Raw genomic sequence first — 57,671 nt, forward strand, 5'->3', positions numbered from 1 at the left:
CATCGGCTACAACTGTTTACGAATTAGGTGGACAAGAATTTGATAAGATTGTAATTACTGCTTTAGATTCTCATAAAGATAAGAATACTTTAGCTATAAATGAAATTGAATTTTATGAGAAGAGTGAAGTGGAAACAACAGGAATAAGTTTCGTAGGAAATACTCCAGAATCAGTATATTTAAATAGAATTACTCCTATTTTTGCAGAAGTTACACCTGATAATGCAAATAACTTAAACTATAGATTAGATTCAGAAAACCCTGATATTTTGCAAGTTTTACGTGTAGATAGAGAGGATAAAGCGACTTATTATTTACGTGGATTAAATCCTGGAGTAGCAAAATTAGTTGCAACTACTGCTGACGGAAACCATAAAGTTGAAAAAGAAATAGTTGTTTTAGATGGAATTGATAAAACTCTATTAACTAAAGCTATAGAAGAAGCTAAATCCTATGAATCTTTAAGTGAGATATATACTATTGAATCTTATGAAGCTTTACTTGAGGCTATTAAACATGCTGAAGATGTATTAGAAAATAGTTCAAGTGAAAAAGAAATTGGAGATGCAATAATAAATTTAAGAAGCAAAATTTCAAAGTTGGAAGAACGTGAAACTGTAGAGGAGGATAAGATAGATTCTAGCAAGTTAGAAGCTATTCACGCAACTAGTGAAGCCGATAGAGATTATAAAGAGAATGCTGTAGATGGAGATGAGAATACCATTTGGCATTCAGCTTATCAAGCTGTAGATAAACTTCCAGTATCTATAACAATTAAGTTAGATAAAGCTTATGATCTCAATCAAATAGACTATTTACCAAGACAAAATAGTAGAAATGGTCATGTTACTGAGTATAAGATTGAAACAAGTTTAGATAATGAAAACTGGACTGAAGTAAGAACAGGGAACCTAGAAGTTAATGAAGCTGGTAATGCTTTGGCTAATAGAGGATATAATCCTATAAGATTTAATACTATTAATGCTCAATATGTAAGATTTACAGCACTTAAAACTTTAGGAGATACAAATAATAAGTATGCAAGTGCAGCTGAATTAGTATTCTACGGAAAAGAGGAGAAAGTAAGTGCTGAATCTATTACATTAGAAAAGACAGAGTTAAAATTAAATGTTAATGAATCAGAGCAACTAAAAGCTGTATTAAATCCTATAGAAAGTAATGATACTATTACTTGGACTTCAAGTGATGAGAGCATTGCTAAAGTAGATGAAAATGGAGTAGTTACTGGAATAGGCAAAGGAGAAGCCTTAATCACTGCTACAATACCTAATGGAAAATCTGCTACTGCCAAGGTGATGGTAGAAGATAGCGTTTCTGAGGAAATAATAGTTAGTCCAGTAAGAGACTTTAAAGCTTCTCAGGTTAATAAAAAAGATGTAACTGTAACATGGACTACTCCAGAATCAACTAATGGATTAGAAGGATATATACTCTATAGAGATGGAAAGAAAGTAGCTCAGTTAGAAGCGGATAAAACTTCATATATGTTTAATAAATTAAACAGACATACAATTTATAATTTTAAGATTGCAGCTAAGTATTCAAATGGAAAAATTTCAGAAAAGTCATCAATAACTATTAGAACAGCAAGGTAGATATTAGGAATTAATAATTATTCAAGGAGGATAAGTATAATTTTATTACTCCTTGAATATAATGATATACATTTTAGGGAGAGGGTTAAATTATGAGAAAAATAACAAATATAGTATTTATATTTATACTATTACTCAATTTAGTTGGTTGTATAGAAGGAAATTATGTTAGGGATACTTCTAAAGGTAGTATAGTAGAAATTAAATTAGATGATGCTATTACAATTGCTGAAAAAGAAGAATCTATTATACTTTTTACTCAGTCAACTTGTAAAGATTGTATAAATTTAAGGAAGATATTAAGTCCTTATTTAGAAAATCATAAAGTAAATATTAATGAAGTTGTTTTAGATAATGAAGGAACATCTAAAGCGGAAATTCAAAATAATAGAAAGAAAATAAATAAGGTTTTTCCAGAATTTGATTCTACCCCTTCAATGTATTATGTGAAAAATGGAAAAATAATTGATGAAATTTTTGAAGTGAAAAGTGAAGAAGAGTTAGATCAATGGGTTATAAAAAATAAGCTTGATGCTAAATAAATTATGGTGAAATTATTAATTAGGTTTATAAGAGATAAAATCTTTTATAAACCTTTTTATTAGTCATATTTAAAATTTTTACATATATTTAGACTTAAATAGCTTTTATATCTAGAAATAAACATTTATTTTAAATATAATATTTTCATTAAATTAATATTAAAGTTTATTTGTTAGCTATATATTTTTTATATAATATCTTTAAGCTTTTTTTAAGAGGTGATGATTTTGGGGAATTATATACTAGACACTAATGTTATTATAAAACTTTGGAATAAAGAAGAATTTAATAATATTTTACAGGAAAATGAAATTATAGTTATAGATGAAATACTTAAGGAACTAGCAAAAAAAGAAAGAAGGTTATTTAAGGGTGAATTAATAATGTCAGAGCGTTTTATGAAGTTAATTCCTTATAGAATTGAATTAGATAATATAATGACAGAAAATTTTATTAAAGAGATAAATTTTAATCATATAAAAGGTGAATTTTATTATTATAATGGAAAAAAGATAAGCAAGAATGACTTGTTACTTATAGTAGCTTTGAAAGAAAAATGTGAATTTTCTTTGATTACAGAGGATTTGAATTTAAGTTATATTGCTAAAGAGTTATTAGGAGAAAAGAGAGTTCTAAATATAAAAGATATTCTAATGTAAATTATAAGCTCATATTTGATATATATTTAAATCTTATGTATTATATTATATAGCAAGTTAAGTTTAATATTACTTTAACTTTAATCTATGATAGATATTTATAATGGGTCAATTTTAAAAGAGAAAGTTCACTTGAAGACATCAATAAAAATCAGAGATGAAAGTTTATTTTAGAAAAATGTTAAGTTTAACTTTAATAATAGATTGTAAGGTGAGTTTTAATGGATGATTTAATAAAAGCAATTGATAAGATTACAGAAGAGGAAATCATAAAACTAGTAATTAGTAATAAATTAAATAAGGATACTGAATATAAAAAAATAGTATTTCAGCTTAAAGAAAAAAATAAAAAGGATTTTTATCAAATAGAGAAATATACTGAAAAACAAGTTTTTCATGAAAATATAGAAAAAAAAGAACTTAAAGAGAAGATAGAAGAATTATTTGTTTCTAAATACAAGCAATTAAATGCTTTTTCTAAGGAAAGTTCTTTCGATCTTAAGGTTTCTAAAAAAGGGAAGGTGTTTTTAGGAATTAAGAAAAATAATGAGGCTTTAAAAGTTTTAAAGAAGGAACATAATAGAAAGAAAAACTACATATTAGAAGAGGGAATGATTATAGAGCCTCTTATAGACTTAGGAGTTTTTACTAAAGAAGGAAAGGTTATAAACTCTAAATATGATAAATACAAGCAAATAAATAGATTTATAGAAATAATAGATGATGAAATAAAAAAGATAGATCAAAAAGAGCTTACAATATTAGATTTTGGATGTGGTAAGTCATATTTAACATTTATATTATATTATTATTTTGTTGAAATCAAAAAGATAAAAGTTAATATGATAGGGTTAGATTTAAAGGCTGATGTTATAAAGAAATGTAATGAAATAGCTAAAAAATATAATTATGAAAATTTACATTTTGAGCTTGGAGATATAAATGGATTTAAATATAATAATAAAGTAGATATGGTAATAACATTACATGCTTGTGATACAGCAACAGATTATGCTTTATATAATGCAATAAAGTGGAATAGTAAAATGATATTCTCAGTTCCGTGTTGTCAACATGAATTTAATAGTCAAATAGAAAGTGAAAAGTTTTCTATACTTACTAACTATGGAATAATTAAAGAAAGAATATCAGCACTTATGACTGATTCAGTTAGAGCTAATCTTTTAGAGTGTGCAGGATATAAAACTCAGCTTTTAGAGTTTATAGATATAGCACATTCACCTAAAAATATATTAATAAGAGCAACTAAAGGAAATGTTTCTAAAGGTAAGAAAGAAAAGGCTTTAAGTGAGGTTAATAATCTTATGGATGAGTTTAATTTAAGTCCAACATTATATAAGCTTTTAAAAGATGATAACTTAATATAATTAATAAACTTTTAATTTAAGTAAGTTTGTGATTTAATAATCAATATTTTAAGAAAATTATAAAATTCGTAAATAGCTTTAAAGTTAATAAGTTTTTAAAATAGAGAGGAGAGTTTTTAAATTACTTTCCTCTCTATTTTTTGCTGATAGCTAATTTATATTTGATTTTATTAAAAAATTATAAAAAATACTTGTAATTATAAAAATATTATGTATAATTATTTGTATAATAGCGAACTATTAAATTTAAATTAGATATATAGTTCGAATAAACACTTTTAGGAGGGGCAAATTGAATATATTAAAAAAGACAACAAGTGTACTATTAGCTATATTAATCACAAGTTTTAGCTTAATTGCATGTGAAAGCAAGAAAAATGTAGAAGCATCTAAGGAAGAAAACACTATAGGAATCATAGGTGCTATGAATGAAGAACTAGAAGTACTTCTTAAGGATATGAAAAATCAAAAAGAAGTAAAGAGAAATGATTTAAATTTTTATGAGGGAGACCTATGGGGTCAACATGTTGTAGCTGTTGTATCAGGAGTAGGAAAAGTTAATGCAGCTTTATGTACTCAGATATTAGCAAGTGAATTTAAGGTTAAGTCTTTAATAAATATAGGGGTTGCTGGAGGTGTATCTAAAGATATATATCCAGGAGATATAGTTATAGGTGATACATATGTACAACACGATGTAGATGCATCTGTTTTTGGAGATAAAGTAGGACAAATACCTAGAATGGATGTTTATGATTTTAAAGCTGATGAGAAATTATTAAACTTAGCAAAAGATGCTGCAAAAAATGTTCCAGAGGTTAAAACTTATGTAGGAAGAATAGTATCTGGAGATCAATTTATTGCAGATAGTAATAAAGTTAAATTATTAGATGAAGAGTTTAATGCTAAGGCAGTTGAAATGGAGAGTGCAGCTATAGCTCAAGTTGCATATATTAATAAAATTCCATTTGTAATAATACGTTCAATATCAGATAATGCTAATAATGGGGCTCACATGGATTATAAAGAGTTTATACCTGTGGGAGTTAAAAATTCAACATCAATATTAAAATCAATGTTTGAAAATATGTAACAAAAAAATCCAACTTAAAATTAAGTTGGATTTTTTTGTTATTTAAATTAAAACTTTGGACTTATTTCATCTCTTTGAATTCTTTTTATCTCTTTTAATCTTAAGTTAGTAACCTCTTTTATTTTATCAAATGATTCACCATCAATAATCATTTGTTTAGCTATGTCATGGGCTGATTTATTATTATTCATTTTAAATACCTCCTAAAAAGAACTTCAATATATATTTTCCCTATAATTTTAGAAGATATTCTTTGATAACAGAGCTAAAAAAGTTAATATGTTACAATATATAAGGTTTTGTATCAAAACCTTATAATAAGACTTAATTGATACAAGACCTTAATATTAATTAGTCTTCATATAAATATTTTCTTGTCATAGGAAGAGTATTATTTATTCCTTTTGAGAATAGGATTTGATGTATGTCAATATCCCAATAGTGGAATGCAGCTGCACAAGTAGCAAGGTATAAATGCCACATTCTTAAGAATTCATCATCAAACATATCTCTTTCTTCATCTAAATGGTTCATGAAGTTTTTACACCATTCTTCTAATGTTTTCATATAATGAAGTCTTAAACTTTCTACATCTAATGTACGGAAGTTAATATCTGCTGCAATATTAAGCTCTTCTCTTAATGTTGGAAGGTATCCACCTGGGAATATGTATGTTGTAATCCACTTGTTTCCTTCTGTTTCTACAAGGTTAGTTATGTTATGTAATAGGAATAATCCACTTTCTTTTAATACAGAATCAACATTTTTGAAGAATAAAGGTAAGTTAGCGTGACCAACATGTTCTGCCATACCAACACTAACAATTCTATCAAACTCTAAGTTGGATTTTTCTAAATTTCTATAATCCATTAATTGAACATCAACTAAATCTTCAAGTCCTTCTTGTTTTATTCTTTCTTTAGCTTTCTTAAATTGTTCTTCACTAAGAGTGATACCTAAAGCTTTCACCTTATAAAGTTTAGCAGCTTCTATTATTAAGTAACCCCAACCACAACCTATATCTAGTAAATGTTGACCTTCTTTTAAATTAAGTTTCTTTAATATGTGATGTATTTTATTCATCTGGGCATCATAAAGTGTATCTGTTGGATTTTTAAAATATCCACATGAATAACTCATTGTTTTATCTAACCATAAACTATAGAAATCATTACCTATATCATAGTGATGTGCTATATCTTTTTTTGATTTCATTAAAGATGGCGCTTTTATTTTAGAAGCAAGTCTGAATACTGTATTTTTATTCATAAAGCTATCTTTATTACGAATAATACTTTCAAAGAATTTTTGAAGATCTCCTTCTATATCAATATCACCTTTCATGTATGCTTCACCTAAAGCTACACTAGGATCTGCTAAAAGTTCTTTTTTACTTGGGAAGTTTTTTATAATAACTTTGAATTCAGGATCACCATTACCATATTTAATGATTTCTCCATCCCAATACTCTAAGTCAAATGGTCTATCTGAAAGATGTTCAGCAATTGATTTGACTATACTTTTATTAATTTCCATAAAAAAATCACCTCATTTAATATTTATATTTTTATGATACTCCATATTTGTTAAAAAATCTTTTAAAAAATGTACTTTAATTCCTTGAATTTACTGAATCTAGTAAATTAATTAAAAAATACTTAAAAATACTCATAAAAATATTTAATAAAAAAAAGAAAATAACAAAGCAATATATTTTATGGAAAATATAATAAAAAATACATTTAAATACGTAATTTAATGTAAAATTAATAATTTTTAATAGTTATTTACTAAATAATATAAATTTGATATTATTTTTAATGGTACTAAATTTAATAAAACTAAGGAGGAAAATATGAGTTTATTAAAAAAAATAACCTTAGGTCTAATAGCGGTATCTGCAACTGTAACTTTTATGGCTTGTTCTGGAAATAAAAGTAATGAAGTAAATACTTCTATTAAATCATTAAGCACAAAAGAAGTACAAGAAAATTTAAAAGATAATTCTTGGATAGCTGTTGATACACGTTTAAGCGATTCATATAATGGATGGATATTATATGATGAAGCTAGGGGTGGACACATTCCAAATGCAGAGGATTTTTCTGCAAATTGGATAAAGGTTGATGCTAAGGATAAAGAAAAGAAATTAGATGAAGCCCTAAAAACTAAAGGTATAACTACAGATAAGAACATAATATTATATGATGCTAATGGAGAAGATTCAAAGGTAGTTGCTGATTATCTTTCAAAAAAAGGATATAAAAATCTTTACTCATATGATATTAAAGAGTGGGCTAGTGACAAAGATCTTCCTTTAGAGAAATATGAAGACTATAGTTTAATAGTTCCTGCTAAAATATTAAAGGAAGTTATTGATGGAAATAAACCAGAAACTTTTGAGAATGCTAAAAACATAAAAGTACTTGAGGCAAGCTGGGGAGATGAAAATCAAACATATGGAAAGGGACACGTTCCTACAAGTGTACATATAAATACAGACACTATAGAACCACCTCCAACTTGGATGCTTGCAGATGATAAGACATTAACTCAATTTGCTTCAGACTATGGAATTAATAAAGATGATACAATAATACTTACAGGTGCAGAGCAAATGGCTGCTTATCGTTTAGCTAGTGTTCTTAAATATATGGGTGTTAAAGATGTAAGAGTATTAAATGGAGGAGATGGAGCTTGGACTAGTGCTGGATATGAATTAGAAACTAAGGTTAATCCAAAAACTCCAGGAGGAGATTTTGGTGCTACTATACCAGCAGATCCTGAAGTAATTACTACTATACCAGAGCTTAAGGAAGACCTTAAAAAACCTGACTTTACTTTAGTTGATAACCGTACTTGGGATGAATATATAGGTAAAATATCAGGATATAGTTATCATGATAAAAAAGGCCGTATAGAAGGTGCTGTTTTTGGATACGCAGGAGAAAATGGTCCAACATCTTTAGAGTATTATAGAAATGTAGATAATACAATGAGAAATGGATATGAAATAGAAAAAATGTGGGAAGATCAAGGAATAAACCTAAAAAATCATCTTGCATTTATGTGTGGTAGTGGATGGCGTGCAGCTGAGGTTTACACTTATGCTAATGTAATGGGACTAAAAAATACATCTATATACAGTGATGGATGGATTGGTTGGAGTAATGGTGGAAATCCATCAATTACTGGAGAACCTACAAAATAGTTTATGGATAAAATAAAAAAAATACTATATCCAATAATAGTGATAGTTCAAGCCATATTATGGATTGGGGTAATTGCTATTCAATATTTAACTAATAAAAAAGCTGGTGTAATGCACCATGTTTATTTTAGGAAATATCAATATTCAAATAGCATAAGTATTGAAAATTTAAATATTTTATCAATTATAGCTTTAATTATATCTTTAGTATTTTTTATATGGTTTATTTATTCTATAAAAGCTAAAAAGAGTGGTTTTTATAAAATTCAAACTATAATAACAAGCATTATGGCTATTATATTAATGCTTGTTATAAAGCTAACATTTTTTCAAAATCTTTTAGCTTATTATTACTTTATAATGATAGAAATTATAGTTTTAGTAATTCAGATTTTATGGAATGTAATTATAGCTATAAAATATAAATAACAAAAAAACAAACCATCTTAGTATTTAATTAAGGTGGTTTGTTTTTATTTTGTCTAGAGTTTAATTCTTATTAATTTTAAATAGAACTTAAATAAATTATTCTCAATTTTAAAATTGAGAAATTTATTTCATAAAAGAATATATAATTATTTACTTGTATTATAAATTTTTAAATCAACATTGTTACTACTTATTTAATATCGTATATAATATACTCGTAAATGAGTATTAAATTAAAAAAGAATAAATAAAAAAATATATAAAATAATAAATAAGAAAGAAAAATTTAAAGGAGGAAATAAAATGAATGATAATCAAGTAGTATCTTTTAGAGATGAAAATGGAAAAAAGATTGAATATCTAGTTTTAGAACAAAAATTAATTTGTGGTGCAGAATATGTAGCAATGGCACCTAAAAATGATAAGACTCATGTGGAACTATTTAAAATTAATTTTGATAAAGATTGGAATGAAACTTTAGATTCTGTAGAATCTGAAAAGGAAATAAATATGTTTAAGCAAGTATCTAATTTGAAATTTTAATAATTTATATTTAATTTAAAATAAGTACATATAAATTAGAATTTGTCACTATAAAACATATCTATATAAATATTATAATTGTTTTAGGCTCTGTTTTAAGTAAATCTTAACTTTTAAAACAGAGCTTATTTTAAAAAGAGTTAGATAAGGGGGAGGGTTTAATTAATTTATTAATTAAGCTAATAATTATGAGAGATTTAAAGGTTATGACATTTAATTTAAAATATGATTTTAAAGCACAAGATAATAATGAATGGAGTCAAAGATGTTTAAGAATTACAAAGCTCATAAAAGAACATTCTCCAGATATAATAGGTACTCAAGAGGGGCTTATTCATATGTTAGATGATATGAATGATTTATTAGATGAGTATTCATGGGTTGGAGAAGATCGAGAAGGAAATGGGAAAGATGAATTTAATGCAATTTTCTTTTTAAATAATAAATTTGAAGTATTAGAGTGGGATCAGTTTTGGTTATCTAAAACTCCTAATATTAAGGGGAGTAAGGATTTTAATAGTAGTCTTCCTAGAATATGTACTAAACTGAAATTAAAAGATAAAATAAGTGGATTAAAGATAGATATATATAACACTCATTTAGATCATGAGAGTGAGCTTGCAAGGGAAGAGGGCATAAAAATAATATTAAAAGAAGTGAAGAAAAATTATAATGTTGAAAAAACTCCATATATAATAATGGGCGATTTCAATTGTTATTTAGAAGATAATCTTTTTAATATTCTTAGAGAAGAAGAAACAAACAATACATGCTTTAATGTATGTTATGATAATATACAAAATAATATAATGGGAACTTTTCATTATTTTAAAGGAGGATATGAGGGGAGAATAATAGATTATATAATCTATTCTGGTGATTATGAAATAAAAAAATTAAGTATAGATGATAGAAAAATAGAGGGGGGATATCCTTCGGATCATTACCCAGTAATATGTGAATTAGAATTAAAATAGCAGTATATTCGTAGTATGTTGTCTTATTAATTTAATAAGGTATAATATAAATGGATTAAAAATTAATTGTAAATTATAATACAGTTTATTTTTAGAGTTTTTAATTTTTTAAATCTAAATTAATCTTTTTATTAAGTTTTAGATTTTGACAAAATTTATAGCAGCATAATACGGAGGATAAAATGATTTTAAACACAAAAAGAGATGGACATGTTCATAGTACTTATTGCCCACATGGTAGCAATGATAGTCTAGATATGTACATTGACACTGCATTAAGAAATGGTATTACAGAAATAACTTTTACAGAACATATGCCACTTCCTATGGAAGACCCTTCTCCAAGAAAAAATAGTGCTTTACCTATGGAAAGATTAGAGGAGTACATAAAAGGAATAACTGAGCTAAAAGAAAAGGTTAAGGATAAAATTAAAGTTAATGTAGGCTTAGAGGTTGATTATGTGGAAGGGTATGAAGAGGAGACTAAAGCTATATTAAATAAGTATGGAAAATATTTAGATGATGCAATTCTTTCAGTTCATATAGTGAAGTTTCAAGGAGAGTATTATCAAATAGGTAATGGATCAGATATGATTGGTGAATTAGTAGAGAAAATTGGCGGAATGGACAAACTTTATGATCTATACTATGAAACTATGTTAAAGTCAATTAAATGCGATCTAGGAGCCTTTAAACCTAAAAGAATAGGACATCCAACTTTAGTTAGAAAGTATAAAGCAGATTTTCCTAATGAAAAATATAATATTAAGCTTTTAGAGAGTATTCTAAAAGAAATGAAAAAAGGAAATTATGAAATTGATTTAAATACTTCAGGTCTTAGAAGAGAGAAATGTGGAGAGGTACATCCTCAAGGAATATTTTTAGATTTATGCTTAAAGTATAATATACCTATGGTATTAGGATCTGATTCTCATAGTTCAAAATATGTTGGAGTAGAGTTTGAGAAGGTTGCAAATATGATTTTCCCAGATTCAGAAGCAATATAAAAGACACTATAACTTATATAAATTTATTGAAAAATTTGTATGAGAAGAGATTTTAAAATAATTATTTATAAAGTTTTAATTTATAGATAATAAAAAAGCACAAGGAATAATTCCTTGTGCTTTTTTATTAATTACCGTATATAATTTTTTTAGTAACATCATTGTAGAACATTGTGTTTGGATAATCATTTTCAATTTCTTGCGCGTATTTTTTAGATTCAGCACTGTTACCTTCTTTATTATATAAAATAGCTAAGTTATATAAACATTGAGGTGTGTACATAAAATCTTCAGCATCTGGCTTTGCTTTATAATCCTTTAAATATTCTTGGAAATACTTGATTGCCTCTGTATTTTTATCTAAGTTTTCATAAGAAGTTCCCATGAAATAAATTAAGTGAGGTCTCAAGTAAGAATCAGATGAAAAGGCATATGCTTTTTCAAAGTCCTTAAGGGCATCTTCATATTTTTTCTCTTTAAATAAATCTGATCCTTTTAAGTATAAATCCTTAACACCATCAGTTTTCATTAAATTTTCTGCTTTATTATAAGCATCTAATGCATCTTGAGGTACTTTATCCTTAGGAGTAGAAGTTAATAGTGTATAAAGAGAATTTATATCATTATTACTAATAGCTTTATTTAATTCATCAGCAGTAAGAGTCTTAGTTTCTGTTTCTTTTTTTGAATCTTCATTTGTCTTATTGTCAGTTGGATTTTCAGCCTTGTTAGCATTATTATTAGCTTCTTCACTTGCTGTTATTTGATTTTTACTAGCATCTGTAGTTTTTATATTTTTTGTTACTCCATAAGCAAGTAATAAAACTATAGCACCTGAAACAGCTACAGCTATATACTTAACTGGTTTCTTTTTGTTAGATTTTTTAGCATTAGATTTCTCGTTTTTAAAGTTAGGAGTACTAATAACCCTAGGTTCATTATCATCCTTAGGTTTATCTTTAGATTTTTTAACTTCATCTTTTTTGTGGAAATCTACCTTTGTCACATTATCAAGATTATTACTTTCATTCTTTGAAGTTTCTTTAACTGGATGATCCATTTTTATGTCATCAATCTTAATATCTTCTTTAGGTTTTTCTTTATTTATCTTAATAACTGGAGCTTGTTCAACTTTTTTATTTTCTTTCTCTTTTTCGGTGTCTTTAGGTAATGGCTTAATTTCAGAATCTCTCTTTTCTAACTGCTTAGCATATTCTTTTTGAGCTTCTTCTTGAAGTCTAGCCTTAATTTCATCTTTCATAGTTTCACTAAATATAGTGCTCATTGCTAGTTTTTTTTCATCTAAATTATTAAATTTATCAAGTTTTGTTCTAGCTTCTTCATTATTATTGTATTCAGCATTTATTTTCCATGAAACGATAGCATCACTTATTCTGTTAAGTTTTTCAAGAGCTCTTCCTTCTAATATAAGTGCTTCCTCGTTATTATAGTCCTTATCAAGTACTTTTTCACATATATCTAATGCTTCTTCATAATTTCCATTTTCATATTGAGCTAATGCTTTTTTAAGTTTTTTATCGTATTTACTCATAGCTTTATAGCTCCTCCTTTTTCAATAATTTTTATCAAACATATTTCGATAAAATAAATAAGTATCTGTCTAAATTCTAATTATACATTATATATATAAAAGTTTACAATATATTTTTGGCAAAACTATGTCAATGTTATTATTTTTTTTACAAAATAGGATTTTATTATAGAAAAAGGAGCAAAAATAGTAAAATTAATCTATTTAGGCGTTTTATTAAATTCTAATAATTAACTTTAAAATAAAACTTATAAATTAATTAAAAAGAACTATAAACAAAGTCTAAAATTATTTTTTATTAATCAAAAATAATGTGGACAAATGTTTATAGTTCATATTTAAATATCTTAATGTTTTAATATTATTAAATTAAAAAGTCATTATATACAGCATCAGAAGGCATTCTCCAATCACCTCTAGGAGAAAGTGATATAGAACCAACCTTTGGTCCATCTGGAAGAGCAGAACGCTTAAATTGTTGAGTAAAGAATCTTCTTATAAACTTATCTAGCCATTTTTTTATAGTTTCTTCATCATAATCATTTTTAAATGCTTCATTAGCTAAGAATAGTATTCTCTCAGGACTTGATCCATGTTTTATAAAATGATATAAGAAGAAATCATGAAGTTCATAAGGGCCAACAATGTCTTCTGTTTTCTGAGCTATTTTACCTTCTTTATCTTTGGGTAATAATTCTGGACTTACAGGAGTATCTAAAATATCTAATAAAGCTTCCTTAGCATCATTTGAAATTTCATGATTAGCAAAATAATTAACTAAAAATCTAACTAAAGTTTTAGGAATAGAGCAGTTTACTGAGTACATTGACATGTGATCTCCATTATAAGTACACCATCCTAAAGCTAGTTCAGAAAGATCTCCAGTACCTATTAATAAGCCACCTTCTTTATTAGCTAAATCCATAAGGATTTGAGTTCTTTCTCTTGCTTGAACATTTTCATATGTTACATCATGAATATCTTTATCATGACCTATATCTTCAAAATGTTGAAGAGCAGCTTTCACTATATTTATTTCTCTAAAATCACAGTGAAGTTCTTTGCATAGAGTTACTGCATTATTATATGTTCTATCTGTAGTTCCAAAACCAGGCATAGTTATAGTTATTATATTTTCTCTTGGTATATTTAGCATATCAAAAGTTTTTACCACAACTAGTAGGGCAAGAGTAGAATCCAATCCTCCTGAAATACCAATTACTGCTTTCTTAAGGTTTGTATGCTCTAATCTTTTAGCAAGGGCAGCAGCTTGTATGTTTAATATTTCTTCACAACGCGCTTCCATAGCATACTGAGATTTTGGTAAGAAAGGATGTTTATCTATTTCTCTATCAAAGTTTTTAATTTCTATATTTTCTAAATTAAAAGGAATAAATCTAGGTTCATTATTTTCATTAAAAGTTGAATTTCTAAAACTTATATTTTTTATTCTTTCTGCATCTAATTTAAATAAATCAACTATACCAGTTAATAAATCATTTTCTCTTTTGAATCTATTATTTTCTTTTATAACAGTTCCATTTTCAGCTATTATCATGTGACCACTAAATAATAAATCTGTAGTTGATTCATGAACTCCTGCTGAAGAATAAATATAAGAACACATTGTTCTAGCACTTTGGTTTTGAACTAATGCCTTTCTATAAGAACTTTTTGATACAAGTTCATTAGAAGCTGAAAGATTACAAATAAGGTTAGCACCCATTAAAGCTAAATTAGAACTAGGTGGTATAGTAACCCAAAGATCTTCACAAATTTCAAAACCTACTTTTAGATTTTTAAATGAGAATATTAAATCAGTTCCAAAAGGTACTTCCTTTTGAAAACATAAATCAACATTTAGTCCTTTTATATTAAAACCTTCTGTAAACCATCTTTTTTCATAAAATTCAGAGTAGTTTGGTATATAGCTTTTTGGAACTATACCTAAAACTTCTCCATTTAATATTACATATGCGCAATTATATAAGGAATATCTATATAAAAAAGGAGCACCAACAGCGATTAAAATATCTTTACCTTTAGAAAATTCAACTAGATTTTTTATTGCTAAATTACAATTTTCAATTAACTTTTCATTGGTAAATAAATCTCCGCAAGAGTATGCTGATATACTTAGCTCGGGAAAAACTAAAACCTTAACTTCTTCTTCTATAGCATTTAAAATCATAGTTTCTATTTCTTTAAGATTGTATTTTGTATCGCTTATTTTTACTTTAGGTGAAGCTGCACCTACTTTTATGAAATCCATAGCATCATCTCCAGTATATTTTTATTTTTAGTATTTCTATAGTAATAAAAGTTTATCCTTTAAGTAAAACTAGATTTTTTAAATAATATTTTCTTATAGTAGTAACTTTTACTAAATAAAACTATATATTAAATATTAATGTGAATTTATAAGAAAATCAACTAGAGATAAATAGTATTTATTAACTCTTAGTGCGTTTAAAAATATTATTTTAAAAAGTTAAAAATAGTACTTGCAAAAATAATGTATAAACTGTATAATAAAGTAAATATTAATAAAAAGTTAAAATTAATAATAAAAAAGGAGGGGACAAACTATGCTGTGGCTTTGGGTAGTAGTTATTCTAGCTGGAATAATAATAGACTATTTAAGTTCTGATGTTCTATTTGTTGGATTTTCCTTTGGGGCTTTAGGTGGTTTAGTATTAGCATTTCTAGATGTAAATGTAATATTACAATTCATACTATTCTCCATAATAACAATTTTATTTTTCTTCTATGTTTATCCTAAAATTAAAAGAAAGATAAAAGTAGATAATATAGGAACAAAAACCATGGAACAATCCTATATAGGAAGAAAAATTATATTAGATGAAAATGTAGAAGATTCATCATTGATTAAATTTGAGGGGATTTATTGGACATTTAAAAGTGTTAGTGGCCCATTAAAGAAAGGGACAGAAGTCGAGATCATAGGAATAGAAGGAAATAAAATTCTAATAAAAAAATAAAAACTAGGAGGGGTTACTCATGGTAGCTACTGTAATTATTATAATCTTATTATTAATAGTGGTATTTGCAGCAATTTCATCAATCAAGGTTGTAAATACAGGATATGTTTATGTGTTAGAACGTTTTGGACAATTTAGTAAAATTTTAGAGCCAGGTTGGCATTTAGTTATTCCTTTCGCTGACTTTGTAAGAAAGAAAATTTCAACAAAGCAACAAATTCTAGATATACCTCCACAATATGTAATAACAAAGGATAACGTAAAAATTGAAATTGATAATGTTATATTCTATAAAGTATTAAATGCTAAAGATGCTGTTTATAATATAGAAGATTTTAAATCAGGTATAGTTTACTCAACAATAACAAATATGAGAAACATAGTAGGTAATATGTCTTTAGATGAAGTTTTATCAGGTAGAGATAAAATAAACTTAGAGCTTTTAACAATAATAGATTCTATAACAGATGCTTATGGTATAAAAATACTTTCTGTAGAAATTAAAAATATAATTCCTCCAGCTGAAATTCAAGATGCTATGGAAAAACAAATGAAGGCAGAAAGAGATAAGAGAGCTACTATATTACAAGCTGAAGGTTTAAAACAAAGTGAAATAGCAAGAGCAGAAGCTGAAAAACAAGCTAAAATTTTAAGAGCTGAGGCTGAAAAAGAAGCTAATATAAGACATGCTGAAGGTTTAAAAGAATCTCAATTACTTGAAGCAGAAGGTAAGGCTAGAGCTATTGAAGAGGTTTCAAAGGCAGAAGCTGCAGCTATTGAAAGAATAAATACTTCAATAATTGAATCTGGAACTAACGAAGTAGTAATTGCTTTAAAACAAGTTGAAGCATTAAAAGAAATGGCAGCAAATCCAGCTAATAAGCTTATTTTACCTAATGAAGCAGTTTCTTCTTTAGGAAGTATAGCAGCTATTGCTGATATTTTAAAAGAAAATAAAGAGAATAAATAATTATTATTAGGAATATACTATTTTTGAGTCTTTAAAAAGGCTTACGTAGGCATTAATTTTTTCCCTTTGCTTTAAAAGAGTAAAGGGATTTTTTTATTTAGGTATAAATTAGTAATTTATATATTCATAAAAAAATGTTATCATATAAAATGTAATTTCAATGTAGAAAGAGGATTTTAAAATGAGTAATTATTTTTGGTGCGATGTAAATTTAAAAAATATAGAGAATAACATAAATGTAATAAGAGATTTAATACAAAATAAAAAGCTAATTGCAGTTATAAAAGGAGATGCTTATGGACTAGGCAGTAAAAAAATTGCTGAATTTATAGAAGATAAGGTTGACATAATAGCAGTAGGTAATATTGATGAGAGCTTATGCTTAGATAATATTAATAAGGATATACTTATCTTATCACCTTTATGTACAAAAGATGATTTTAAAGATGAAAGAGATAATTTAATATTAACTTTAGATAATGAGGAAATATTAAATGAATTAGATAAGGAAACAAAGAAGAGAGTACATATATATGTAGATACAGGTATGAACAGAATGGGTATAAAGCCTAACAAGTTAGATTCATTTATAGAAAGAGTTAAAAATGAATTTCCTAACCTTGAAATAGATGGTATCTATACTCATTTACATAATGCTAAGGATGTTAATTATACCTTAAAACAAATAGAACTATTTAAATCCACAGTTGAAAAGTATAGAGATAAAGTAAGGATAATACACTGCATGGCGTCAAGTGCTATTGTAAATGATCAATTAAGAAAAGCTTGTGATTTTACTACAGGGGCAAGAGCTGGTAATGTGCTTTATGGATATATAGGCTTTAATAAGGGAATTAAAAAAACTTATGAATACTATGCAAAACCAGTAAATACTTATAAAGTTTCAAAGGGACAAACTGTAGGATATGGTTGTCTTTTTAAGGCAGATAAGGATATGGAAATAGGAATAATTGAATGTGGTAATGTTCATGGGTTAGGCATAAGTAGAGAAATTAAAAATAATGTTTTCTATGATATATTTAGAATGATTTATAGAAGATTTAAAGAGAGAAGTGTAATATTTAATAACAATGTACCTGTAAAAATATTAGGAAAAGTAAATATGAATATAACTATTATCTCTATGGAAAACTGCTCTAAAGATTCAGTTTTAAAAGTTGATATTTCACCTATAATATCAGATTCAAGCATAGAAAAAAGATATATTTATTAGAAGTAAAAATTTATATTTTTAAGAAACATAAGGCTAAACAAATCTAGTCTTATGTTTTTTTTATTTTTTGTAATATTTTAAGAGTTAAAACACTACCTTTTAATATAGCCTAAAAAGAATAATGCTAATGAAATATTGATTTATTAAAATCACAATTAACTAGTATTTTTAAAGTAGTGTACTAAGGATTTTAGATTTTTAAATTATTTATTTATGGGAGGGAAAATATCATGAAAGAAAATCTAAAATTAGGCATTATACTTTGTTTGATAACCTCTTTTGCAGGAGTATTCTTAGGATTTGCAAATGAATTTACAAAAGAAGTTATTGCTCAAAATTCAAAGTTAAGTGCAGATGACTTAAAAGAAATATTGCCTAACGCAAATAAATTAGAAGATTTTACTTTTGAAAAGAATGAAGATTCAACTATATCAGAAGTATTTCAGGCAAAAAGTGATTCTGAAAATGAAGGATATGTTATAAAAGTTTCTCCAAAGGGATTTAATGGCCCAATAGATATGGTTGTGGCCATTGATAAGAATGGAGAGATTAGTGGGATTAAAGTATTATCCCAAGCAGAGACTCCAGGTTTAGGAGCTAAGGTTGAAGAAAGTTCTTTTTCTGAAAAATTTAAGGGTTTAACCATTGAAGATAATATAAAAATAGTTAAAACTGCTCCAAGTTCTCAGGGAGAAATTCAAGGAATAACAGGAGCAACTATATCATCAAATGCTGTTTCAAGTGGAATAAATGATGCCATTAGTTTTTATAAAGAAAATATTTTAGGAGAAGATCTATCAAAGGAAAAGATATTAAATTTATCAAAGATTAACTTAGAAGGAGATCTAAAGGAATTAACTATTGAATTAGAAAAAGGAATAGATAAGGTTTCTATAGTGTCTAATGGAGAAAAAGAGATTGGTTATGCCATAGAAGCTAGTGAAGTTGGCATGTATGAAGACAAACCAATTAAATTTGCTATTGGAATTTCAACAGGTGGAATAATTACAGGGGTACAAATACTGGATCATAAAGAAACTGCTGGCCTAGGAGACTTAATAGAAGAGGAAAGCTTTTTAAATTCTTTTATAGGAGTATCTTCCTTAGATAAACTTTCAGTTAAAGAAAACACAAATGAAATTGATTTAAGTGTTTATGGTGAAGTGGTTAATGTTGATTCAATAAGTGGAGCAACTAAGAGCTCAATGGCTATTATAAAAGGTATTACTAATGTAATTAATTTCTATAATAATAATCTTAATTAGATTAGGGAGGGATATTTTTGAAAGTTTTATTTGAAAGATTAAAAAATGGTATAGTTACGGAAAATCCTATATTTGTTCAAGTATTAGCTATGTGTCCAACCCTAGCAGTTACCTCAAGTGTTGAAAATGCTGTGGGCATGGGAATAGCATCTACAGTGGTTTTAATTTTTTCTAATATGATAATTTCAGCCTTAAGAAAGTTTATACCAAATAAAATAAGAATTCCTGCATATATAGTTATAATTGCATCCTTTGTTACTGTAGTTGATATGTTAATGAATGCTTATGTTCAATCATTATATAAATCATTAGGAATTTTTATACCTCTTATAGTGGTTAACTGTGTTATATTAGGGCGAGCTGAGGCCTATGCTTCAAATAACAAAGTTATACCATCTATTTTTGATGCCATTGGAATGGGAGTTGGCTTTACTATAGCTTTATTTTCTATAGGAACTTTTAGAGAAATATTAGGGGCTGGAACATTTTTGGGAATGAACATTATGCCAGAGGGATTTAAGCCTGCTACTATTATGATATTAGCTCCAGGAGCATTTTTAACCTTAGGAGCATTAATGACTTTCTTAAATTATAGAAACATAAAGAAAGCTAAAAACGAAGGTAAAAAAGCTAAATGTTTAGAACATAATTGTAGTACTTGTTCTGGATGCGGTAAAAATTCTTAATAAAATATAGGGATTAGAGGTGAAATTTATGGAATTATTTCTGATTTTTATTGGAGCTATGCTTGTTAATAACTTTGTTTTATCACAATTTTTAGGAATATGTTCATTTATAGGAGTTTCAAAAAAGAAGGAAGCTGCAGTAGGAATGGGACTTGCAGTTACCTTTGTAATGGTATTAGCTAGTATAATTTCTTGGCTTGTTTATAACTTGATTTTAGATAAGTTTAATATAACTTATTTGAAAACAATAGTTTTTGTTCTTGTTATAGCTTCCTTGGTTCAATTTGTTGAGATAGTTGTTAAAAAATATAGTCCTAGTTTATATAAAGCATTAGGTATATTTTTACCTTTAATAACTACAAATTGTGCTGTTTTAGGAATGGCCGTTACTAATGTTGAAGAAGGATATAATCTTATTCAATCAATAGTACATGCTTTAGGGTCTGCTGGAGGATATATGCTTGCTATAGTATTAATGTCATTTTTAAGAGAAAAGATAGATGACAATGAAGAAATACATCCTTATTTTAGAGGGTTACCAATAACTCTTTTTACAGCAGCACTTATGTCTATAGCCTTTTTAGGATTCCAAGGACTTATATAAATCAGGAGGCGATTAAATGGATTTTTCAAGTATATTATATTCTATTTTAATTTTAGGTGTATTAGGTTTTTTATTTGGGATTCTTTTAGGCTTTGCATCTAAAAAGTTTGAAGTGAAAGTAGATGAGAGAGTTACTAAAATAAGAGCAATTTTGCCAGGGGCTAACTGTGGAGGATGTGGCTATCCAGGATGTGATGCTTATGCTAATGCTTTAGTTGAAGAAGGAGCTGATATGAGTCTATGCGGAGTAGGTGGACCAAATGTAGCTAAGCAGATTGGTGAAATATTAGGAGTAAAGGTTAAATCGGTTGAAAAGAAAGTTGCTTTTGTAAAATGTATGGGAGATTGTAAAAACAAAAAAATTCAATTGGATATTCCAAAAGATAAAACCTGTATAGAAGCTAAAGAATTTTTAAGCGATAAAGAAAGTGAAGGTTGTGGCTTTGGATGCTTTGGATTAGGAAGTTGTAAAGAAGCATGTAAATTTGGAGCTATAAGTATTGTAGATGGCATAGCAAAAATTGACTCTTCAAAATGTGTAGCATGTAAGGCTTGTATAAGAGTATGTCCACAAAACCTTATAGATATAATAAAGGATGATCAAAAGGTAATTGTTAATTGTAATTCCAATGATAGTGGAAAAATTGTAAATAAGAATTGTTCCGTAGGCTGCATAGGATGTAAGCTATGTGAAAAAAATTGTCCGAATGGAGCTATAAAGGTTGAAAATAATCTTGCAATAATTGATTATGAAAAATGTACTTCTTGTGGACTATGTGTATCAAAATGTCCTAAAAAAGCAATAAATTTAAGAAAGAAATAACAATGAATTTTTTTAAAACACTTGAAAAAAAATAAAAAAACTTTAAAATTAGTGTTAAGTTTCTATTTAGGAGGGTTAATATGATTAGCAAAAGAGAAGATTATATTTCGTGGGATGAGTATTTTATGGGAGTGGCATTAATTAGTGCCAAAAGAAGCAAAGACCCAAATACCCAAGTTGGAGCTTGCATAGTTGATAATGATAATAAAATAGTAGGTATTGGATACAATGGCTTTCCTAAGGGATGTTCAGATGATGATTTACCTTGGGGAAATAAAGGAGATTTTTTAGAAACAAAATATCCATATGCATGTCATGCTGAACTTAATGCTATTTTAAATAGTACAGGTAAGAATGTTAAAAACTGCAGAGTATATGCTACTTTATTTCCTTGTAATGAATGTGCTAAAGCAATAATTCAAGCTGGGATAACTGAAGTAATATACCTTTCAGATAAATATAAAGATACTGATATTGTTAAGGCATCTAAATTTATGTTTGATAAAGCAAATGTAAAATATAGATATTTAGGAAGCGATAGAGATAATTTATTAATATCATTTAAGCCAGAAGATGTTTAAAATAAATAAACCCCATAGATAATACTATGGGGTTTATTTTAAGAGAAAATTTATAATAGTTGACAATTTTTATTTAGTATAGTATATTTTGAATATCAAAATATTTGGTTTGATATTCAAAATATTTGAATTTTATATCTAATGATTTTGAAGTAAGGGAGCGATTTTAGGATGAAGGAAAGTGAATTAGTATTAAATAATATTTTAGTGAAATTATTCAATAATATTTTGAGAATAGAGGAATTTGCATTAAAGAGTGCACCATTTAATGATTTATCTATAACAGAAATGCATACTATAGAGGCCATAGGGATAGAAAAAGCAAGAACAATGTCAGAAGTGGCATTAGATTTAAAAATAACAGTAGGTACTTTAACAACTGCTATAAACAAACTAATAAAAAAAGGATATGTAAATAGAAGAAGAATAGAAGAAGATAGAAGAGTTGTTATGATAGAACTTACAGAGAAAGGAACTCTAGCTTATAAAGTACATGAAAAATTTCATGAAGAAATGATAGATCATGTTTTAGAGGAACTAGGTGTTGGTGAAGAGGAGGTTTTAATAAGTTCTCTAGATAAGTTAGATAAGTTCTTTCAAAAGAAATTAGAACTTATGAAATCAAAGGAGAGTTAATATGAAAAATGCTAAAATGATAGGCTTTGGCTTATATACACCTAAAAATTTAGTGGAAAATGAAAGATTACAAGAATTTTTAGAGACTAGCGATGAGTGGATTAGAACTAGAACCGGAATAGAAAGAAGATATATTTCATTAGATGAAAATACTTCTGATTTAGCAGTAGAGGCTAGTAAAAAGGCTTTAAGTCAAGCTGGATTAAGTGCTGAAGACATAGATTTAATAATATTAGCTACTGTAACTCCAGATAACTTTACTCCATCTACAGCTTGTATCGTTCAAGATAAGTTAGGAGCTAAAAATGCATGGGCCTTTGATATAAATGCGGCATGTACTGGATTTATATATGCACTTAAATTAGGAAAATCCTTAATAAGATCAGGTGAAGCTAAGAATGCCTTAATAATAGGTGCAGAAACTTTATCAAAAGCACTTAACTGGGAAGACAGGGGAAGTTGTGTTCTTTTTGGAGATGGGGCAGGAGCTACAGTTCTTACAAGTACAGAAGAAGACTGTGGAATAAAATGTGTCAATGTAAAATCTGATGGCTCTAAGGGAGATTCTCTTGTTATTCAGGGATTACCATTAAATAGTCCTTTTAAAGATAGAAAAGAAGTTTCTGAAAATTACATAAATATGAATGGAAGAGAAATATTTAAGTTTGCAACAAAAGTAATGGAAGAAAGTATAGTAGATATTTTAGAAAAAGAAAATATAAAAATAGAAGAAATAGATGCTATAATTCCTCATCAAGCAAATTTAAGAATTATAGATTATGTAGGTAAAAGATTAGGAATACCAAGAGAGAAGTTTGTAACAAATTTACAGAATTATGGAAACACATCAGGGGCAAGTATTCCAATAGCACTTTGTGAGGCAATAGACGATGGTAAGGTGAAAAGAGGAGACAACATAATAATGGTTGGATTTGGTGGAGGCCTTACTTGGGGAGCTGCTTTAATTAAATTATAGTTTTTGAAAAAACAAAAATCTAGAAAATAATGCTAAATGAGAATATAATTATAGATATATTTATTTTTAATCCGTTAAATTTTGGGAGGTATTTTAATGGCTAAACTAGGATTTTTATTTGCAGGGCAAGGGGCCCAATATGTAGGAATGGGCAAAGAATTCTTTGATAATTTTGAAGAAAGTAAAGAAGTATTTAAAAGAAGTAGTGATACCTTAGGTATAGATATGGAAGAACTATGTTTTAATGATCCTAATGGATTATTAAATAAAACTGAGTTTACTCAACCTGCAATAATAACTACAAATATGGCTATACTTACAGCACTAGATAAATTAGGAGTTAAATCTAATATAAGTTGTGGATTAAGCTTAGGAGAATATTCTGCACTTATTCATAGTGGTGCCATTAATTTTGAAGATGGAGTTAAACTAGTTAAAAAAAGAGGTAAATTCATGCAAGAAGCTGTAGCAGAAGGTATTGGTGGAATGGTTGCAGTTTTAAGAATGACTCCAGAACAAGTTGATGAAATAATAGAAAAAAGTTCTCCATATGGAATAGTTGAGGGTGCGAATTATAATTCACCCGGTCAAATTGTTATTTCTGGAGAATTAGTAGCTTTAGAAAAAGCTATGGAATTTATAAAAGAAGCTGGTGGAAGAGCTATAAAATTACCTGTATCAGCTCCATTTCACTGTTCAATGTTACAACCAGCAGCTGAAAAATTAGAAGATGAGTTAAATAAAATTTCAATAAACAAATTAAATGGAATTGTTATGTCTAATGTTAAGGGAGAAGCCTATTTAGAAGAAGATAATGTAATAGAACTTTTAACTTCTCAAGTTAAAAAACCTGTTTTATTTATAAATGATATAGAAAAAATGATTGAAAGTGGTGTAGATACTTTTATTGAGATAGGTCCAGGTAAAGCTTTAAGTGGATTTGTAAAAAAAATAAATAAAAATGTTACAGTGCTTAATGTAGAGGATTTAAAATCTTTAGAAAAAACATTATCAAAATTAAGAGAGATGGAGGTACTTTAATCTATGTTAAAAGATAAAGTAGCAATAGTAACTGGTGGAACAAGAGGTATTGGAAGAGCAATCGCTTTAAAATTAGCTGATAAGGGAGCTAATATTGTTATAAATTATAGAAATTCTGATAAAGAGGCAGAAGAATTAAAAGCCATTTTAGAAGAAAAAGGGGTAAAAGTTCTTACTGTAAAATGTGATATAAGTAATTTTGAAGATTCTAAAAATCTTATGAATAAATGTAAAGAAGTATTTGGAAAGATAGATATACTTGTAAATAATGCAGGTATAACAAAGGATACTTTAATTATGAGAATGAAGGAAGAAGACTTTGATAGTGTAATAGATGTAAACTTAAAAGGTACATTTAATTGTGCAAAGCATGCTTCTGCCATAATGTTGAAACAAAGGTTTGGTAAAATTATAAACATGACTTCTGTTGTAGGCATAGCTGGGAATGCTGGGCAAGTAAATTATGCAGCATCAAAAGCTGGGGTTATAGGATTAACTAAATCATTAGCTAAAGAGTTAGGAAGTAGAGGAATAACTGTAAATGCTGTAGCACCTGGGTTTATAAATACTGATATGACAGCTTCTTTATCTGAAAAAGTTAAAGAGGAAGCTTCTAAAAATATTCCTTTAAAAAGATTAGGAGACCCTGAAGATGTTGCTAACTTAGTAGGATTCTTAGCATCAGATGCAGCAAATTATATAACAGGTCAAGTCATAAATATAGATGGCGGAATGGTAATGTAGGAGGAGTTATTATTATGGAAAACAGAGTTGTTATAACGGGATTAGGAGCAATTACACCAATTGGAAACAATGTAAATGAATTTTGGACTAATGCTAAAAAAGGTGTTTGTGGAATTGATGAAATAACTTTATTTGATGCCAGTGATTATAAAGTTAAAATTGCAGGAGAAGTTAAAAACTTTAATGCAGAGGATTTTATAGATAAAAAGGAAGCTAAGCGTTTAGATAGATTTACTCATTTTGCTCTTGCAGCTACAGAAGAGGCAATGAAAGACGCTAAATTAGATTTAAATGATGAAAATGTAGATCCAAATAGAGTAGGAGTTATAGTTGGTTCAGGAATAGGAGGATATGGTACCTTAGAAGCACAATTTGATGTTTTATTAACAAAAGGACCAAATAGAGTGTCACCTTTCGCAATTCCATCAGGAATAATAAACTTAGTTGCTGGAAATATTGCTATTAAGTATGGAGCAAAAGGGGTATGTGAATCACTAGTTACTGCCTGTGCTACAGGGGTAAGCTCTATAGGTGCAGCTTATAGAAGTATAAAACATGGATATTCAGATATAGTTATTTCAGGTGGATCAGAGGCTTCTATAACTAGAGCTGCCATTGCAGGATTTACCAATCTTAAAGCATTAAATACTAATAATGATCCTAAAAGAGCTTCAATACCTTTCGATAAAGAAAGATCTGGATTCGTTATGGGAGAAGGCGCTGGAATATTAATATTAGAAAGTTTAGAGAGTGCTCAAAAAAGAGGTGCTAGAATCTATGGAGAAATTATAGGATATGGTGCAACTTGTGATGCATATCATATAACTTCACCTGATCCAGAAGGTGATGGAGCTAAGAGAGCTATAGAAGCAGCTATAGAAGAAGGAAAAATAAATAAGGATGAAATTTCATATATAAATGCACATGGAACAAGTACTCCTTTAAATGATAAATTTGAAACTTTAGCTATTAAAGGATGTTTTGGTGAAAAAGCTTATGATATACCAGTTTCATCAACAAAATCAATGACTGGTCATTTGTTAGGTGCAGCTGGAGCTATAGAATCAGTAATATGTGTTAAAGCTTTAGAAGAAGGATTTATTCCACCAACAATAGGATATAAAGTTCCTGATGAAGATTGTGATTTAGATTATGTTGTAAATGAAGGTAGAGAAGCAGAATTAAATTATGTAATCAATAATGCATTAGGATTTGGTGGTCATAACGCATCATTATTATTTAAAAAGTGGGATTAGGAGTTGAAATTATGAATCTTAATGAGATTAAAGAGCTTATAGATAAAATCGATTCTTCTAATATTGCTTATTTTGAGGTTAAAGTAGATAATTCATATATAAAGATGGATAAATCTCTAACTAGAAATTTAGTAGAAGAAAAGAAAGCTTCAAATCTAGAAGAAACAGAAAAAACTGATATATCACAAGAAAAAAATGAATCAATTTCAAAGGTTGAGGAAGTCAAATCACAGCCTAAAGAAGATATAATTCAAGATGAAGACTTATACTTAGTTACTTCACCTATGGTAGGTACATTCTATGAATCACCTGGAGTTGGAGAAAAAAGTTATGTTTCTATAGGAAGCAAAATTTCTTCAGGAGATGTTTTATGTATAGTTGAAGCAATGAAACTTATGAATGAAATTGAAAGTGAAGTATCTGGAGAAATTGTTGATATATTAGTTCAAAATGGAAATATGGTTGAATATGGTCAACCCTTATTTAAGGTTAGGAGAGCATAATTATGATGAATATAAATGAGATTAAAGAAATACTTCCTCATAGATATCCTTTTTTACTTGTTGATAAAGTAGAAGAGATAACTGAAAGTAAAGTTGTAGCATATAAGAATGTAACAATAAATGAACCTTTCTTTCAAGGGCATTTTCCTGATTATCCAGTAATGCCAGGGGTTTTAATAGTTGAAGCTTTAGCTCAAGCAGGCGCTATAGCAATGTTAAATAAAGAAGAGTTTAAAGGAAAAACTCCTTTCTTTGCAGGAATAGATAAACTTAGATTTAAAAAGCAAGTTTTACCAGGTGATACTCTAAGACTTGAAGTTGAAATAATAAAACTTAGAGGAAGCATTGGATTTGGTAAAGCTACAGCTACTGTAGATGGAAAAATCGCTTGTTCTGGAGAAATTATGTTTGCAATAGGTTAGGTGATTTAATTATGTTTAAAAAGATATTAATAGCAAATAGAGGTGAAATAGCTGTTAGAATAATACGTGCTTGTAGAGAATTAGGAATTCTTACTGTAGCTGTTTATTCTGAAATAGACAAAGATGCACTACATGTGCAGTTAGCTGATGAAGCAGTTTGTATAGGTCCATGGAATTCTAAAGAAAGTTACTTAAATATTCAAAATATATTAAGTGCTTGTGTTCTAACAGGGGCTGAAGCTATTCATCCTGGATTTGGTTTTTTATCTGAGAATCCAAGATTTGCTAAGATGTGTGAAGAGTGTAATATTGAGTTTATTGGCCCTAACTGGAGAGCTATAGAACTTATGGGGAACAAAGCTATGGCAAGAGAAATAATGAAAAAAGCTGATGTTCCTGTTGTACCTGGATATGAAGGTGAAATTGAAAGTCCAGAGTTTGCTTTAAAGATAGCTAAAAAAATAGGATTCCCTGTAATAGTAAAGGCATCCTCAGGTGGCGGTGGAAAAGGAATAAGAATAGTTTATAAAGAAGAAGATTTTATTTCAAATTACAACACAGCTAAATCAGAGGCTCAAGCAAACTTTGGTGATGATAAAATTTACATTGAGAGATTTGTTGAGAAGCCTAAACATATAGAAGTACAATTATTATGCGATAAGCATGGAAATGCCCTTCACCTTTTTGAGCGAGATTGTTCAGCTCAAAGAAAAAATCAAAAAGTTTTAGAAGAAGCTCCTTCATCAATTTTAAGTGATGAACAAAGGGATAAACTTGGTAAGATTGCAGTTAGAGCAGCTAAAGCTGTAAACTATAGCAATGTTGGAACAATTGAATTTTTATTAGATAAAAATGGTGAATTTTATTTTATGGAAATGAACACAAGAATACAAGTTGAACATCCTATAACTGAAATGATAACAGGTATTGATCTTGTTAAGGAACAAATAAAAGTTGCATCTGGTAAGAAGTTAGAAATAACTCAAGATGATTTAAAGATAAATGGTCATTCCATAGAATGCAGAATAAATGCTGAAGATCCAAGTAAAAACTTTATGCCATGTCCTGGCCTAATAAAGGAAATTAATTTCCCTGGTGGATTTGGAGTTCGTTTAGATACAGCAATTTACTCTGGATATAAGATACCCCATTGTTATGATTCAATGATCGGTAAGCTAATAGTTCATGGTAAAGATAGAGAAGAGGCAATTTCTAAAATGAAAAGGGCTTTAGATGAATTTGCTATTGATGGTATAACAACTAACATAGACTATCACTTTTTAATATTGGATCATGAAGATTTTAAAAATGGTACTTATAATACTTCATTTTTATCTGAAAAGTTGGTGAATAAGTATGATTAAGAATTTATTAAATAAAAGAAAGTATATAACTGTTAGTTCAGTTGAATTAAATGATACTGAATTAAATGAAGATGAAAAACCAAATATACCCTCTGGTATGTGGAGCAAGTGTGAAAAGTGTGCAAAAATCTTATATACTGAAGATTTAAGAGAAAATTTTAATGTGTGCCCTAATTGTGGTCATCATTTTAAGCTAGGAGCATATGAAAGAATTAAATATTTAACAGATGAAAATAGTTTTGTTGAGTTTAACAAAAAAATGGTTGGAAAAAATCCATTAGATTTTAATGGATATGAAGAGAAGATTAAAGGATATCAAAAGAAAAGTCATGTTATTGAAGGAGTTGTAACAGGAGAAGCTTATATTGCTCAGAGAAAAGTAGTTCTTTGCGTAATGGATTCTAATTTTATGATGGGAAGTATGGGAACTGCCGTTGGTGAAAAGATTACTAGAGCCATTGAATATGCAACTAAAAATAGGCTTCCTTTAATAATATTTACTTGCTCTGGTGGAGCAAGAATGCAAGAGGGAATATATTCTCTTATGCAAATGGCAAAGGTTAGTGGAGCAATTTATAGACATGGTCAGGAGAACTTATTATATATTACAGTATTAACAAATCCCACTACTGGTGGGGTAACTGCTAGCTTTGCCATGGAAGGCGATATCATATTAAGTGAGCCAGGATGTTTAGTTGGTTTTGCAGGGAGAAGGGTAATAGAAGGAACTATTAATGAGAAATTGCCTGATGATTTCCAAACTGCAGAATTTTTATTGGAAAAAGGATTTATAGATAAGATAGTACAAAGAAAAGATTTAAAACAAATAATAACTTCTCTTTTAAGAATGCATGAGGTGGATTATGAGTAGAGAACTAATAAGAACAGCAGATGCATGGAATAAAGTAAAAATAGCTAGAGATCCTAATCGTCCTAATGCAAAATTTTATATAAATGAAATATTTGATGAGTTTATAGAGTTACATGGTGATAGAAACTTTGGGGATGATAAAGCAATAATAGGAGGAATAGCTCTTTTAAATAATCTAAGTTTTACTGTTATAGGTATATGCAAGGGTGAAAATACAAAGGAAAATATAAAAAGAAACTTTGGTATGCCTCACCCAGAAGGATATAGAAAAGCATTAAGACTTATGAAACAAGCAGAAAAATTTAAAAGGCCTGTTATTTGCTTTGTAGATACTCCAGGAGCTTTTTGTGGCATAGGTGCAGAAGAGAGAGGACAAGGGCAAGCTATAGCTCAAAACTTAGTTGAACTTATGGGATTAAAGGTTCCTGTAATATCAATAGTTATTGGAGAAGGTGGAAGTGGTGGTGCTTTAGCCTTAGCTGTTGCAGATAAAGTATTTATGCTAGAACACTCTATTTATTCTGTACTATCTCCAGAGGGATTTGCCTCTATATTATGGAAGGATTCTTCTAGAGCTGAGGAAGCTGCTAGTGTAATGAAAATAACTGCTCAGGATTTAAAAAGCTTTAATATAATAGATAAAATAATAAAAGAACCTAGGGGAGGAGCACATAAAAATCCAAGTAAAATGGCTCAAAATATTAAGAAGACAATTTTAGAAGCCTTAGGTGAAATGAAGGGTACAGATTTAGATACCTTATTAAATGAAAGATACAATAAATATAGAAATATAGAAAATAATCTATAATTATATAAAATAAAACACATGAGTTTAAGCTCATGTGTTTTTTATTAAAATTAATTCATCTTTAAATTAATATTTACTTAAAGAGAGGATTAAAATTTAGTTTGTAAGCATTTTTATTAGTATATCTATTATTGACTTGTTTTTCCTTAAAGCATCTACATAATCAGCTACGTGAAGTTTATAATACTCTTTACCTTCATCTGTTATTCTATACATCTTTTTTGTTCTTTTATTTATAAAGTCATCCCCTATCCAATAGCTTGTAACTAAGCCTTTTTGCTCTAAATCATAAAGCGTATCATAAATTGTACTAGATGATACTGGGAATGGAAGAGGAGCACTAGAAAATTCATCTCTAAAAGCTTCTAAAACTTTATTACCAAAAACCTCATGTCCCTTTGAAAGTTCTTTTAGCACATAAAAAGAATATAATTGTTTTGCGTTTATAATATTTCTTGGTGCAACCATACGAGTTCTTCTATCCAAAAAAACTTCACCTCCAATTTTACATTTTATATTATAAGTATAACTCAATTTATTCCAAAAAGTAATTAACAATTTGTGATTTCTTGAATATACTGTACTATACAAAAGAAGTGAGGTGGACTATTATGTCAAGAAAATGTTGTTGCTCATGCAATTCTTGTAGAAGAAACTCATGTGGATGTGGATGCGGAAATAATTGCTGTGGATTCGGAAACTGTGGTGGCTTTGGAAACTGTGGTGGATTCAACAATTGCGGAGGATTTGGTAATTGTGGATTTGGAGCTTGTGGAGGATTTCCTTTACTTTGGCTTCTTCTATTAGGCTGTGGCGGTTTTGGAAACTGTGGCGGAGGCTGGTTTTAATTAGTATCTAATTTGTAATATAAATTAGTTGTATAAGATAGGAGATTTTCTCCTATCTTATAATTTTTCATAAGTTTCTTTTAATAATAAAGCGTCTTTTTCTAAAAGAGGACTTTCACATATTATGCACCCTTTAACTTTATAATCCTTAAGTGCTCTTAAGCATTCAATAAAGTTAAAATCACTTTCTAAAAAAGGTAAGTGGTTTATTTCACCTTTATCTGTGTAGTGGATTCCAGACATATGAATATGTAAATCTTCTAAGGCTTCATTTCCTAAATTATCTTTTATATATTCTAAAATTTCAGCAAAATCTTTATATTCTTTTAAAGCACCAATTCCTCTAGCATGTATATGAGAAAAATCAATGCATAATTTGCAAGATGGCACCTCTTTACATATATCAACTAATTCTTGTAGATTTCCGAATTGAGTACCCTTACCTGTAGTTTCTAATCTATAGTCTACACCCTCATAAGGTAGTTTCTTTAAGTTTCTTTTTATTTCTGCTAAAGCTTCTTCTTTTGAGGCTTTTAAATAAAATCCTGGATGGAATACTAAGCTTCTACCTCCAACACTTTTTAATGCTTCGGCACCTTTAAGTATTCTTTCAATAGATTTTTCTTTCTTTTCCTCTTCTTCAGCATTTAAATTTATAAAATAAGAACCATGAGCTGAAAGATAAAAATCATTTTTTTCTTTAGCCTCTATTATTTTATCTCTGTTTTTAGCTGTAACATTAACGGATCTAACAAAAGGAAGCTCCATAGCTTCTAGTCCTATTTTTTTTAAGTATTCAATTCCTGTTGCGTAATTGAATTTCTGGCCTTCTTCACCTATTGGTAAACCTGAAATTCCAAATAAAAGTTTTTCCATGTTATCACCTCTTATTAAAGTATAGCAAAATACTAGGAATTGTTCAATAGAAAGGAATTATTATTTAATATGAATTATAATCTAGCAATCTTATTAATTTATAGATGATTTTTTAAGTTTTTTTCAGAAAAAATGCAATTATTCGAAATAAATATTGCATTTTACCCCATAGTTATTTAAAATTATTAATAGAAACTATCATATGGAGTGTGAAAAATGGAAGAAAGATTGCAAAAATACATGGCAAGGTGTGGAGTAGCATCAAGAAGAAAATGTGAAGAAATAATTTGCAGTGGAAAAGTAAAGGTTAATGACATTGTTGTTGACTCTCTTGGAACTAAGGTTGAGCCATCAGTAGATGTTGTTAGCGTTAATAATAAAGTAATAAGTCCAGAAGAAAATAAAGTTTATATAATGCTAAATAAGCCTGAAGGATATGTTACAACAAATAAAGATGAAAAAAATAGAAAGACCATATTAGACATAGTAAAGGTTAATGAAAGAATATATCCTATAGGCCGTCTTGACTATGACAGTTCAGGATTACTTTTATTAACTAATGATGGAGATGTATATAATAAGATAATACATCCAAGAGTTAATTTAAATAAAGAATATATTGCCTTAGTAAAAGGAATTTTTACAGAGGAAGAAATGAATAAATTTAGAAAAGGCGTAGATATAGGAGATTATAAAACAGCAGAGTGTGAAATAGAGTTACTAGAAAAATACACAAATAGCTGTAAAGTTAAAATAATCATTCATGAAGGTAAAAATAGACAAATAAGAAGAATGTGTGCAGTCTTTAATCATGAAGTTGTTTCTTTAAAAAGAGAAGCTATTGGAAGCTTGACTTTAAAGAATTTAAAGAAAGGAGAATGGAGATATTTAAGTAGTTCAGAAGAGAATTATATAAAATCTCTATAGTAATTATGTTTAAATATGTATCTGATGTAAGTAATATATATCATAATATAATAACTTCTTTCATAGAACATAAGAATATAGCAATAGATGCTACCTTAGGAAATGGCCATGATTGCGATTTTTTAAGTGAACTATTTAAAAAGGTATATGCCTTTGATATACAAGAAGAGGCAGTAAATTCATATAAATCAAAGAATAAAGAAAATGTTGAAGTAATTTTAGATTCACATGAAAACTTTGAAACCTACATAAAAGAAGAAAATGTTGATTGTATAGTTTATAACTTAGGATATCTTCCAGGTAATAATAAGGAAGTAACTACAGTTGCACATAGTACTTTAAAAAGTATAGAAATAGGATTATATTTATTAGGTGATAATGGGTTAATGATAATAGCCCTTTATAGTGGACATGAGGAAGGTAAAAAAGAGAAAGATGCCGTACTTCAGTTTACAAGTAAATTACCTAAAAATAAATATGGTGTTTTACATACAGAATTTACAAACAGAGCTAAGAGTGCACCTTCTTTAGTTGTTATTGAAAAGAAGTTTAAATAAGATTTAAGTAAGTATAGAGAGGATTTTTAAAATGGAAAGTCAAGATTTAATGAGATTAATTCAAGTTAAGTTTCCAAAGCTTAGTAAAGGACAAAAGCTTATAGCTGAATATATATTAAAGAATTATGATAAGGCTGCATTTATGACTGCTGCTAAATTAGGAAATAATGTTGGAGTAAGTGAATCTACAGTGGTTAGATTTGCTACAGAGCTTGGTTTCTCAGGATATCCAAAGTTACAAAAAGCACTTCAAGAATTAATAAAGAATAAGTTAACATCTGTTCAGAGATTAGAGTTATCTAATGACTTTATAAGTGAAGAAAATGCTTTAAAGGGAGTTTTAAAAGCGGATATAGAAAATATAAGAGCAACGTTAGAAAAGATAAATCATAAAACTTTTGATGAAGTGGTAAACGAAATATTCAAAGCTAAAAGAATATATATAATAGGACTTAGAAGTTCTACTGCTCTTGCAGAATTTTTAGGCTTTTACTTAAATTTAATATTAGATAATGTAAGAGTAATTTCAAATGGAATAAGCGATACTTTTGAACAAATGCTTAACTTAGGGGAAGGCGACTTAGTTATAGGTATAGGTTTCCCAAGATATGCATTAAAAACAATAGATGCTTTAGAATTTGCTAAAACTAGAAATGCTAAGATAGTTTCTATTACAGATAGCTTAATTTCTCCTTTAGCATCTCAATCTGATCATACACTTATAGCTCAAAGTAATATGGCTTCATTTGTAGATTCATTAGTTGCACCTTTAAGTGTAATAAATGCATTAATCATAGCTGTTGGTATAAGAGAAAAAGAAAAGATAACATCAACATTTAGTGAGTTAGAAAAGATATGGAAAGACTACAATGTTTATTCATATAACAAAAATAATATAGAACCTTAGTAAAAAAGCTGTATAAAGGTATAAAGAACATATAAATTATTTTGATATAGAGAGAATAAATTTTATTATATTATATAATTTATAAGTCTCATAAATTATATCTTTATATAGCTTCATTTTTCGAAATTACATAGAATATTAAAGAAATGCATTTGTTGACAAATGCATTTAATAAAGTTTATTATTAGTTTGATTCAATTAAATTAAGGAGCTGATAAATTGGCTAAAGTAATAGTTATAGGCGCCGGTCCAGCAGGGATGATGGCAGCAATATCTGCAGCAGAAAATCATGAAGTTATTCTTTTAGAAGGTAATGAAAGAATAGGAAAAAAGCTATTTATTACTGGTAAAGGTAGATGTAATGTAACAAATGCAAAGGATATAAGTGAATTTTTTGATTTTATACCAGGAAATCCACATTTCTTGTATAGTGCATTATATACTTATACTAATATTGATGTAATGAACTTTTTTGAAAATGCTGGAGTTAAATTAAAGGTAGAAAGAGGATCAAGAGTCTTCCCAAATTCAGATAAATCTTCAGATATAATAAGTGGATTATCAAGGGGGTTAAATGAAGCTGGAGTAGACTTAAGATTACATAGTAAAGTTAAAGATGTTATTTTTAATAACAATAAAATAGAAGCTGTTATTTTAGAAAATGGTTCAAAGGTTAAGGGTGACTATTTTATAATAACAACTGGAGGTAAGTCATATCCTCTTACTGGATCAACTGGAATAGGATTTGATTTAGCTAAAAAGATGGGTCACTCTATAGTAGAACCAAAACCATCCTTAGTACCTATAGAAATAGAAGAGTCATGGGTTCGTGAATTACAGGGCCTATCTCTTAGAAATATAGAGCTTAAAATAAAGAATAAAAAGAATTCTAAAGTAGTTTATAGTGGGCAGGGAGAGATGCTATTTACTCATTTTGGAATATCAGGACCTCTTGTTTTAAGTGGTAGTAGATTCATAAAAGATGGTGAGAGATTTGAAATTTCTCTAGATTTAAAGCCTGCCTTAGAGGAAAAACAGTTAGATTTAAGGATTCAAAAGGATTTTAAAAAGAATTTAAATAAGGATTTTAAAAATTCTTTAGATGAACTTCTTCCAAAAAAACTTATACCTGTTATTATAGAGTTATCTGGAATAGATGAAAATAAAAAGGTAAATTCTATAACAAAGGAAGAGAGAAGAACATTATTAAATCTATTAAAGAATTTAACTTTTACAGTAAAAGGCTTAAGAGATATAGCAGAAGCTATTGTTACTGCTGGCGGGGTTTCAACTAAAGAAATAGACCCTTCAACAATGAAATCAAAGATTGTAGATAATCTTTACTTTGCAGGGGAAGTTATAGATGTAGATGCCTTTACAGGGGGATATAATGTTCAAATAGCCTTATCAACAGGATATTTAGCAGGAAAATCAATTTAATTTTAAAATTATAGTTGCTATAAAGTTAATAAAAATTTTAGTTAGTTTAATAGAAACTTTATAGTAAACTTAAAGAGAGTATAAATTTTACAATGTTTTTATGAGAAAGGACTTAAGAATTATGAATAAACTAATTACAGTTGCTATTGATGGACCAGCAGGAGCTGGAAAAAGTACTATTGCTAAGATAATAGGAGAAAAATTTAATTTAATGTATATAAACACAGGATCTATGTATAGAGCTGTTACTTTAAAAGCCTTAGAAAATAATATTTCAGCTGAAGAAGTTGATAAATTATTAGTTATGATAGATGGAATGGATATGCATTTTGAAAATGATGAGCTTATATTAAATGGAGAAAATATAAACTCATTAATAACTATGCCTAACATAAGTAAAAATGTTTCAGCTTATGCTTCAATAAGAGAAGTAAGAGAAAGATTAGTTAATCTTATGAGAAAAATGGCCTTAAAATATAGTGTAATAATGGATGGAAGAGACATTGGAACAGTTGTATTAAAAGATGCTAATTTCAAATTTTTCTTAACTGCTAGCCCAGAAGAAAGAGCAGATAGAAGATACAAAGAGCTTATGGGAAAAGGCGTAGAAGTTAATTATGATGAAATATTACAAGATATAATAAAAAGAGACTACATAGATTCTAATAGAGAAGTAGATCCTTTAAGAAAAGCTGAGGATGCTATTGAAATTGATACTACTGGCATAGGTATAATGGGAGTAGTTGAAAAGATATCTAGCTACATGGAGAAATAATATGGAAAGAAACGTAATTTTAGCTAAAAATGCCGGCTTTTGCTTTGGAGTAAAAAGAGCAGTTGATGAAGCTATAAAATATCAAAAAGAATTTGGAAAGAAAATATATACTTTAGGACCACTTATTCATAACAATGATGTTGTTAATTATTTAGAGGATAATGATATATTTGCAATTGAACTTTCAGATGCTAATTCTTTAAAAAAGGGGGATGTTGTACTTATAAGATCCCACGGAGTTAAAGAAAGTGTAATAAAAGATTTAACAGACAAGGGTTTAATTGTTAAAAATGCAACTTGTCCATATGTAACTAATATTCAACTAAAAGTTAAAAAATGTTATGAGCAAGGGTATAAGATAATAATTGTTGGGGATGAAAATCACCCAGAAGTTATTGGAATTAATGGCTGGTGTAATGATTCTGCCATAATAACAAATGGAAAAGCAGAACTTGAAAATATTCCAGCAAAGGTTTGTGTAGTTTCACAAACTACAGAGAAAAAAGAAACTTGGAACAAGGTTTTAAATGAAATAGTAAGAGAAAGTAAGGAAATAGTTGCTTTCAATACTATTTGCTCAGCCACTGATGTTAGACAAAAAAGTGTACAAGAACTTTCAAAAGAGGCTGATTTAGTTTTTGTTATAGGTGGAAAGAATAGTTCTAATACAACAAAACTATATGAAATATGTAAAAAGGAATGTCCTAAGAGCTATCATATAGAAAATGTTAAAGAACTAGATGAAAGCCTATTAAAAGATGAAAGTGTTAAAACTATAGGAATTACTGCTGGGGCTTCAACTCCAGATTGGATAATAAATGAAGTGATTTCTAAGATTAAAGAATTATAATTTTTAAATGTAATCCTGCAATTTAATTCATAATTATTTTGTACTACTGGTATTAAACTGGGAATTGTTTTATACTATAATATATGACGAAGTTTTAGGAGTAGTAGTATGAATATAGTTAGATTTAATTTGTGGGATTATTTTAAATATGCAAAAATTTTAAATTTATCACTAAAAAGGCTATGTACTAATTATTTTGTCAAAGTAACTTATAAAAATGAGGTTTATATGCTTTGGGAAATAGATTATGTAGCAAACTTTGATGCATATATAAAAAAAATTACTAAGATAGGTAGAATGAGAAGTATTCCTGAAGAAAGTAGTGTTTTTTCAGAGTTTAATATAAGTAAATATATATATGAAACTGCAAAAGAAGATGAGGGAATTGATTTGAAAATGTATGGGTTTGAAAAGAGGGCTTCTAATATAATGTTAAAGATAGATATTTCTAAGTTTAATAAAAAGAATAATGAAAACTTTACTTTCACACCTTTTGTAAAAGGGAGAGATGAAAGTATTCGTTGTAAAGTGCAAAATGAAATCTTTTATGAAGAAAATAGAATTCCACTAAAAACAAAAGATATTGTTTATGAATGTAATAGAAAAGCTTTTTTAGAAGATTTAGCATTTTTTGAGTTGAAGGATGACATTATAATTGGTTATGGTCAAATATTGCTTTTAAAGGATAAGTACACTATTGCTAACTTTGGAATAATAGAAGAGTTTAGAGGTAAAGGATATGGTGAAGCTTTACTTATACACATATTAAATCAGGCTAAGATAAAAGGATTGAAGGAAGTATATATAAAAGTTAAGTCAGATAACATAAATGCTATAAATTTATATAAAAAGACTGGTTTTGAAGAGGATTCTGAAATAAGCATATATGAATTATTAGGATAAAATTATATATAAAAATAAATTCTTAATAAAACTTACAAACTCTATTAGGAGGAAAATCTAAATTTTCTCATAATAGCTTTGTAAGTTTTATTATTAAGTTTATAAAAGAGAATCTGTTGGTACATAGGATATTTTAGTTTTGAATACACTATCTGTTAAATGGTTACTATAATAAGCACGATCGCTTATTTCTATGCTAGTTTTTTCTTGATTTGATTGATTTTGCTCTAGTTCTTTTAAATCATACATAGTATTCACCTCCTCCTTACTAGTATTAACAACTTTAGAAAATCTTATTTAGGAGTTAATAAAGATTTTAATATAGACAAATTTGGGTTATTATTATATAATAATTATTATTAATTAAAGAATGGAGTGCTTTTTTATGGAAAATAAAATTAGCTTAGTATATGAAAATGGAGAATTTACTGTCTACATAAATGATCAAGTAGTTACAGTTAATAAATATATGGACAATGCAATAGAGAAATTTACTCAAACAGTGCATAATAATGCTACGCCAAAATCAATTGAGTGGGGAAATATTGAAGAGGATTTAAAACAAATTGATTTAAAAGATTTAGAGATAAATAGTGAATTTAAAACATTAACTTATAAGGATATGAAGTATTTCTACAGTACAGATAAAATCTTTAATATGCATGGTGGAAGAATGCAACAATTATTAGGAGGATATCAATTATTCTCATTTATAGTTAATATGATTTCTGAAAAACATTTAGAAGATTATTTAGAAGTTTTAAACTTTTGTGAAGATATCTTAAGATGTAAGGTTACATACAGAACTCCAGGAAGTAACTTTATAGTTGGTAGCCCAGCTTTTAACTATGGATCAGCATCATATGATTTTGCTACTGGAAAAGTTAATAAGGGAGCTTCAATAGAAAAGATGTCTTTTGAAGATTTCAAAAAATATATATTTGATATAATAAAATAAATTTTAAATAAAGAAATAACCTTTGGAATATCCAAAGGTTATTTTTCTATTTTTCAAGGGTTTTTAATGTTTTTATTATGAATTCAGGATCTCCGAATAAAGTAAAACGTGCTTTGGAAGATTCTATTATATATTCATAAGAAAACTTGGCACCATTTTTAACAGCCTCTTCATCTTCATTTATTATTGTAATTAATTTTTTAGATAATTCTTTTCCTTCTAATATATTTTTACAATGAAGGTCTATTATAGTACAGATTTGTACTTCTTTTTGTGAATCTAAATTTTTCCCTTTTAAAAAATCAAGTACTTCATTATTTTGGGTAGATCTTACCTCTTCCTGAGATTTACTGTTATCAAAAAAGTTTTCAATATCCTTCATATGGTACGTGAAGTAAGTCTAGTCATCTTTGCTATGTCTTCAATAGTATAAAGTTTTTCAAAGTTATTCATATTCATACACCTCTTTAATTCCTATATTTTCATTATATTTCCTATATTTTCATATTTCAAGTGGGTATATGTAAAAATATTGAAATGCTTTAAAAGAATATTTTTTTTGATTTGCAAATAATATTGTTGATTTAAAGAAACGTGTTTATAATAGATTATTAATAAAATGTAAGGGGGCATTAATAATGGAGAAAATTAAATTAATTTTACCTAATCTAAATTTTAAAAATGAAATAGAAGAATACAAGAAAGAATTCATATTAAATGGTGATAGTATGGATGGGTGTGCTGAATTAGGAAAGATAGAATCTTTTGAGGAGTGGATACAAATATTAAAGGATAATTCTCATATTAGTACTGTAAGAGGTGGTTTTGTTCCTTCATCAACTTACATGGCTATAAGGGAATCTGATAATAGGATTGTTGGAATGATAGATATTCGTCACTTCTTAAATAATTATTTAGAAAAGTTTGGAGGGCATATTGGATATAGTGTTAGAAAATCAGAACGCAAAAAAGGATATGCTAAAAAGATGTTAGAATTAGCTTTAGAAAAGTGTAAAGAATTAAACATAAATAGAGTATTATTGACTTGTTCTAAAGATAACATTCCTTCAATGAAAACTATTCTTTCACAAGGTGGAGTATTAGAAAATGAGGTTTTAGAAGGAGAGAGAATCACCTGTAGATACTGGATTGATTTAAAATAATTAAATTGAAATTTAATATATAAATTATTATATATTAAAACAATAGAATATAAGAAAAAAACTAGAGAAGATAACTTTCCTACTCTAGTTTTTTACTTACTTTGGTTTAAGTAATTTATAAAAATAAACTTAAACTTAAAAAATAATATTTTTAAAATTCTTGATACTCACGTGGGATATCTCCTACAAACTCTCTATCAGTTAGGACAATATACCAGAAGGTTAAGAAGGCTATAAAGGAGAATATGATTCCTAATATAGTCATAAATAGTCCAAATCCAAAATTTCTAAGTATTCTATAAAATACAATTACAAAAAGTATAAATCTAGCAACTGGTATTAAATAAAGTATAAAATATAAATAAGATAATCCTGCTAAATGTAACATCTGAAATTCTCCAAGTATAGGAAAGAACATCATCCATGAATGTTTTAAGTTAGCTTTCTTAGCCATAACATAACTTGGGTAAATTCTTATTAAGTAGAATATAAATGCAACTAAAATACTAATATTGCTTGAATCGTATAATTCTTGAAAATACATAATAGTTTCCCTCCTTTGTTTTAATTATATCATAAAGTTTATAAAAAATTTAAAAATAGCTAACAACAAGATGGTATTAATTATATGAAAAAAGTCTTATTAGATAAACATATTTCAAGTTATATAGCTACTAAAGCAATAAAATTATAAGTATTTATTTAAGTTACTTTAAATTGATAAAAATAGAAAAATACTATATGTTTAATAAAAAAAATTATTTATTAATGTATATATTATAAAAGAATTAAAGAATTTCTTCTTTTTAGTGTCCACATATACATTAAGTTGAAATTGACAATAAATATGTGTAGGTATACTCTAAAAACATAATTTAAAATTATTTTTTAGGAGATGATCTAAATGTGTACTCACATACATATTTCAAGTATTAAGAATAATTTTTATTGGGGAAGAACTTTGGATACATCATTTAATCCATTTGATGTTGATTCAAAAGTAACAATTGTTCCTAAAAATTTTACTTTAGAAACTCAAAGTAAACCCTGGAAAACTAAATACGCCTTTTTAGGTATAAATTTGTCAGGATCTACTCTGTTTTTTGATGGAGTTAATGAAAAGGGGCTTGCTGGAGGTCTTTTGTTTTTAAAGGCATGTACATGGGATAAGAAAGAAAATATAGAAAATCAAGGACTTATAGCTATTAATAGTGGAGAAATAGTTACTTGGATTTTAAGCAATTTTGAAAGTGTTAGTGATATAAAAAATAACATATCAAAAGTTGTAGTAACATCTGATGATATTCCTTCATTAGGAGAACTTGGAAAAGGAAATCCTATTACTGCACATTATACTTTCACAGATAAAATGGGAGAATCAGTTGTATTAGAACCAACAAACCATGGACATTTTCGTGTTTTTGATAATACTGTAGGGGTAATGGCTAATGATCCAACATTTGATTGGCACATGACTAATTTGGCAAATTATATTCAAGTTCAAGGATTTAATAAGCAACAAAATAATTTAAATAGTAAAACAGTTATTACACCAATTTCAAATGGTACAGGTATGCTTGGATTACCTGGAGATTACACTTCACCATCAAGATTTGTACGTGCAGCATATTTAAGAAATCTTATAGGGGACATTAGTGATGAAGAAGCTCCAGCACGTTTATTTAGCATTTTAAATTCTGTTTGGGTTCCAAAGGATGTTGAACGTTTTTATGAAGAAAAAAAAGACTCAGATTTTTCAAGTTATATGTGTGCATATGATCAAAACTTAGGTAAGTTATATTTACGTATTTTTAATCATATAGATACAATGGAATTCTCTTTAGAAAATGTTAAAAAAGATGAATTAGTAACTTATTTAGTTAAATAAAGAATTTTTACATAATAATAAAAAAGTCTTAGAAATAAGACTTTTTTATTTTAAATTCAGTTTATTGTTAGAAGTAATTTAATCTTTTTGCTTTATATAACAAGATTTAAAAATTCTATCTTTTAATAAAAAGAAATTTTATGCTATAATACAACAGATAACAATTTAAATTGGAGGAAATGACATGACATTAGAAAATAACATGGATAAAAAACTCTTCTGTATTTCTACATACGGATGCCAAATGAATGAAGAAGATTCAGAAAAATTATCAGGGATGTTAAAATCTCAAGGATATGAAAGAACTGAAAATAAAGAAGAGGCTTCTATTATAATCTTTAATACATGTTGTGTAAGAGAAAATGCTGAAAATAAGGTTTTCGGTAATCTTGGACAACTTAAGCAATTAAAAAAGAAAAATCCTAACTTAGTAATAGCAATTTGTGGATGTATGATGCAACAAGTAGGTATGGCAGACAAAGTCTTAAAAACTTTCCCTTATGTTGACATAATATTTGGAACACATAATGCCCATAAATTCCCTGAATACTTACATAGAGTACTTCAAGAAGGAGTTCAAGTTAAGGAAATATTAAATAAAGAAGAAGGAATCGTTGAAGGATTACCTATAGATAGAAAGAGTGATGTTAAAGCATTCGTTACTATCATGTATGGATGTAACAACTTCTGTACATACTGTATAGTTCCTTATGTTAGAGGAAGAGAAAGAAGTAGAAAATCTGAGGACATTATAAAAGAAATAGAAGAATTAGTATCTCAAGGATATAAAGAAATAACTTTATTAGGACAAAACGTAAACTCATACGGAAAAGGCTTAGAAGAAGATATAGACTTTGCTGGTCTTTTAAGAAAAGTTAATGAAGTTAAGGGGTTAGAGAGAGTTAGATTTATGACTTCTCATCCTAAGGATTTAAGTGATGATGTTATCATGGCTATAAAAGAATGTGATAAGCTTTGTGAGCAAGTTCACTTACCAGTTCAAAGTGGATCATCAAGAATATTAAAAGAGATGAATAGACACTATGACAGAGAGTACTACTTAGATTTAGTTAAAAAAATAAAATCTGAAATACCAGATGTTACTTTAACAACTGATATAATCATTGGATTCCCAGGAGAAACTGAAGAGGACTTCTTAGATACATTAAGTCTTTGTGAAGAAGTTGGATATGACTCAGCATTTACATTTATCTATTCAAGAAGAAATCATACTCCTGCTGACAAAATGGAAAATCAAATTCCAGATGACATAAAGCATGATAGATTCAATAGATTAGTTGAGGCTATAAATAAAAAGGTTGTAATAAAGAATAAAGAATATGAAGGTAAGGTAGTTGAAGTTCTTGTTGAAGGGCCAAGTAAGAATGATGAAACTAAATTAACTGGAAGAACTAGAAATGGTAAATTAGTTAACTTTGCTGGTGATGAAAAACTAGTAGGTGAATTAGTTAACTTAAAAATAGTTAGAGCACAACCATTCTCATTAATCGGTGAAATAGTAGAATAATTAAAAAGTGGGATATATCAAAAGCTATCTTGATACATCCCACTTAATTTTTATAAATTAAAATAGTTCTTGTAATAATCCTCTAATTCATTTCTAAACTTAGGATGAGCTATACTTATAAGTGCCTTGGCACGCTCTTTTAAAGTTTTTCCTCTTAGATCTGCAATTCCATACTCAGTAACAATATAATGAATATCATTTCTAGAGGTTGTTACTGATGCTCCAGAATCTAATTTAGGCACTATCCTAGATATAGCACCTTTAGATGCAGTGGAAGGCATTGCTATTATTGACTTTCCATCTTTTGACATACCAGCACCTCTAACATAGTCAACTTGTCCTCCTACGCCACTAAATTGTTTTCCATCTATGGACTCAGAATTAACTTGTCCAAATAAATCTACCTGTAGACAGGAGTTAATAGAAACCATTTTATTATTCTTAGAAACTACAACAGGATGGTTAACATAATCAACAGGATGCATTTCTATAACTGGATTATCATTTACAAAATTATAAAGCTTTTTAGTACCCATCATAAAAGTAAGAACTATTTTATTTTGGTGAAGGCTTTTTTGCTTGTTATTTATAATTCCTTCGTTAAATAAATCTACAATACCATCTGATACCATTTCTGAATGAATTCCTAAATCTTTTTTATCATGTAAGAACATTAAAACAGCATCAGGTATTGAACCAATACCAAGTTGCAAGGTAGATCCATTCTCTATTAACTTAGCACAATTTTCGCCAATTGCCTTTTCTACGTCATTTATAGGCTTTGACTTTAACTCTGGAAGTGGATAATCAACTTCAACAATATAATCAATATTAGATATATGGATGAAATTATCACCTAAAACCCTTGGCATATTAGGATTTATTTCTGCAATAACAAGCTTAGCACACTCAGAAGCAGCCTTTGTATAATCGCAGGATGTTCCATAACTACAATATCCATGCTTGTCAGGTGGAGAAAGTTGAAGCATACAAACATCAATTTGCAAGTAATCCTTCTTAAATAATCTAGGTATTTCAAAAAAGAATGTTGGAGTATAGTCAGCTAATCCAGATTGCACAGCCTTTCTAGTATTTGCATTAACAAATAGAGCATTGTGTTTTATATGACCTTGCATCTCTTTTTTTGCATAATCTCCTTTTCCTAAAGAAACTAAGTGAAGTATCTCTAAGTTTTGAAAATTTTTGTAATTAAGAACAAGTTCATCTAATAAAATTTTAGGCTCAGCAACTGCGTGACCTGTGACTATTCTTGAATTAGAGTGTATTTTGCTTATAGCTTCTCTAGCAGTAACTTTTTTTGAGTTATAAAGTTCCTCCCAGTTCATATTGCCTCCTAAAAAAGATAGCTTCTAATAAATTAATATGATTTATTTGGGAATAATATAATTTATAAGCTTTAAATAATTTAATATTACGAATAATAATCAATTGATAGTAAATTAAAGTTTGTTATAATAAAAATATTTTTTTTGTTAAATTTATCTATGAAGCTTTTCTTGCAACTTTAAAATGCAAGTAGTTTTTTAAAAAAATTGCATTTTTATTTTAAAAACACTTGATTTTAATATATTGTTGCAATATAATTAACTTGTAAATTTCATTTTGTAATCAAAAAAAGGGGGGCTTATTATGAAGATACCTTGTTCCATGATGACTCAACATCCGGATAATGTGGAAACTTATATTTCAATACAACAAGAACCAGCAGAAGCGATAAAAGGATTAACACCACAAGATAAAGGTGGTTTAGGAATAGAAGAAGTTATGATAGATTTTGAAGGAAAGTTAACACCTTACCATCAAACATCACAAATAGCATTAGGATTAATTTCAAATGGTATAATTCCAGGAAAAGACGTTAGGGTAACTCCTAGAATACCTAATGCAAATAAAGAATCAGTATTTAGACAACTTATGAGTATAATGTCTATAATTGAAACAAATGTTCAATCAAAAGAATTAACTGGAATTCCAGCAATATCAGAGGTTGTTGTTCCTATGATTGAAACTGGAAAAGAAATTTCAGAGTTTCAAGATAGAGTTAACTCAGTAGTTGATATGGGGAATAAAAACTACAAAACTAAATTAGATTTAAATAGTGTTAGAATAATACCTTTAGTTGAGGATGTACCTGCACTAGCAAATATAGATAGAATATTAGATGAACATTACGAAATAGAAAAGAGTAAAGGACATGTTTTAAAAGATCTTAGAATAATGATAGCAAGATCTGATACAGCTATGTCATATGGATTAATTTCAGGAGTTTTATCAGTTCTTATGGCAGTTGATGGAGCTTATAAATGGGGAGAAAAACATGGTGTAACTATAAGCCCAATTTTAGGCTGTGGATCACTTCCATTTAGAGGACATTTCTCAGAAGAAAACATAGATGAAATTCTTGCTACATATAGTGGAATTAAAACTTTCACCTTCCAATCTGCCTTAAGATATGATCATGGTGAAGAAGCGACTAAACATGCAGTTAATGAATTAAAAGCAAAAATTGCAGAATCAAAACCTAGAAATTTCAGTGAAGAAGATAAAGATTTAATGAAAGAATTCATAGGAATCTGTTCAAAACATTATCTTCAAACATTCTTAAAGGTAATAGATACAGTTTCATTTGTATCTGACTTTATTCCTAAGAATAGAGATAGATTAACAAAAGCTAAAACTGGATTAGAATATAATAGAGAAGTAGCAAACTTAGACAACGTAGCAGATTTAGTTAAGGATGAAGTATTAAAACAAGAAATTCTTAGCATAGATAACTCAAAAGAATATGCAGTTCCAAGAGCTATATCATTTACTGGAGCTATGTACACATTAGGAATGCCACCAGAACTTATGGGAATGGGCAGAGCATTAAATGAAATAAAAACTAAGTATGGTCAAGAAGGTATAGATAAACTTTTAGAAATATACCCAATCTTAAGAAAAGACTTAGCATTTGCTGCTAGATTTGCAAATGGAGGAGTTTCTAAGAAGATAATAGATGAAGAGGCTAGACAAGAATATAAAGAAGACATGAAATATGTAAATGAAATTCTTAACCTTGGATTAGATTATGACTTCTTAAACGAAAATGAATTCTACCATACTTTACTTAAAACTACAAAACCAATAATTATGCACTTAATGGGACTTGAGGAAAATGTAATGCGTAACAGCACAGAAGAACTTAAAATCCTAAATGAGTGGATAGTAAGAATGGGTAAAGTAAGAGGAAGTATAGGCTAAAATATATTTGGTGTAAATTGGATATAGTATAATTTATATAATTATACTATAACAAAAATGCCCATTAATATGCTTTGAAGCCAATAAACATGAATTAAAAAGTTACAAAAACATCTTTTGTTAATTGATTAGATTAACAGGAGGTGTTTTTTTGTTATGGCAAGAACTCTTAATAAAAAGAAACATGAATTATTAGATATATTAGATGATTTTATGACAGATTGTAAATATAGAGATTTAAGAAGAAGCAGTATAAGACTTTATGAAAGAAGCCTAAGATTATTATTTAAGTTCTTAGAAGATGATTATAAGTTGATTTACGTAGAAGATGTTAAAGAAGAACACATAAGAAATTATATAAAATTCACTAAAGAAAGAGGTAAATATAGCTATGTAAGTAATGAAAATAATTTAGATATAAATTCACCACAGAACAGAGGTGATTTCGGGCAACCAATTTCTTTATGCACTTTAGATAGTTATGTAGGTACTATAAAGATGTTTTTTAAGTGGTGTGTGGATAATAAATATTTAAAACAAAATCCCACTAACAAAATAAAAAGAATTAAATTTAGTAGAAACCCTAAACAAGAAGTAACAATAGATGAGTTTAATAAGTTATTACAAAGTTTAGATTTAACATTATTCTCAGAATATAGAGATTATGTTCTTATACAATTACTTTTAGATACTGGCATGAGAGTTGGAGAATGTTTAGAGCTTAAAGAAGAAGATTTAGATATTAAAAATAAAACTATATTTATATCGGCTGAAATAGCTAAAGGAAGAAAAGATAGGTACGTGTTCTTTAGTAATATAATGCAAAGAACATTAGAAAAATGGCTTATATATAAAGATAGATACGTTGGAAGTGAGTATCTTTTCGTTACTAATAGAGGAGGACAATATCAAATACATTCATTTGAAAAACATATGAGAAATTATTTAAAGAGAGCTAAAATAGATAAAAAAATAACACCGCATACATTAAGGAATAACTTTGCAAAAAGGTTCTTAATGAGTGGAGGAGATATTTATACCTTATCTAAATTATTAGGGCATAGCTCAGTTAGAGTAACAGAACAAGCATATTTGGATTTAACGACATCAGATATTAGAAAAAATTACTTAAAGTTTTCTCCACTAGAAAATATGAATAAGAAAAATTGGTAAAAAAATAAGAGCCACACCACATAGCTCTTATTACAACTTAATATTGTTAAATAAAACTTTGCATATCCTCACATTAGGATATACCAATCACTTAATTAGTATTATCTCAAAAAAATGAGGATTTGCAAGTTTTATTTCCTATACCCTTTTTTAGTGTAGGTTACTTGTATAAGCTTTCTTGCAAGTTTAAATAATAAGATAGGTTAGTTGAGCCGATGCAATAAAATCAACAGTATATTATACTAACTATATTTTACCCTTATTGATATAGCTAGAGTCATGGTTATAATATACGCTTAGGTGTGTGTCTACCAATATCCAAAAACAAAAGGCACGGTGGTAGTTTGGCACTCTAAAGAGTGGGGAAACTGTATCAGAAGTTATAGGACAAGCTTTATAACGTTTGATGATACTTAACTAATAAGGGCAACTGAAACGATGCGAAAAAGAGGATTTATAGTTGAGAGTTCCTTATGCACTTCATAATTTTTTTATGTTGTGTATAGGGAACAACTCTGCCTTCACTCAGCTCCCCTAAGGATTTATAAGCCTCTGGCACTTAAAAGTCAAGTTTATAATTAATAAAATATTCGATTTAAATAGAATAGTTAATATTACATGTTAAAAGGAGATCAAAAATGAAGAGTAAAATATTATATTTAAAACATGCTTGTGAAAAATTAAGTATTGACTGTACGAAATGTAACAATAATGAAAAATGTAAAGAATTTGAGGAAATAATTAATGGTATAAATTATTTACAACAAAAAGATATAGGTATAATTCCTTGTAAGTGGAATTATGAGGATATAGAAATAATAGATGAATCACTTAAAGAGAATTAATTAAAATATTAAGAGGTATTTAAAATGAAAGTATCAATAGATTTTGAAATAACAAACTGTGGAGATTGTCCGTTTTTAACTAAAGGTAGACTTTTGGTAATGATGGTAGAGATGGTGTTACAGTTTATAAATGTAAAAAAGGTGTATTTGGTGGAGTAGATGAGTTTGGATACGATACAGGTAATTGTTCAATACCTAAAGCACCTCCATATGGCTGTCAATATATAAAAGCAGATATATTAGATAGGGTGTCATCTAAATTAAATATATCAACAAATGAATTGAGAAGAATTTTAAATGAAGAACATTGTGATATTGTAGAGATTTAATTATTGAATATAGAAGGAGATTGAGTAATGAAAGGTAGAGAATTAGTGAAAATAATACAAGATAGAAATTTAGAAGATTTTGATATAGAGTTTACTTTTATAGAGGGTTACTGCAAAAGTGGATTTCCAAATGTAAGAACTTTTAATATAGAAGAATTGTGTGATATTGGATATTCTTCAAATAAAGTAAGTTTTGAGGGAGATGAAATTTAAAAAATATAATTTATATAGAAGTTTTAATGTATAAATATGTATAGGTATATTAGATAATATTGACAAAATAACAGAGGTCTTTGATATAATTAAATAGTAGAATTAAGTGTATAAATAGGAGGATATAAAATGGGTATTTATGATAAATTAGGTTTACAACGGGAATATGATTTAATTAATAAATATTATGGGATTGAAGAATATAATTATTTAAATGATAAAGAAAGATATAAAAAAGATTTAATGGACGGATTAAAAGAGTTTATAGAAAAAGATACTTATATGACTTATAATGTATTAAAAACAACAAGTGAGTTGGTAAGTTTCTTTTTAGAAAATATGAAAGAAAACCCTGATAAGTTGGTAGAAATAATTAATAAAAATGAATTTTTACTTATGAAAACTAATCAAGAAATACAGTTGCAATCAATTACTTTGAATAGAAAATTAGAAAATTTTAAAGATGATATAGATAAAAATGATATTATTAATATATGTAAAAAAAGATATTTAGATATAGTTGAAAGCGTGAATAAAAAGATAAATATTTTAATGGATATATCTAATATAAATGAAAAGAAATATTCAGAGCAAGATAAAAGATCAACCCTATGTGAAAAATTGAATAAGTTAAAAAAGATGAATGAATTGCCATTTTTAAGAAACTCTATAAATCGTTTTATTAGAAATAAAATTGGACATTTTGATTTTTATTTTGATAATAGTACAAAAATGTTTATAGATAGTAAAAATAATAAAGTTTGTACTATGGATGAGTTTGTTAAATACAATAAAGAAATAGCTGGTATAGAGTATGGATTTTTTAATTCATTAAATGTGATAAATCTATTAAGTATGAATGAAATTAATTTTGCAATAGAATATATGCAAGAAATTGAAAAATATTTATTGTTAAAAGATTAAGTATATGAAAATAAATATGATTAAAAATTGGATTAATATGGCGTAATAAAAGTGGGGTGATTATTATTAAAGAGATAACTAATGAAGTAAAAGAGTTAAGTAAATTAGCTAAAGAGTGTAATGAAATTTTAAATAAAAAAACAGATTTTTTTAAAGATATAGCTGTTTTATTTGAAGGGTCAATAGAGTTTTTTTATGATACAAGTAAAATATCAAATATAATCTCAGAGTTTCTTTCAACATTAAGAGAAACAATCCAAAATATAGATTTTACTAATTATGATTGTTTTATAAAGTTAGAGGAAATAGGTTGGATGCCCTGTTTAGATTTAACGAAAGATGAAAAGAAAGATATAGTTAATATTTTAAGTGAAGTAAATGAAAAGAATATAAGTAAAGTTAATTCAATTATTTTTAAACATTATAGTCATGAAAGAATAGATTCTATATATAATGAATGGCTTAAAAATACCTATCTTAAAAAAGAAAGATTTGAACTACTTAAACAGGCGATAGAATGTTATAAAAATAATTATTTTGCTGGTTGTGTTTCATTGATTACATGTCAGTACGGAGGTATAATCAAAGAGACTGAAGAATATTTTAATTCAATTCCAGAGTTAAAAGCAGAAATAAATAAAATTAAGAAGGAACAAAAGCAAGAGGAAAAATATATAAAAAGTGAAAAACATATTGCAGATAGAATATATGGAGTTTCAGATTTCCATGTAACAACTATGTTATTTAATGATTATATAAAAAAATATGTATATTGTGATAGTAAAAGTGCTAAATATAACATTCCAAATAGAAATGGTATATGTCATGGAAGTTTAATTAATTATAATACTCAAGAACATGCTTTAAAATCTATATTAATTGTAGATTCGTTAATAAGATTATACATGTTTATAGATATTGAAGAAAACTAGATATAGGGGAGAATAGCAATGACTAATATATCAGATATGAATAGTTTGATAGGGGTTATTACAGGAACAATTGGAGCTATTACTGGAATAGGAGGTTTGTTTTTCAGTTGGAAAACAAATAGAGATGTTAACAGACCTAAAATTAAATTTAATTTAAACAAACTTCAAGGAAAAGAACATTTAAATTATTATAATTTATACATAGAAAATATTTCAGATTATAATTTATATGATTTTTCGGTGCAACTTGAAAATATGGAAAAAATAGTTAAGCCTAATTTGATTGAATATATAAATATTTTAAAAGAAGATATACCAGTATTTACAATTGGACAAGTTTATGAAAGTTACTTATTTAATGCTACAGATTGTAAAGGGAAAGTTGATTATATGAACTTTATAGTTAGATATAAGTTAAAAGAGAATGGGAAAGTAAGAAATGAAAAATATCTTATAAACATTAACGCATTAAGAAATTTAGCTAAAAAGATAAAGGAAGAATAAAGCAATTAAAAAACAAGAATTTAAGTGAAAAGTATATCATTAATTTGATATACTTTTATTTTATTCATATATTTAAAAAATTTGTAAAATATATTACAATAAATGTAAAACAATATTATTCTAAAGAGATTTTTAATAGTGTAGATAAAGGAATAAGAGCTAAACTTGATGATGATGGCAGTTTTATTATAGAAAAGATGCAATTTGAAAATCTAAGGCGTATTAATAGGAAACATTTAAATAATGTATTAGATAAAGTTAATAAATAGTAGGTGTATTATGTGTAATTGTTGTCATATAGTTAATGGAAATATAATGCTTAAGACTGAGAATAAGGTTTTAAAAAATCGGATTAAAGAGTTAGAGAGTAGTAATAAAAGTAGTAGGCGTAGGTGTAATTCAACTAATTTAAGAGAGAAATATAGAAATCTTTAAATAATCAATAGGGGAAATATGTATGATATTGAGATTAATAAATGATGGTAATGTAATAGAACATTCAGAAAAAACAGTTAAAGACTTTATAAATAATATTATTTACAAAACAGAAGATAAAGAAAATAAAGCATTTCTAATTCATACAACTAAAGCGTTAAATGGAAATCAAAATATGATATTATATTTCCAAGATGGAGTTTTAAAAAGTCATCATACAACATTTCAGAAGTTTGATTATAATGATGTACTGGATTATGAAATCTCTCCTTCTTATAGGGTTAAATATGTTTTGTTGGAAGATATACTTAGCATAGATACAGATAATGAAAAAGAAATGGAAGACAGGTTTAGTAGAAAAATAGTAGATAGACATAGGTTTTCTTATAGATATGTAAATGATTATGTATTAAATAGAATGTTCGATGATGATGAACTTAGAAAATTTATAAAAAATCAAGAAGATGAAAGATTTAAAGAAGTAGTTTCTATTTTATGTGATAAAGTTTTAGATAATGAAAGTTATATTTTATCTCTTAATAATACTATAAATAGTCATGCTAGAGATATTTATATATTAGAGCAACAAATTAAATGGTTAAGTAAAAAGAGTGAAATAAAAAAATCTAATAGATTAAAGGATCTAAGTGATGAAGATTTAGATAAGTTATTTGATATAGATGTATTTAGATTTTAATTATAAATAATAGAGAGTATATCTATGTGTATGCTCTTTTCTTATGCCTAAAAATAAATTCATTGTAATAAAACTAGACACTTCGGAAATCATAATTAAGCTTTCATATAAGTACAATAGTATTGAACTATATATAACACATGTTGTAGCTATATTTTATGATGTTAAAGTTTTAGCAAATAAACAAAATAATAAACAATATTCATTGTTAAAAACATGTATATAGTTATAAACTTTACATAATATACATAACTTGTTAATATTAAATTGAGATTTTAATATAACGGGGAGAATTAAATGAAAACAAACGCTATTAACTTATTTAACTTTGTGCTTTTTATATCTTTTTCATGTATTTTTATAAAGAATTTGTTTATTTATAAGAGATTATTTTCTAATGAATCCTATTATATTAATCCAAACACAAAAAAGGATATACAAAAGCTTACATTATTTAAATTTTTATCTGTAATTATACAGTTAACAGTAGTTGCAACTTTACAATTAATATTATTTTTTTATACAAACAAAATTAATTTTTTTAATATAGCAGCTTTATATTTTTTAATATATGCTTTTAATTTATCTATCTCTATAAATAACGATTATATTTATAGAAATTTTAAGTTAATAAAAAAGTCTGATATAGATTATTTTAATTTAGATTATAAAAATAATATTGTTAAGATATATTTAAAAGGTAAAAAGAAACCAATTATAATAGCATTTAAAAAAGATTTATCTAATTTTGCAAAAATTTTAAATAAATTAGGATATAAAGAACTTTTGACTAGAAAAAATTTTTAATACTACTTTACTTGCCTTAGAATAAATATTTGAGGATTATTAACTTTAAGAAAAATTATATCAATAAAGTTTTTAACTGAAAAATTAGGAGTTGTAGAAGATAATAAACAAAATTTTGTTTATTACAGATTAGAAAATGAATAAGAGAGTAATATTAAATGTTATAATATTTCTATGTAAACATTATATGGGGGGAAGGCATAATGGGGTTATTTAGTAAAAATAAAGAAAGAAAAGGTTATACTTCAATTGATTCGTATTTAAAAGAAAATAACTTAGATAATGATATTAAATCTGTGACAAATGTTAATATATTTTTTATGGATGGAGAAGAAGAGGATTTTTATTTAGAAGATCATATGCTTTTAAAATTTAAAAACTTCATAGAGAATCCAGAAAAAGATTTTTTAGTATTGAAATATTATTCCTCATTGTATAGTGATGGGTTTAGCCTTGAAGAAATTACTTTAATGAGACATGGAATATGTAGATTTAGAATTGATAGTGAAAAGGAAAATATACTTGTATCAGATTCATAAAAAATTAGATTTAATAAAAAAAGGGGTAATTTTAAAGAGGAGATAGTTTGGTGTGAAAAACAAAACTATTTCCTCTTTAAAATTTTAATACTATGATAGTAACTTTTATAGTATTAAATATGCTTTATTATTCAATACTATTTAGATGTAGTACTTTTGTTGCAGTTAATTCATCAGTAATTAAAGTGTTTATTAATTTTCCTCTTAAAGCTCCTAAAATAGCAACAGATTTAAATTTACCAGTGACTATACAAACCTTATTTTCTATGGCTTTTATTGTAGCTGAATCAACACCAAAGACTTTATTGTTTAAATTTGTGTCTAAGAAATTTCCCTCTTTATCGTAAAGACGACCATATATAGCTCCAACAGCTTGATGCTTTATAAATTCATCTTGCAAGAATGATTCTTTCCATAAAAGTGTAGAGTATATGGCTTCAGGAGTTCCTAATCCAGTTAAGAGAATATCCATTTCTTTAGCCTTTAATAAGGATTGATTTATAACTAATTCCATTGATAAATTTTTTCTTACCATGTCATCCATTATGTAAAGTGGAGCGTATAAAAGTCTATAATTTGAATCGTATTTATCTGATAATAAATGTACTAAACTTGGAGTATCTACACTTATATTTCCCTTTCCAGATGTACCAAAAGGCTGAACAACTGTTATTGGTAGTTTTTTTGAAGCCTTTATATTCTTTATTGCATGGTATAGCGTTTTTCCCCAGGTAAGACCTACAATACTATCATCATTAAGTATTGTTTGAATATAATCAGCTGCTGTTTTACCTAGAGTTTGAGCATATTCTGATGCATCATTATTGTTAACTTTTAATATTATGGCTTCTTTTAAACCAAATTGTTCTTTAAACTTTTTTTCAAGAGAGGACAATCTTATTTCTGGATGATTTATTTCTATATTTACTATATTTTTATCACGAGCTTCTTGTAAGTATTTAGCTACTTTAAAACGAGTGGTATTAAACTCTTTGGCTATTTCTGACTGAGTTTTATTTTCGTTATAGTACATATTTGATATATTAGCTAAAAATTCATTATATTGATCTTCAAAATTTACTTCAAATTTCATATTGTCATACCTCTGTTTTAGATTATTTATAAGTTAATGCTAATTTAATTATAAAGGAAAATATTTTTTTATTCCATCTAAAAACACAGTTATTGCCAATAAATCTGCACTGCCTCCAGGGCTTATGCCTCTTTCTGAAAACTCCTTATCAATTTCAAATATTTTTTCTTCTATGATTTCAGGTTCTTTAGAATGTATCATATTAAGTATTTCTTGAGACCTTTTCTTAACCTCTTCTAAAACGTAAATATCATTTCTATGTAAAAGTGTAGAATCCTCACAATTAGCCATTATACATAATAAGGTTAAATATAGTCTTTCATTTGTTTTTAAATTTTTATGCTTCATATAAAAAGGAAGACTATAATCAAACACAGCTGGAAGTCCTTTTTCAACTTCTCCTCTTATTCCTGTTATACCATATAACCTAAATATCTTTTCACCATAAGTTTCATTTTTCTTGTTGGTTTTTGAGTTTAATTCCTTAGAAACTAAACCACTTGTCATTTCCTTTATTAAATTTCTTATTTCTTTAAAAGGTTTACCTTCATAAAATGCTTTTGATGTTGCTGCACAAATAACACCCATTAAGAAAATCAAACCTTTATGTGTATTTATATTATTTGTAACATGAAACATAGCTTCTTCTATTTTTAATCCAATTGGACGTATTTTATTTAATAATTCACTTACTAGTATATCTGACATACTTATTTCTGCTATTTCTCTAAACTTAGGACCAATTACTGAAATGCTATCTAAAAAAGTGTAGTAATCCATATCCTTATGTGCTCCATTTGAAATTGGAGACACTAATCCTGGGGAGGGGTAACAGCTTACCTCATATAATAAGGATTTTATTATTAAACTGTTTAGTTTTTCTAAGAAAACCTCTTGGTTAATATTCAAAATAACCACTCCTTTTCTTTAACATATGAAAAATATATCACAAATGATAAAAATACACAAATCAATATTAATAATAAAAAATCTAAATTTTTATCAAAATAATAATTTTTGATAAAATCTTTATATAATCAAGTAAAATCATATAATAAAAGTTGTGAAAACGTTATAATTTTCGTGAATACAGAAAATCTATTGTACTTTAAAAAGAGTGTGGTAAAATAAAATTGTAAGTAACAAATGTTTAAAAAATAAACAAATGTTAAAAGGAGATATGAAATGTCAGAATGGAATTATGAAAATACTTTTGAAGAGGAATTAACTTTCTTTTCCTTTAATCCACAAATAAATAAGAAATATAAATTTCAAGTTGAAGAATTTTTAAAGAAAGAAAATTTGAGATTTGTAGAAAGTATTAACTTTACAGTTTGTGTATTTAATAATAAAGAGCTTATAGCTACTGGATCCTTAGATGGATATATACTAAAATGTTTTGCTATTAGAAATGCTTATAGAAAAAAAGGCATTAGTGAAAAGATATTAAGAATATTAACAGAAAAAGCTTTTGAAAATGGAGAAACACATC

At 27.3% G+C, this 57,671-nt stretch carries 63 protein-coding genes and 1 pseudogene (2 of these 64 only partly in view); 52 read left to right on the plus strand and 12 right to left on the minus strand.

All coding sequences use genetic code 11. From position 1 onward, the window contains the following. The 5 genes from ACYUCG_RS03480 to ACYUCG_RS03500 all read left to right on the plus strand — a co-directional run. Positions 1-1,616: the 3' portion of a discoidin domain-containing protein gene (locus tag ACYUCG_RS03480; protein ID WP_460268149.1), read on the plus strand. It extends 4,282 nt beyond the left edge of the window; the window shows 1,616 of its 5,898 coding nt (coding positions 4,283-5,898); its start codon lies off the left edge, out of view; the stop codon is at positions 1,614-1,616. Positions 1,617-1,708: 92 nt separating this feature from the next. Continuing rightward, positions 1,709-2,158, plus strand: a complete 450-nt coding sequence (locus ACYUCG_RS03485; protein WP_131442151.1) for a YbbN family protein — start codon at positions 1,709-1,711, stop codon at positions 2,156-2,158. 228 nt (positions 2,159-2,386) lie between these two features. Continuing rightward, entirely contained in the window at positions 2,387-2,818 is a 432-nt protein-coding gene (locus ACYUCG_RS03490; RefSeq protein WP_460268150.1) for a PIN domain-containing protein, read from the plus strand. A 221-nt stretch (positions 2,819-3,039) separates the two neighbouring features. Then, on the plus strand, positions 3,040-4,206 hold the full coding sequence (locus ACYUCG_RS03495) for a class I SAM-dependent methyltransferase (RefSeq protein WP_240298148.1): 1,167 nt from the start codon (positions 3,040-3,042) through the stop codon (positions 4,204-4,206). 292 nt (positions 4,207-4,498) lie between these two features. Then, entirely contained in the window at positions 4,499-5,299 is an 801-nt protein-coding gene (locus ACYUCG_RS03500) for a 5'-methylthioadenosine/adenosylhomocysteine nucleosidase (protein ID WP_139933272.1), read from the plus strand. 47 nt (positions 5,300-5,346) lie between these two features. Here the strand turns inward: ACYUCG_RS03500 and ACYUCG_RS03505 are convergent, their stop codons facing one another. Both ACYUCG_RS03505 and ACYUCG_RS03510 read right to left on the minus strand, forming a co-directional pair. Further along, on the minus strand, positions 5,347-5,490 hold the full coding sequence (locus ACYUCG_RS03505) for a hypothetical protein (protein ID WP_181159608.1): 144 nt from the start codon (positions 5,488-5,490) through the stop codon (positions 5,347-5,349). A 160-nt stretch (positions 5,491-5,650) separates the two neighbouring features. Then, the gene (locus ACYUCG_RS03510; RefSeq protein WP_139933273.1) at positions 5,651-6,835 is read right to left on the minus strand and encodes an SAM-dependent methyltransferase; all 1,185 of its coding nucleotides are present in this window, start codon (positions 6,833-6,835) and stop codon (positions 5,651-5,653) included. 319 nt (positions 6,836-7,154) lie between these two features. On the opposite strand from ACYUCG_RS03510, the gene ACYUCG_RS03515 reads away from it, so the two are divergent. From ACYUCG_RS03515 to hisJ, 5 genes are all read left to right on the plus strand, one after another. Continuing rightward, positions 7,155-8,510, plus strand: coding sequence for a rhodanese-like domain-containing protein (locus ACYUCG_RS03515; protein ID WP_415341698.1), 1,356 nt, complete (start codon positions 7,155-7,157; stop codon positions 8,508-8,510). Positions 8,511-8,513: 3 nt separating this feature from the next. Further along, entirely contained in the window at positions 8,514-8,939 is a 426-nt protein-coding gene (locus ACYUCG_RS03520; protein ID WP_460268151.1) for a hypothetical protein, read from the plus strand. Between the two features lie 303 nt (positions 8,940-9,242). Continuing rightward, entirely contained in the window at positions 9,243-9,482 is a 240-nt protein-coding gene (locus tag ACYUCG_RS03525) for a DUF1292 domain-containing protein (protein ID WP_003448834.1), read from the plus strand. Positions 9,483-9,670: 188 nt separating this feature from the next. Next, positions 9,671-10,459 carry an endonuclease/exonuclease/phosphatase family protein gene (locus tag ACYUCG_RS03530; RefSeq protein WP_329744675.1) on the plus strand — a complete coding sequence of 263 codons (789 nt, stop codon included), beginning with the start codon at positions 9,671-9,673 and terminating at the stop codon, positions 10,457-10,459. 182 nt (positions 10,460-10,641) lie between these two features. After that, complete coding sequence (gene hisJ, locus ACYUCG_RS03535) at positions 10,642-11,466, plus strand: histidinol-phosphatase HisJ (protein WP_003458543.1); 825 nt, start codon at positions 10,642-10,644, stop codon at positions 11,464-11,466. Positions 11,467-11,593: 127 nt separating this feature from the next. Here the strand turns inward: hisJ and ACYUCG_RS03540 are convergent, their stop codons facing one another. Together ACYUCG_RS03540 and ACYUCG_RS03545 are read right to left on the minus strand one after the other, a co-directional pair. Further along, entirely contained in the window at positions 11,594-13,018 is a 1,425-nt protein-coding gene (locus ACYUCG_RS03540; protein WP_283704357.1) for a tetratricopeptide repeat protein, read from the minus strand. Between the two features lie 364 nt (positions 13,019-13,382). Beyond that, positions 13,383-15,290, minus strand: coding sequence for an NAD(+) synthase (locus tag ACYUCG_RS03545; protein ID WP_460268152.1), 1,908 nt, complete (start codon positions 15,288-15,290; stop codon positions 13,383-13,385). Between the two features lie 316 nt (positions 15,291-15,606). On the opposite strand from ACYUCG_RS03545, the gene ACYUCG_RS03550 reads away from it, so the two are divergent. From ACYUCG_RS03550 to ACYUCG_RS03635, 18 genes and pseudogenes are all read left to right on the plus strand, one after another. Beyond that, a complete protein-coding gene (locus ACYUCG_RS03550) occupies positions 15,607-16,020 on the plus strand; it encodes an NfeD family protein (RefSeq protein WP_003448822.1) in 414 nt (137 codons plus the stop codon). A gap of 19 nt (positions 16,021-16,039) precedes the next feature. Continuing rightward, positions 16,040-16,990: an SPFH domain-containing protein gene (locus tag ACYUCG_RS03555; protein WP_003448807.1), complete on the plus strand. Its 951-nt coding sequence runs from the start codon at positions 16,040-16,042 to the stop codon at positions 16,988-16,990. 181 nt (positions 16,991-17,171) lie between these two features. Further along, positions 17,172-18,224 carry an alanine racemase gene (locus ACYUCG_RS03560; protein ID WP_057257713.1) on the plus strand — a complete coding sequence of 351 codons (1,053 nt, stop codon included), beginning with the start codon at positions 17,172-17,174 and terminating at the stop codon, positions 18,222-18,224. Positions 18,225-18,454: 230 nt separating this feature from the next. Next, positions 18,455-19,489: an RnfABCDGE type electron transport complex subunit G gene (locus ACYUCG_RS03565; RefSeq protein WP_460268153.1), complete on the plus strand. Its 1,035-nt coding sequence runs from the start codon at positions 18,455-18,457 to the stop codon at positions 19,487-19,489. A 17-nt stretch (positions 19,490-19,506) separates the two neighbouring features. Continuing rightward, positions 19,507-20,175 carry an RnfABCDGE type electron transport complex subunit E gene (locus ACYUCG_RS03570; protein WP_060796283.1) on the plus strand — a complete coding sequence of 223 codons (669 nt, stop codon included), beginning with the start codon at positions 19,507-19,509 and terminating at the stop codon, positions 20,173-20,175. Positions 20,176-20,203: 28 nt separating this feature from the next. Continuing rightward, on the plus strand, positions 20,204-20,779 hold the full coding sequence (locus ACYUCG_RS03575; protein WP_460268154.1) for an electron transport complex protein RnfA: 576 nt from the start codon (positions 20,204-20,206) through the stop codon (positions 20,777-20,779). A gap of 16 nt (positions 20,780-20,795) precedes the next feature. Further along, positions 20,796-21,618, plus strand: a pseudogene (locus ACYUCG_RS03580) (RnfABCDGE type electron transport complex subunit B). Positions 21,619-21,682: 64 nt separating this feature from the next. Then, positions 21,683-22,183, plus strand: coding sequence for a deoxycytidylate deaminase (locus ACYUCG_RS03585; protein WP_011010215.1), 501 nt, complete (start codon positions 21,683-21,685; stop codon positions 22,181-22,183). A gap of 171 nt (positions 22,184-22,354) precedes the next feature. Continuing rightward, positions 22,355-22,819, plus strand: coding sequence for a MarR family winged helix-turn-helix transcriptional regulator (locus ACYUCG_RS03590; RefSeq protein ID WP_011010216.1), 465 nt, complete (start codon positions 22,355-22,357; stop codon positions 22,817-22,819). A 1-nt stretch (position 22,820) separates the two neighbouring features. Continuing rightward, a complete protein-coding gene (locus ACYUCG_RS03595; protein WP_060796280.1) occupies positions 22,821-23,795 on the plus strand; it encodes a beta-ketoacyl-ACP synthase III in 975 nt (324 codons plus the stop codon). Between the two features lie 96 nt (positions 23,796-23,891). Continuing rightward, positions 23,892-24,836, plus strand: coding sequence for an ACP S-malonyltransferase (gene fabD / locus ACYUCG_RS03600; RefSeq protein WP_139933284.1), 945 nt, complete (start codon positions 23,892-23,894; stop codon positions 24,834-24,836). A 3-nt stretch (positions 24,837-24,839) separates the two neighbouring features. Continuing rightward, positions 24,840-25,580, plus strand: a complete 741-nt coding sequence (fabG, locus tag ACYUCG_RS03605; protein ID WP_460268155.1) for a 3-oxoacyl-[acyl-carrier-protein] reductase — start codon at positions 24,840-24,842, stop codon at positions 25,578-25,580. A gap of 14 nt (positions 25,581-25,594) precedes the next feature. Next, positions 25,595-26,836 carry a beta-ketoacyl-ACP synthase II gene (gene fabF, locus ACYUCG_RS03610; protein WP_060796277.1) on the plus strand — a complete coding sequence of 414 codons (1,242 nt, stop codon included), beginning with the start codon at positions 25,595-25,597 and terminating at the stop codon, positions 26,834-26,836. A gap of 11 nt (positions 26,837-26,847) precedes the next feature. Further along, positions 26,848-27,339, plus strand: coding sequence for an acetyl-CoA carboxylase biotin carboxyl carrier protein (accB, locus tag ACYUCG_RS03615; protein WP_060796276.1), 492 nt, complete (start codon positions 26,848-26,850; stop codon positions 27,337-27,339). Between the two features lie 2 nt (positions 27,340-27,341). Beyond that, a complete protein-coding gene (gene fabZ / locus ACYUCG_RS03620; RefSeq protein WP_060796275.1) occupies positions 27,342-27,761 on the plus strand; it encodes a 3-hydroxyacyl-ACP dehydratase FabZ in 420 nt (139 codons plus the stop codon). Between the two features lie 11 nt (positions 27,762-27,772). Next, positions 27,773-29,125, plus strand: coding sequence for an acetyl-CoA carboxylase biotin carboxylase subunit (locus ACYUCG_RS03625; RefSeq protein ID WP_060796274.1), 1,353 nt, complete (start codon positions 27,773-27,775; stop codon positions 29,123-29,125). Next, positions 29,118-29,996, plus strand: a complete 879-nt coding sequence (accD, locus tag ACYUCG_RS03630; protein ID WP_060796273.1) for an acetyl-CoA carboxylase, carboxyltransferase subunit beta — start codon at positions 29,118-29,120, stop codon at positions 29,994-29,996. Before ACYUCG_RS03625 ends, accD begins: the two co-directional genes overlap by 8 nt. Beyond that, complete coding sequence (locus ACYUCG_RS03635) at positions 29,989-30,804, plus strand: acetyl-CoA carboxylase carboxyltransferase subunit alpha (RefSeq protein ID WP_060796272.1); 816 nt, start codon at positions 29,989-29,991, stop codon at positions 30,802-30,804. Before accD ends, ACYUCG_RS03635 begins: the two co-directional genes overlap by 8 nt. A gap of 96 nt (positions 30,805-30,900) precedes the next feature. Here the strand turns inward: ACYUCG_RS03635 and ACYUCG_RS03640 are convergent, their stop codons facing one another. Further along, positions 30,901-31,290, minus strand: a complete 390-nt coding sequence (locus ACYUCG_RS03640) for a PadR family transcriptional regulator (protein WP_003470407.1) — start codon at positions 31,288-31,290, stop codon at positions 30,901-30,903. Positions 31,291-31,415: 125 nt separating this feature from the next. Between ACYUCG_RS03640 and ACYUCG_RS03645 the strand changes: the two genes are divergently transcribed. Continuing rightward, positions 31,416-31,652 (plus strand): hypothetical protein, encoded by a 237-nt coding sequence (locus ACYUCG_RS03645; RefSeq protein ID WP_060796271.1) that lies wholly within the window; start codon positions 31,416-31,418, stop codon positions 31,650-31,652. A gap of 57 nt (positions 31,653-31,709) precedes the next feature. On the opposite strand, the gene ACYUCG_RS03650 is transcribed toward ACYUCG_RS03645, so the two are convergent. Further along, positions 31,710-32,528, minus strand: coding sequence for a TIM barrel protein (locus ACYUCG_RS03650; RefSeq protein WP_283682399.1), 819 nt, complete (start codon positions 32,526-32,528; stop codon positions 31,710-31,712). Between the two features lie 216 nt (positions 32,529-32,744). Between ACYUCG_RS03650 and ACYUCG_RS03655 the strand changes: the two genes are divergently transcribed. The 7 genes from ACYUCG_RS03655 (at position 32,745) to ACYUCG_RS03685 (ending at position 38,887) form a co-directional block, all read left to right on the plus strand. Continuing rightward, on the plus strand, positions 32,745-33,455 hold the full coding sequence (locus ACYUCG_RS03655) for a pseudouridine synthase (protein WP_460268156.1): 711 nt from the start codon (positions 32,745-32,747) through the stop codon (positions 33,453-33,455). Positions 33,456-33,460: 5 nt separating this feature from the next. Beyond that, positions 33,461-34,012 (plus strand): tRNA 5-(aminomethyl)-2-thiouridylate-methyltransferase MnmM, encoded by a 552-nt coding sequence (gene mnmM / locus ACYUCG_RS03660; RefSeq protein WP_283682401.1) that lies wholly within the window; start codon positions 33,461-33,463, stop codon positions 34,010-34,012. Between the two features lie 31 nt (positions 34,013-34,043). After that, a complete protein-coding gene (locus ACYUCG_RS03665) occupies positions 34,044-34,919 on the plus strand; it encodes a MurR/RpiR family transcriptional regulator (RefSeq protein ID WP_003449332.1) in 876 nt (291 codons plus the stop codon). A 219-nt stretch (positions 34,920-35,138) separates the two neighbouring features. Continuing rightward, a complete protein-coding gene (locus ACYUCG_RS03670) occupies positions 35,139-36,359 on the plus strand; it encodes a BaiN/RdsA family NAD(P)/FAD-dependent oxidoreductase (protein WP_139933291.1) in 1,221 nt (406 codons plus the stop codon). Positions 36,360-36,480: 121 nt separating this feature from the next. Beyond that, positions 36,481-37,134: a (d)CMP kinase gene (gene cmk, locus ACYUCG_RS03675; protein ID WP_078234322.1), complete on the plus strand. Its 654-nt coding sequence runs from the start codon at positions 36,481-36,483 to the stop codon at positions 37,132-37,134. Between the two features lies 1 nt (position 37,135). Next, positions 37,136-37,984, plus strand: coding sequence for a 4-hydroxy-3-methylbut-2-enyl diphosphate reductase (locus tag ACYUCG_RS03680; RefSeq protein ID WP_139933292.1), 849 nt, complete (start codon positions 37,136-37,138; stop codon positions 37,982-37,984). A gap of 108 nt (positions 37,985-38,092) precedes the next feature. Then, entirely contained in the window at positions 38,093-38,887 is a 795-nt protein-coding gene (locus ACYUCG_RS03685) for a GNAT family N-acetyltransferase (protein ID WP_060796265.1), read from the plus strand. Positions 38,888-38,986: 99 nt separating this feature from the next. On the opposite strand, the gene ACYUCG_RS03690 is transcribed toward ACYUCG_RS03685, so the two are convergent. Beyond that, entirely contained in the window at positions 38,987-39,145 is a 159-nt protein-coding gene (locus ACYUCG_RS03690; protein ID WP_155642217.1) for a hypothetical protein, read from the minus strand. A gap of 127 nt (positions 39,146-39,272) precedes the next feature. Between ACYUCG_RS03690 and ACYUCG_RS03695 the strand changes: the two genes are divergently transcribed. After that, a complete protein-coding gene (locus tag ACYUCG_RS03695; RefSeq protein WP_060796957.1) occupies positions 39,273-39,845 on the plus strand; it encodes a hypothetical protein in 573 nt (190 codons plus the stop codon). Positions 39,846-39,891: 46 nt separating this feature from the next. Here the strand turns inward: ACYUCG_RS03695 and ACYUCG_RS03700 are convergent, their stop codons facing one another. Further along, the gene (locus ACYUCG_RS03700; RefSeq protein WP_415319067.1) at positions 39,892-40,227 is read right to left on the minus strand and encodes a DNA-binding protein; all 336 of its coding nucleotides are present in this window, start codon (positions 40,225-40,227) and stop codon (positions 39,892-39,894) included. 256 nt (positions 40,228-40,483) lie between these two features. Between ACYUCG_RS03700 and ACYUCG_RS03705 the strand changes: the two genes are divergently transcribed. Beyond that, on the plus strand, positions 40,484-41,008 hold the full coding sequence (locus ACYUCG_RS03705) for a GNAT family N-acetyltransferase (protein WP_060796959.1): 525 nt from the start codon (positions 40,484-40,486) through the stop codon (positions 41,006-41,008). 151 nt (positions 41,009-41,159) lie between these two features. On the opposite strand, the gene ACYUCG_RS03710 is transcribed toward ACYUCG_RS03705, so the two are convergent. Beyond that, a complete protein-coding gene (locus ACYUCG_RS03710; RefSeq protein ID WP_060796960.1) occupies positions 41,160-41,552 on the minus strand; it encodes a DUF5684 domain-containing protein in 393 nt (130 codons plus the stop codon). 360 nt (positions 41,553-41,912) lie between these two features. Between ACYUCG_RS03710 and ACYUCG_RS03715 the strand changes: the two genes are divergently transcribed. Together ACYUCG_RS03715 and miaB are read left to right on the plus strand one after the other, a co-directional pair. Continuing rightward, the gene (locus tag ACYUCG_RS03715; protein ID WP_060796961.1) at positions 41,913-42,896 is read left to right on the plus strand and encodes a linear amide C-N hydrolase; all 984 of its coding nucleotides are present in this window, start codon (positions 41,913-41,915) and stop codon (positions 42,894-42,896) included. 184 nt (positions 42,897-43,080) lie between these two features. Further along, complete coding sequence (gene miaB / locus ACYUCG_RS03720; RefSeq protein WP_003449335.1) at positions 43,081-44,424, plus strand: tRNA (N6-isopentenyl adenosine(37)-C2)-methylthiotransferase MiaB; 1,344 nt, start codon at positions 43,081-43,083, stop codon at positions 44,422-44,424. Positions 44,425-44,474: 50 nt separating this feature from the next. On the opposite strand, the gene ACYUCG_RS03725 is transcribed toward miaB, so the two are convergent. Next, a complete protein-coding gene (locus ACYUCG_RS03725; RefSeq protein WP_415319065.1) occupies positions 44,475-45,770 on the minus strand; it encodes an acetyl-CoA hydrolase/transferase family protein in 1,296 nt (431 codons plus the stop codon). 304 nt (positions 45,771-46,074) lie between these two features. Here ACYUCG_RS03725 and ppcA point away from each other — a divergent pair, with 304 nt between their 5' ends. The 11 genes from ppcA to ACYUCG_RS03780 all read left to right on the plus strand — a co-directional run bounded on the left by ppcA (position 46,075) and on the right by ACYUCG_RS03780 (position 55,086). Then, positions 46,075-47,688: a phosphoenolpyruvate carboxylase gene (gene ppcA / locus ACYUCG_RS03730; protein WP_011590671.1), complete on the plus strand. Its 1,614-nt coding sequence runs from the start codon at positions 46,075-46,077 to the stop codon at positions 47,686-47,688. A 156-nt stretch (positions 47,689-47,844) separates the two neighbouring features. Further along, positions 47,845-48,861: a tyrosine-type recombinase/integrase gene (locus tag ACYUCG_RS03735; protein ID WP_415319064.1), complete on the plus strand. Its 1,017-nt coding sequence runs from the start codon at positions 47,845-47,847 to the stop codon at positions 48,859-48,861. A gap of 638 nt (positions 48,862-49,499) precedes the next feature. Continuing rightward, positions 49,500-49,706: a hypothetical protein gene (locus ACYUCG_RS03740; protein ID WP_415319063.1), complete on the plus strand. Its 207-nt coding sequence runs from the start codon at positions 49,500-49,502 to the stop codon at positions 49,704-49,706. Between the two features lie 24 nt (positions 49,707-49,730). Then, positions 49,731-49,865 carry a hypothetical protein gene (locus tag ACYUCG_RS03745; RefSeq protein ID WP_279592669.1) on the plus strand — a complete coding sequence of 45 codons (135 nt, stop codon included), beginning with the start codon at positions 49,731-49,733 and terminating at the stop codon, positions 49,863-49,865. Positions 49,866-50,062: 197 nt separating this feature from the next. Next, positions 50,063-50,248 carry a hypothetical protein gene (locus ACYUCG_RS03750; RefSeq protein WP_415319062.1) on the plus strand — a complete coding sequence of 62 codons (186 nt, stop codon included), beginning with the start codon at positions 50,063-50,065 and terminating at the stop codon, positions 50,246-50,248. A 129-nt stretch (positions 50,249-50,377) separates the two neighbouring features. Beyond that, a complete protein-coding gene (locus ACYUCG_RS03755; protein WP_208343012.1) occupies positions 50,378-51,172 on the plus strand; it encodes a hypothetical protein in 795 nt (264 codons plus the stop codon). Positions 51,173-51,228: 56 nt separating this feature from the next. After that, positions 51,229-52,104: a hypothetical protein gene (locus ACYUCG_RS03760; protein WP_415319061.1), complete on the plus strand. Its 876-nt coding sequence runs from the start codon at positions 51,229-51,231 to the stop codon at positions 52,102-52,104. Positions 52,105-52,122: 18 nt separating this feature from the next. Beyond that, positions 52,123-52,608: a hypothetical protein gene (locus tag ACYUCG_RS03765; protein ID WP_415319060.1), complete on the plus strand. Its 486-nt coding sequence runs from the start codon at positions 52,123-52,125 to the stop codon at positions 52,606-52,608. A 457-nt stretch (positions 52,609-53,065) separates the two neighbouring features. Beyond that, positions 53,066-53,740 (plus strand): hypothetical protein, encoded by a 675-nt coding sequence (locus tag ACYUCG_RS03770; RefSeq protein WP_415319058.1) that lies wholly within the window; start codon positions 53,066-53,068, stop codon positions 53,738-53,740. Between the two features lie 297 nt (positions 53,741-54,037). Beyond that, positions 54,038-54,547 carry a hypothetical protein gene (locus ACYUCG_RS03775; RefSeq protein WP_415319057.1) on the plus strand — a complete coding sequence of 170 codons (510 nt, stop codon included), beginning with the start codon at positions 54,038-54,040 and terminating at the stop codon, positions 54,545-54,547. 203 nt (positions 54,548-54,750) lie between these two features. Then, entirely contained in the window at positions 54,751-55,086 is a 336-nt protein-coding gene (locus tag ACYUCG_RS03780) for a hypothetical protein (RefSeq protein WP_003460454.1), read from the plus strand. 127 nt (positions 55,087-55,213) lie between these two features. Here the strand turns inward: ACYUCG_RS03780 and ACYUCG_RS03785 are convergent, their stop codons facing one another. Next, on the minus strand, positions 55,214-56,179 hold the full coding sequence (locus tag ACYUCG_RS03785) for a sugar-binding transcriptional regulator (protein WP_415319056.1): 966 nt from the start codon (positions 56,177-56,179) through the stop codon (positions 55,214-55,216). Positions 56,180-56,227: 48 nt separating this feature from the next. Beyond that, positions 56,228-57,088, minus strand: a complete 861-nt coding sequence (gene citG, locus ACYUCG_RS03790; protein WP_283681406.1) for a triphosphoribosyl-dephospho-CoA synthase CitG — start codon at positions 57,086-57,088, stop codon at positions 56,228-56,230. Positions 57,089-57,364: 276 nt separating this feature from the next. Between citG and citC the strand changes: the two genes are divergently transcribed. After that, positions 57,365-57,671: the 5' portion of a [citrate (pro-3S)-lyase] ligase gene (citC, locus tag ACYUCG_RS03795; RefSeq protein ID WP_415319054.1), read on the plus strand. The gene runs 731 nt beyond the window's last position; 307 of the gene's 1,038 nt are visible here — the first part of the coding sequence; it begins with the start codon at positions 57,365-57,367; the stop codon falls past the right edge of the window.

It is taken from the genome of Clostridium sp. CTA-17, from assembly GCF_054767895.1.

Bases quoted from the DNA above. Each gene is read 5' to 3' on its own strand.
- ACYUCG_RS03665 (WP_003449332.1), top strand. From the start codon at position 34,044: ATGGAAAGTCAAGATTTAATGAGATTAATTCAAGTTAAGTTTCCAAAG.
- ACYUCG_RS03695 (WP_060796957.1), top strand. From the start codon at position 39,273: ATGGAAAATAAAATTAGCTTAGTATATGAAAATGGAGAATTTACTGTC.
- hisJ (WP_003458543.1), top strand. From the start codon at position 10,642: ATGATTTTAAACACAAAAAGAGATGGACATGTTCATAGTACTTATTGC.
- ACYUCG_RS03780 (WP_003460454.1), top strand. From the start codon at position 54,751: ATGGGGTTATTTAGTAAAAATAAAGAAAGAAAAGGTTATACTTCAATT.
- ACYUCG_RS03565 (WP_460268153.1), top strand. From the start codon at position 18,455: ATGAAAGAAAATCTAAAATTAGGCATTATACTTTGTTTGATAACCTCT.
- ppcA (WP_011590671.1), top strand. From the start codon at position 46,075: ATGAAGATACCTTGTTCCATGATGACTCAACATCCGGATAATGTGGAA.
- fabZ (WP_060796275.1), top strand. From the start codon at position 27,342: ATGATGAATATAAATGAGATTAAAGAAATACTTCCTCATAGATATCCT.
- accB (WP_060796276.1), top strand. From the start codon at position 26,848: ATGAATCTTAATGAGATTAAAGAGCTTATAGATAAAATCGATTCTTCT.
- ACYUCG_RS03715 (WP_060796961.1), top strand. From the start codon at position 41,913: ATGTGTACTCACATACATATTTCAAGTATTAAGAATAATTTTTATTGG.
- ACYUCG_RS03520 (WP_460268151.1), top strand. From the start codon at position 8,514: ATGGATAAAATAAAAAAAATACTATATCCAATAATAGTGATAGTTCAA.
- ACYUCG_RS03540 (WP_283704357.1), bottom strand. From the start codon at position 13,018: ATGAGTAAATACGATAAAAAACTTAAAAAAGCATTAGCTCAATATGAA.
- ACYUCG_RS03770 (WP_415319058.1), top strand. From the start codon at position 53,066: ATGATATTGAGATTAATAAATGATGGTAATGTAATAGAACATTCAGAA.
- ACYUCG_RS03650 (WP_283682399.1), bottom strand. From the start codon at position 32,528: ATGGAAAAACTTTTATTTGGAATTTCAGGTTTACCAATAGGTGAAGAA.
- ACYUCG_RS03785 (WP_415319056.1), bottom strand. From the start codon at position 56,179: ATGAAATTTGAAGTAAATTTTGAAGATCAATATAATGAATTTTTAGCT.
- ACYUCG_RS03485 (WP_131442151.1), top strand. From the start codon at position 1,709: ATGAGAAAAATAACAAATATAGTATTTATATTTATACTATTACTCAAT.
- fabF (WP_060796277.1), top strand. From the start codon at position 25,595: ATGGAAAACAGAGTTGTTATAACGGGATTAGGAGCAATTACACCAATT.
- ACYUCG_RS03725 (WP_415319065.1), bottom strand. From the start codon at position 45,770: ATGAACTGGGAGGAACTTTATAACTCAAAAAAAGTTACTGCTAGAGAA.
- fabD (WP_139933284.1), top strand. From the start codon at position 23,892: ATGGCTAAACTAGGATTTTTATTTGCAGGGCAAGGGGCCCAATATGTA.
- ACYUCG_RS03505 (WP_181159608.1), bottom strand. From the start codon at position 5,490: ATGAATAATAATAAATCAGCCCATGACATAGCTAAACAAATGATTATT.
- ACYUCG_RS03680 (WP_139933292.1), top strand. From the start codon at position 37,136: ATGGAAAGAAACGTAATTTTAGCTAAAAATGCCGGCTTTTGCTTTGGA.
- mnmM (WP_283682401.1), top strand. From the start codon at position 33,461: ATGTTTAAATATGTATCTGATGTAAGTAATATATATCATAATATAATA.
- ACYUCG_RS03625 (WP_060796274.1), top strand. From the start codon at position 27,773: ATGTTTAAAAAGATATTAATAGCAAATAGAGGTGAAATAGCTGTTAGA.
- ACYUCG_RS03775 (WP_415319057.1), top strand. From the start codon at position 54,038: ATGAAAACAAACGCTATTAACTTATTTAACTTTGTGCTTTTTATATCT.
- ACYUCG_RS03545 (WP_460268152.1), bottom strand. From the start codon at position 15,290: ATGGATTTCATAAAAGTAGGTGCAGCTTCACCTAAAGTAAAAATAAGC.
- ACYUCG_RS03750 (WP_415319062.1), top strand. From the start codon at position 50,063: ATGAAAGGTAGAGAATTAGTGAAAATAATACAAGATAGAAATTTAGAA.
- ACYUCG_RS03755 (WP_208343012.1), top strand. From the start codon at position 50,378: ATGGGTATTTATGATAAATTAGGTTTACAACGGGAATATGATTTAATT.
- ACYUCG_RS03530 (WP_329744675.1), top strand. From the start codon at position 9,671: ATGAGAGATTTAAAGGTTATGACATTTAATTTAAAATATGATTTTAAA.
- ACYUCG_RS03510 (WP_139933273.1), bottom strand. From the start codon at position 6,835: ATGGAAATTAATAAAAGTATAGTCAAATCAATTGCTGAACATCTTTCA.
- ACYUCG_RS03495 (WP_240298148.1), top strand. From the start codon at position 3,040: ATGGATGATTTAATAAAAGCAATTGATAAGATTACAGAAGAGGAAATC.
- ACYUCG_RS03515 (WP_415341698.1), top strand. From the start codon at position 7,155: ATGAGTTTATTAAAAAAAATAACCTTAGGTCTAATAGCGGTATCTGCA.
- ACYUCG_RS03645 (WP_060796271.1), top strand. From the start codon at position 31,416: ATGTCAAGAAAATGTTGTTGCTCATGCAATTCTTGTAGAAGAAACTCA.
- accD (WP_060796273.1), top strand. From the start codon at position 29,118: ATGATTAAGAATTTATTAAATAAAAGAAAGTATATAACTGTTAGTTCA.
- ACYUCG_RS03555 (WP_003448807.1), top strand. From the start codon at position 16,040: ATGGTAGCTACTGTAATTATTATAATCTTATTATTAATAGTGGTATTT.
- ACYUCG_RS03585 (WP_011010215.1), top strand. From the start codon at position 21,683: ATGATTAGCAAAAGAGAAGATTATATTTCGTGGGATGAGTATTTTATG.
- ACYUCG_RS03590 (WP_011010216.1), top strand. From the start codon at position 22,355: ATGAAGGAAAGTGAATTAGTATTAAATAATATTTTAGTGAAATTATTC.
- ACYUCG_RS03595 (WP_060796280.1), top strand. From the start codon at position 22,821: ATGAAAAATGCTAAAATGATAGGCTTTGGCTTATATACACCTAAAAAT.
- ACYUCG_RS03765 (WP_415319060.1), top strand. From the start codon at position 52,123: ATGACTAATATATCAGATATGAATAGTTTGATAGGGGTTATTACAGGA.
- ACYUCG_RS03710 (WP_060796960.1), bottom strand. From the start codon at position 41,552: ATGTATTTTCAAGAATTATACGATTCAAGCAATATTAGTATTTTAGTT.
- ACYUCG_RS03745 (WP_279592669.1), top strand. From the start codon at position 49,731: ATGAAAGTATCAATAGATTTTGAAATAACAAACTGTGGAGATTGTCCG.
- ACYUCG_RS03635 (WP_060796272.1), top strand. From the start codon at position 29,989: ATGAGTAGAGAACTAATAAGAACAGCAGATGCATGGAATAAAGTAAAA.
- ACYUCG_RS03705 (WP_060796959.1), top strand. From the start codon at position 40,484: ATGGAGAAAATTAAATTAATTTTACCTAATCTAAATTTTAAAAATGAA.
- ACYUCG_RS03685 (WP_060796265.1), top strand. From the start codon at position 38,093: ATGAATATAGTTAGATTTAATTTGTGGGATTATTTTAAATATGCAAAA.
- fabG (WP_460268155.1), top strand. From the start codon at position 24,840: ATGTTAAAAGATAAAGTAGCAATAGTAACTGGTGGAACAAGAGGTATT.
- ACYUCG_RS03525 (WP_003448834.1), top strand. From the start codon at position 9,243: ATGAATGATAATCAAGTAGTATCTTTTAGAGATGAAAATGGAAAAAAG.
- ACYUCG_RS03575 (WP_460268154.1), top strand. From the start codon at position 20,204: ATGGAATTATTTCTGATTTTTATTGGAGCTATGCTTGTTAATAACTTT.
- ACYUCG_RS03700 (WP_415319067.1), bottom strand. From the start codon at position 40,227: ATGAAGGATATTGAAAACTTTTTTGATAACAGTAAATCTCAGGAAGAG.
- ACYUCG_RS03655 (WP_460268156.1), top strand. From the start codon at position 32,745: ATGGAAGAAAGATTGCAAAAATACATGGCAAGGTGTGGAGTAGCATCA.
- ACYUCG_RS03735 (WP_415319064.1), top strand. From the start codon at position 47,845: ATGGCAAGAACTCTTAATAAAAAGAAACATGAATTATTAGATATATTA.
- ACYUCG_RS03550 (WP_003448822.1), top strand. From the start codon at position 15,607: ATGCTGTGGCTTTGGGTAGTAGTTATTCTAGCTGGAATAATAATAGAC.
- cmk (WP_078234322.1), top strand. From the start codon at position 36,481: ATGAATAAACTAATTACAGTTGCTATTGATGGACCAGCAGGAGCTGGA.
- ACYUCG_RS03560 (WP_057257713.1), top strand. From the start codon at position 17,172: ATGAGTAATTATTTTTGGTGCGATGTAAATTTAAAAAATATAGAGAAT.
- miaB (WP_003449335.1), top strand. From the start codon at position 43,081: ATGACATTAGAAAATAACATGGATAAAAAACTCTTCTGTATTTCTACA.
- ACYUCG_RS03740 (WP_415319063.1), top strand. From the start codon at position 49,500: ATGAAGAGTAAAATATTATATTTAAAACATGCTTGTGAAAAATTAAGT.